Annotated in this window: 57 protein-coding genes, 1 tRNA gene and 1 other RNA gene (2 of these 59 only partly in view); 29 read left to right on the top strand and 30 right to left on the bottom strand. The window is 46.5% G+C overall.

The window, feature by feature from the left end:
* The 5 genes in view from ICN27_RS09675 to ICN27_RS09655 are tightly spaced (at most 36 nt apart) and all read left to right on the top strand, a layout consistent with a single transcriptional unit that may run on beyond the window.
* Positions 1-261, top strand: the 3' portion of a protein-coding gene (locus ICN27_RS09675; RefSeq protein ID WP_216269871.1) for a pitrilysin family protein. It extends 1,125 nt beyond the left edge of the window; only the last 261 of its 1,386 coding nucleotides appear in the window; its start codon lies beyond the left edge, outside the window; its stop codon occupies positions 259-261.
* On the top strand, positions 251-1,594 hold the full coding sequence (locus ICN27_RS09670) for a pitrilysin family protein (RefSeq protein WP_215308514.1): 1,344 nt from the start codon (positions 251-253) through the stop codon (positions 1,592-1,594). Before ICN27_RS09675 ends, ICN27_RS09670 begins: the two co-directional genes overlap by 11 nt.
* Complete coding sequence (gene rsmD / locus ICN27_RS09665; protein WP_370624508.1) at positions 1,587-2,216, top strand: 16S rRNA (guanine(966)-N(2))-methyltransferase RsmD; 630 nt, start codon at positions 1,587-1,589, stop codon at positions 2,214-2,216. The genes ICN27_RS09670 and rsmD overlap by 8 nt, the downstream gene beginning before the upstream one ends.
* 36 nt (positions 2,217-2,252) lie before the next feature.
* The gene (coaD, locus tag ICN27_RS09660) at positions 2,253-2,747 is read left to right on the top strand and encodes a pantetheine-phosphate adenylyltransferase (RefSeq protein WP_215308513.1); all 495 of its coding nucleotides are present in this window, start codon (positions 2,253-2,255) and stop codon (positions 2,745-2,747) included.
* Between the two features lie 17 nt (positions 2,748-2,764).
* The gene (locus ICN27_RS09655) at positions 2,765-3,031 is read left to right on the top strand and encodes a YfhL family 4Fe-4S dicluster ferredoxin (protein ID WP_215308512.1); all 267 of its coding nucleotides are present in this window, start codon (positions 2,765-2,767) and stop codon (positions 3,029-3,031) included.
* Between the two features lie 14 nt (positions 3,032-3,045).
* Here the strand turns inward: ICN27_RS09655 and pth are convergent, their stop codons facing one another.
* The 6 genes from pth to ICN27_RS09625 form a co-directional block, all read right to left on the bottom strand.
* A complete protein-coding gene (gene pth, locus ICN27_RS09650) occupies positions 3,046-3,642 on the bottom strand; it encodes an aminoacyl-tRNA hydrolase (RefSeq protein ID WP_215308511.1) in 597 nt (198 codons plus the stop codon).
* A 90-nt stretch (positions 3,643-3,732) separates the two neighbouring features.
* A complete protein-coding gene (locus ICN27_RS09645; RefSeq protein ID WP_216269870.1) occupies positions 3,733-4,374 on the bottom strand; it encodes a 50S ribosomal protein L25/general stress protein Ctc in 642 nt (213 codons plus the stop codon).
* 136 nt (positions 4,375-4,510) lie between these two features.
* On the bottom strand, positions 4,511-5,467 hold the full coding sequence (locus ICN27_RS09640; RefSeq protein WP_215308509.1) for a ribose-phosphate pyrophosphokinase: 957 nt from the start codon (positions 5,465-5,467) through the stop codon (positions 4,511-4,513).
* A 73-nt stretch (positions 5,468-5,540) separates the two neighbouring features.
* Positions 5,541-5,617, bottom strand: a tRNA-Gln gene (locus ICN27_RS09635).
* Between the two features lie 5 nt (positions 5,618-5,622).
* Complete coding sequence (gene ispE / locus ICN27_RS09630; RefSeq protein ID WP_216269869.1) at positions 5,623-6,495, bottom strand: 4-(cytidine 5'-diphospho)-2-C-methyl-D-erythritol kinase; 873 nt, start codon at positions 6,493-6,495, stop codon at positions 5,623-5,625.
* 10 nt (positions 6,496-6,505) lie between these two features.
* The gene (locus ICN27_RS09625) at positions 6,506-7,993 is read right to left on the bottom strand and encodes a lipoprotein insertase outer membrane protein LolB (protein ID WP_216269868.1); all 1,488 of its coding nucleotides are present in this window, start codon (positions 7,991-7,993) and stop codon (positions 6,506-6,508) included.
* Positions 7,994-8,028: 35 nt separating this feature from the next.
* Between ICN27_RS09625 and mutM the strand changes: the two genes are divergently transcribed.
* Complete coding sequence (gene mutM, locus ICN27_RS09620) at positions 8,029-8,865, top strand: bifunctional DNA-formamidopyrimidine glycosylase/DNA-(apurinic or apyrimidinic site) lyase (RefSeq protein WP_216269867.1); 837 nt, start codon at positions 8,029-8,031, stop codon at positions 8,863-8,865.
* A complete protein-coding gene (gene mutY / locus ICN27_RS09615; RefSeq protein WP_216269866.1) occupies positions 8,850-10,007 on the top strand; it encodes an A/G-specific adenine glycosylase in 1,158 nt (385 codons plus the stop codon). Before mutM ends, mutY begins: the two co-directional genes overlap by 16 nt.
* Here the strand turns inward: mutY and rapZ are convergent.
* The 9 genes from rapZ to ICN27_RS09570 all read right to left on the bottom strand — a co-directional run bounded on the left by rapZ (position 9,952) and on the right by ICN27_RS09570 (position 16,408).
* Positions 9,952-10,842: an RNase adapter RapZ gene (rapZ, locus tag ICN27_RS09610; RefSeq protein ID WP_215308504.1), complete on the bottom strand. Its 891-nt coding sequence runs from the start codon at positions 10,840-10,842 to the stop codon at positions 9,952-9,954. The two genes, mutY and rapZ, sit on opposite strands and share 56 nt — an antisense overlap.
* A 1-nt stretch (position 10,843) precedes the next feature.
* Positions 10,844-11,833, bottom strand: coding sequence for an HPr(Ser) kinase/phosphatase (hprK, locus tag ICN27_RS09605; RefSeq protein ID WP_216269865.1), 990 nt, complete (start codon positions 11,831-11,833; stop codon positions 10,844-10,846).
* Positions 11,830-12,288, bottom strand: a complete 459-nt coding sequence (locus ICN27_RS09600) for a PTS sugar transporter subunit IIA (protein WP_216269864.1) — start codon at positions 12,286-12,288, stop codon at positions 11,830-11,832. The genes hprK and ICN27_RS09600 overlap by 4 nt, the downstream gene beginning before the upstream one ends.
* A 33-nt stretch (positions 12,289-12,321) precedes the next feature.
* The gene (hpf, locus tag ICN27_RS09595) at positions 12,322-12,645 is read right to left on the bottom strand and encodes a ribosome hibernation-promoting factor, HPF/YfiA family (protein ID WP_215308501.1); all 324 of its coding nucleotides are present in this window, start codon (positions 12,643-12,645) and stop codon (positions 12,322-12,324) included.
* A 192-nt stretch (positions 12,646-12,837) separates the two neighbouring features.
* Complete coding sequence (gene lptB / locus ICN27_RS09590) at positions 12,838-13,605, bottom strand: LPS export ABC transporter ATP-binding protein (RefSeq protein ID WP_216269863.1); 768 nt, start codon at positions 13,603-13,605, stop codon at positions 12,838-12,840.
* On the bottom strand, positions 13,602-14,153 hold the full coding sequence (lptA, locus tag ICN27_RS09585; RefSeq protein ID WP_215308499.1) for a lipopolysaccharide transport periplasmic protein LptA: 552 nt from the start codon (positions 14,151-14,153) through the stop codon (positions 13,602-13,604). The genes lptB and lptA overlap by 4 nt, the downstream gene beginning before the upstream one ends.
* Positions 14,150-14,794 carry an LPS export ABC transporter periplasmic protein LptC gene (lptC, locus tag ICN27_RS09580; RefSeq protein WP_216269862.1) on the bottom strand — a complete coding sequence of 215 codons (645 nt, stop codon included), beginning with the start codon at positions 14,792-14,794 and terminating at the stop codon, positions 14,150-14,152. The genes lptA and lptC overlap by 4 nt, the downstream gene beginning before the upstream one ends.
* Before the next feature lie 12 nt (positions 14,795-14,806).
* Complete coding sequence (locus ICN27_RS09575; RefSeq protein ID WP_216269861.1) at positions 14,807-15,379, bottom strand: HAD family hydrolase; 573 nt, start codon at positions 15,377-15,379, stop codon at positions 14,807-14,809.
* A gap of 36 nt (positions 15,380-15,415) precedes the next feature.
* A complete protein-coding gene (locus ICN27_RS09570; protein ID WP_216269860.1) occupies positions 15,416-16,408 on the bottom strand; it encodes an SIS domain-containing protein in 993 nt (330 codons plus the stop codon).
* 11 nt (positions 16,409-16,419) lie between these two features.
* Here ICN27_RS09570 and ICN27_RS09565 point away from each other — a divergent pair, with 11 nt between their 5' ends.
* Positions 16,420-18,402 (top strand): monovalent cation:proton antiporter family protein, encoded by a 1,983-nt coding sequence (locus ICN27_RS09565; protein WP_216269859.1) that lies wholly within the window; start codon positions 16,420-16,422, stop codon positions 18,400-18,402.
* A gap of 24 nt (positions 18,403-18,426) precedes the next feature.
* On the opposite strand, the gene uvrA is transcribed toward ICN27_RS09565, so the two are convergent.
* Entirely contained in the window at positions 18,427-21,315 is a 2,889-nt protein-coding gene (gene uvrA, locus ICN27_RS09560) for an excinuclease ABC subunit UvrA (RefSeq protein ID WP_216269858.1), read from the bottom strand.
* A gap of 37 nt (positions 21,316-21,352) precedes the next feature.
* Here uvrA and ICN27_RS09555 point away from each other — a divergent pair, with 37 nt between their 5' ends.
* Entirely contained in the window at positions 21,353-22,540 is a 1,188-nt protein-coding gene (locus ICN27_RS09555; RefSeq protein WP_216269857.1) for an MFS transporter, read from the top strand.
* A 43-nt stretch (positions 22,541-22,583) separates the two neighbouring features.
* Complete coding sequence (ssb, locus tag ICN27_RS09550) at positions 22,584-23,039, top strand: single-stranded DNA-binding protein (RefSeq protein WP_216269856.1); 456 nt, start codon at positions 22,584-22,586, stop codon at positions 23,037-23,039.
* Positions 23,040-23,112: 73 nt separating this feature from the next.
* Here ssb and queF read toward each other — a convergent pair whose 3' ends face one another.
* The 3 genes from queF to ilvA are packed head-to-tail and all read right to left on the bottom strand — an operon-like array spanning position 23,113 to position 26,382.
* Positions 23,113-23,940: an NADPH-dependent 7-cyano-7-deazaguanine reductase QueF gene (queF, locus tag ICN27_RS09545; protein WP_216269855.1), complete on the bottom strand. Its 828-nt coding sequence runs from the start codon at positions 23,938-23,940 to the stop codon at positions 23,113-23,115.
* Positions 23,940-24,848 carry a 5'-nucleotidase gene (locus ICN27_RS09540; protein WP_215308491.1) on the bottom strand — a complete coding sequence of 303 codons (909 nt, stop codon included), beginning with the start codon at positions 24,846-24,848 and terminating at the stop codon, positions 23,940-23,942. Before ICN27_RS09540 ends, queF begins: the two co-directional genes overlap by 1 nt.
* 13 nt (positions 24,849-24,861) lie before the next feature.
* Complete coding sequence (gene ilvA / locus ICN27_RS09535; protein WP_216269854.1) at positions 24,862-26,382, bottom strand: threonine ammonia-lyase, biosynthetic; 1,521 nt, start codon at positions 26,380-26,382, stop codon at positions 24,862-24,864.
* Between the two features lie 135 nt (positions 26,383-26,517).
* Here ilvA and ICN27_RS09530 point away from each other — a divergent pair, with 135 nt between their 5' ends.
* The 13 genes from ICN27_RS09530 (at position 26,518) to rnpB (ending at position 42,363) form a co-directional block, all read left to right on the top strand.
* Positions 26,518-30,357, top strand: coding sequence for an FAD/FMN-binding oxidoreductase (locus tag ICN27_RS09530; protein WP_216269853.1), 3,840 nt, complete (start codon positions 26,518-26,520; stop codon positions 30,355-30,357).
* Positions 30,357-30,746: a gamma-butyrobetaine hydroxylase-like domain-containing protein gene (locus tag ICN27_RS09525; protein ID WP_216269852.1), complete on the top strand. Its 390-nt coding sequence runs from the start codon at positions 30,357-30,359 to the stop codon at positions 30,744-30,746. The genes ICN27_RS09530 and ICN27_RS09525 overlap by 1 nt, the downstream gene beginning before the upstream one ends.
* Before the next feature lie 28 nt (positions 30,747-30,774).
* Complete coding sequence (gene ubiE / locus ICN27_RS09520) at positions 30,775-31,518, top strand: bifunctional demethylmenaquinone methyltransferase/2-methoxy-6-polyprenyl-1,4-benzoquinol methylase UbiE (RefSeq protein ID WP_215308487.1); 744 nt, start codon at positions 30,775-30,777, stop codon at positions 31,516-31,518.
* Between the two features lie 56 nt (positions 31,519-31,574).
* On the top strand, positions 31,575-32,486 hold the full coding sequence (locus ICN27_RS09515; RefSeq protein ID WP_216269851.1) for a Tim44 domain-containing protein: 912 nt from the start codon (positions 31,575-31,577) through the stop codon (positions 32,484-32,486).
* 52 nt (positions 32,487-32,538) lie between these two features.
* Complete coding sequence (locus ICN27_RS09510) at positions 32,539-33,156, top strand: SCP2 domain-containing protein (RefSeq protein ID WP_216269850.1); 618 nt, start codon at positions 32,539-32,541, stop codon at positions 33,154-33,156.
* Positions 33,157-33,162: 6 nt separating this feature from the next.
* Positions 33,163-34,749 carry a ubiquinone biosynthesis regulatory protein kinase UbiB gene (ubiB, locus tag ICN27_RS09505; RefSeq protein WP_215308484.1) on the top strand — a complete coding sequence of 529 codons (1,587 nt, stop codon included), beginning with the start codon at positions 33,163-33,165 and terminating at the stop codon, positions 34,747-34,749.
* Between the two features lie 64 nt (positions 34,750-34,813).
* Positions 34,814-35,467, top strand: coding sequence for a DUF502 domain-containing protein (locus ICN27_RS09500; protein WP_215308483.1), 654 nt, complete (start codon positions 34,814-34,816; stop codon positions 35,465-35,467).
* Positions 35,468-35,483: 16 nt separating this feature from the next.
* Positions 35,484-37,283, top strand: a complete 1,800-nt coding sequence (aspS, locus tag ICN27_RS09495; protein WP_216269849.1) for an aspartate--tRNA ligase — start codon at positions 35,484-35,486, stop codon at positions 37,281-37,283.
* A 16-nt stretch (positions 37,284-37,299) separates the two neighbouring features.
* Positions 37,300-37,764 (top strand): dihydroneopterin triphosphate diphosphatase, encoded by a 465-nt coding sequence (gene nudB / locus ICN27_RS09490; RefSeq protein ID WP_215310394.1) that lies wholly within the window; start codon positions 37,300-37,302, stop codon positions 37,762-37,764.
* 9 nt (positions 37,765-37,773) lie between these two features.
* The gene (locus ICN27_RS09485) at positions 37,774-39,597 is read left to right on the top strand and encodes an ABC transporter ATP-binding protein/permease (RefSeq protein WP_216269848.1); all 1,824 of its coding nucleotides are present in this window, start codon (positions 37,774-37,776) and stop codon (positions 39,595-39,597) included.
* Positions 39,598-39,606: 9 nt separating this feature from the next.
* Positions 39,607-40,929: a glycerate kinase gene (locus tag ICN27_RS09480; protein ID WP_216269847.1), complete on the top strand. Its 1,323-nt coding sequence runs from the start codon at positions 39,607-39,609 to the stop codon at positions 40,927-40,929.
* A 2-nt stretch (positions 40,930-40,931) separates the two neighbouring features.
* The gene (pyrC, locus tag ICN27_RS09475; protein ID WP_216861280.1) at positions 40,932-41,990 is read left to right on the top strand and encodes a dihydroorotase; all 1,059 of its coding nucleotides are present in this window, start codon (positions 40,932-40,934) and stop codon (positions 41,988-41,990) included.
* Positions 41,991-42,056: 66 nt separating this feature from the next.
* Positions 42,057-42,363, top strand: an RNA gene (gene rnpB / locus ICN27_RS09470) — RNase P RNA component class A.
* 11 nt (positions 42,364-42,374) lie between these two features.
* Here rnpB and ICN27_RS09465 read toward each other — a convergent pair.
* Complete coding sequence (locus ICN27_RS09465) at positions 42,375-42,800, bottom strand: OsmC family protein (protein WP_215308478.1); 426 nt, start codon at positions 42,798-42,800, stop codon at positions 42,375-42,377.
* 416 nt (positions 42,801-43,216) lie between these two features.
* Here ICN27_RS09465 and rplM point away from each other — a divergent pair, with 416 nt between their 5' ends.
* The 4 genes from rplM (at position 43,217) to erpA (ending at position 45,697) form a co-directional block, all read left to right on the top strand.
* A complete protein-coding gene (gene rplM, locus ICN27_RS09460) occupies positions 43,217-43,645 on the top strand; it encodes a 50S ribosomal protein L13 (RefSeq protein ID WP_015422034.1) in 429 nt (142 codons plus the stop codon).
* A gap of 9 nt (positions 43,646-43,654) precedes the next feature.
* Complete coding sequence (gene rpsI, locus ICN27_RS09455; RefSeq protein WP_015422033.1) at positions 43,655-44,056, top strand: 30S ribosomal protein S9; 402 nt, start codon at positions 43,655-43,657, stop codon at positions 44,054-44,056.
* Positions 44,057-44,168: 112 nt separating this feature from the next.
* On the top strand, positions 44,169-45,227 hold the full coding sequence (gene argC, locus ICN27_RS09450; protein ID WP_216269846.1) for an N-acetyl-gamma-glutamyl-phosphate reductase: 1,059 nt from the start codon (positions 44,169-44,171) through the stop codon (positions 45,225-45,227).
* A gap of 83 nt (positions 45,228-45,310) precedes the next feature.
* Positions 45,311-45,697 (top strand): iron-sulfur cluster insertion protein ErpA, encoded by a 387-nt coding sequence (gene erpA, locus ICN27_RS09445; RefSeq protein WP_215308476.1) that lies wholly within the window; start codon positions 45,311-45,313, stop codon positions 45,695-45,697.
* 23 nt (positions 45,698-45,720) lie between these two features.
* Here the strand turns inward: erpA and ICN27_RS09440 are convergent, their stop codons facing one another.
* Positions 45,721-46,851 (bottom strand): anhydro-N-acetylmuramic acid kinase, encoded by a 1,131-nt coding sequence (locus tag ICN27_RS09440; RefSeq protein ID WP_216269845.1) that lies wholly within the window; start codon positions 46,849-46,851, stop codon positions 45,721-45,723.
* An 89-nt stretch (positions 46,852-46,940) separates the two neighbouring features.
* Between ICN27_RS09440 and tyrS the strand changes: the two genes are divergently transcribed.
* Entirely contained in the window at positions 46,941-48,176 is a 1,236-nt protein-coding gene (gene tyrS, locus ICN27_RS09435) for a tyrosine--tRNA ligase (RefSeq protein ID WP_216269844.1), read from the top strand.
* A gap of 67 nt (positions 48,177-48,243) precedes the next feature.
* Positions 48,244-48,783, top strand: a complete 540-nt coding sequence (locus ICN27_RS09430; protein WP_216269843.1) for an HPP family protein — start codon at positions 48,244-48,246, stop codon at positions 48,781-48,783.
* 29 nt (positions 48,784-48,812) lie between these two features.
* Here the strand turns inward: ICN27_RS09430 and ruvB are convergent, their stop codons facing one another.
* The 9 genes from ruvB to murU all read right to left on the bottom strand — a co-directional run.
* Entirely contained in the window at positions 48,813-49,880 is a 1,068-nt protein-coding gene (gene ruvB, locus ICN27_RS09425) for a Holliday junction branch migration DNA helicase RuvB (protein WP_215308472.1), read from the bottom strand.
* 31 nt (positions 49,881-49,911) lie between these two features.
* Positions 49,912-50,496 carry a Holliday junction branch migration protein RuvA gene (gene ruvA / locus ICN27_RS09420; RefSeq protein WP_215308471.1) on the bottom strand — a complete coding sequence of 195 codons (585 nt, stop codon included), beginning with the start codon at positions 50,494-50,496 and terminating at the stop codon, positions 49,912-49,914.
* A 26-nt stretch (positions 50,497-50,522) separates the two neighbouring features.
* Complete coding sequence (gene ruvC / locus ICN27_RS09415) at positions 50,523-51,044, bottom strand: crossover junction endodeoxyribonuclease RuvC (RefSeq protein ID WP_215308470.1); 522 nt, start codon at positions 51,042-51,044, stop codon at positions 50,523-50,525.
* 6 nt (positions 51,045-51,050) lie between these two features.
* A complete protein-coding gene (purH, locus tag ICN27_RS09410) occupies positions 51,051-52,631 on the bottom strand; it encodes a bifunctional phosphoribosylaminoimidazolecarboxamide formyltransferase/IMP cyclohydrolase (protein WP_216269842.1) in 1,581 nt (526 codons plus the stop codon).
* Positions 52,632-52,679: 48 nt separating this feature from the next.
* Positions 52,680-52,919: a helix-turn-helix domain-containing protein gene (locus ICN27_RS09405; RefSeq protein WP_215308468.1), complete on the bottom strand. Its 240-nt coding sequence runs from the start codon at positions 52,917-52,919 to the stop codon at positions 52,680-52,682.
* A gap of 25 nt (positions 52,920-52,944) precedes the next feature.
* Positions 52,945-53,961 (bottom strand): tRNA dihydrouridine synthase DusB, encoded by a 1,017-nt coding sequence (gene dusB, locus ICN27_RS09400; RefSeq protein WP_216269841.1) that lies wholly within the window; start codon positions 53,959-53,961, stop codon positions 52,945-52,947.
* Positions 53,962-54,112: 151 nt separating this feature from the next.
* Positions 54,113-55,270 carry an FAD-dependent monooxygenase gene (locus ICN27_RS09395; protein ID WP_216269840.1) on the bottom strand — a complete coding sequence of 386 codons (1,158 nt, stop codon included), beginning with the start codon at positions 55,268-55,270 and terminating at the stop codon, positions 54,113-54,115.
* Positions 55,271-55,301: 31 nt separating this feature from the next.
* A complete protein-coding gene (locus ICN27_RS09390; RefSeq protein WP_216269839.1) occupies positions 55,302-56,681 on the bottom strand; it encodes an aminopeptidase P N-terminal domain-containing protein in 1,380 nt (459 codons plus the stop codon).
* Positions 56,665-57,132, bottom strand: partial view of an N-acetylmuramate alpha-1-phosphate uridylyltransferase MurU gene (gene murU, locus ICN27_RS09385; RefSeq protein WP_216269838.1) — the 3' portion only. It continues 249 nt past the right edge of the window; only the last 468 of its 717 coding nucleotides appear in the window; its start codon lies beyond the right edge, outside the window; the stop codon is at positions 56,665-56,667. Before murU ends, ICN27_RS09390 begins: the two co-directional genes overlap by 17 nt.

The following is a 57,132-nucleotide window of genomic DNA, read 5'->3' as shown; positions in this document are numbered from 1 at the left end:
GTGCGCATTCTGTCTGATCAAATTTATAAGCGAGATTCAATTTTTGGTCAGGCTATGGAAATAGGTAGCACAGAGATGGCTGGATTCTCATGGAAAGATATTGATGTGATGTTAGAGAAGATGCAAACCATTACTCCCACACAAGTACAAGCCGTTGCAAAAAAATATTTAGTAGATGAGGGGCTCACCATAGCAGTCCTAGACCCGCAAGCACGCCAGTCGGGTGAGAGCAAGCAAGGAGGCAACCGTGATGCTAAATAAACTCATCTCGAAAGGCAGTCTTGCAATCGCGCTGATAGTCGGAGTAAGTACATCTGCATACGCAATATTGCCTATAGAAAAACTAGACTCCTTCAAGGGTGCGCAAGCCTATTTAGTACAAACCAAAGCGCTGCCGATGGTGGATATCGAGATCAGTATTGATGCAGGTGACCGTTATGATCCAGGAGTGAAGAGTGGCTTAGCTACTATGGCTGGGCGGCTAATGAACTATGGCGCCAAATCGGATAAGGGTCTGCTAAATGAGGCACAGATTGCGGATGAGATTGCAGACCTTGGTGCAAACCTTGGTATCTCTGTTGGCGGTGAGCGCGCTGTGATGCGCATTAGAACTTTGAGTCGTAAAGATTTACGTGATCGCGCCGTTCAATTGGCCTCTGCAATGTTGAGTGCACCTACCTATGATGCAAAGATCTTGGCGCGTGAGAAGCAAAGGATGACTACGGCATTGCTAGAGTCGGAGACGAAGCCAGAGTCAGTGCTGGATCGTCGCTTTAGAAAATCCGTTTACGGAGACTATCCACTGGCCAATTCACCAACAGTGAAAAGTGTTGCCAATATCGGCGCAAACGACCTGCAGCAGTTTCATAAACAGTTTTATCGTGGCGATCGAATGATTGTCAGCATTGTGGGTGATGTGAGCAAAGCCGAGGCTGCTGAAATTGTTCAGAGTTTATTGCAAAGAGTTCCTCAGTCTGGATCTCCTGTTGCTAAGTTGCCAGAATTTGAGCGCTCACCAGTCGAACCTTTAAGTCAACGCGAAGTTGCTATTCCATTTGATTCGCAGCAGGCACATATCGCCATGGGAATGACTGCGGTAACCCGTAGTAATCCGGATTACTTCCCATTACTAGTGGGTAACTATATTTTGGGTGGCGGTGGCTTTGTATCCCGCCTCATGTCAGAGGTGCGCGAGAAACGTGGCCTTGCTTATAGCGTGTTTAGTTACTTTGCCCCCGGTAAGGATGCGGGGATATTTCAGGCAGGTGTACAAACCAAGAATGATCAAGCGACTTTGGCGCTAGAGGTAATGAGTTCGACTATTGCGCAATTTATTGCTGATGGCCCAACGCAAACGGAGCTCGATGCAGCCAAAGCAAACTTAATCAATGGCTATCCTTTAAGAATTGATAACAACCGTAAGTTACTTGATAACGTGTCATCTATTGCTTGGAATAATTTGCCTCTCGATACGATGGAGATTTGGACTAAGCAAGTGGAAGCGGTTAGCCTTGAGCAAGTCAAGGCGGCGTTCCAAAAATACTTAGCCATGGACCGCATGAAAATTGTGGTCTTAGGAGCGAAAAATAAATAAGCCAGTCAAGTCAGCTTCATTAGGCATACGTTCTGAGCCCCCACAGAAAATTCGCATTATTGGTGGGATTTGGCGCAGTCGTTTGCTCAGCGTATTGGATTTACCTGGTCTTCGTCCTAGTACTGATCGCGTTCGCGAGACTCTATTTAATTGGCTCGGGCAGGATTTGCTTGGTTTGCGTTGTTTAGATTTGTTTGCTGGTACTGGCGCATTAGGTTTTGAGGCTGCGTCACGACATGCCAATTCAGTAATCCTATTAGAAAAAGACAAGCGCGCCTATGCCAAGCTTTTGGCAAATTTTGTTTTGCTAGAGTCATCTCCTGCGCCTGGCGTAGTCCAGATTCTTCATAGGGATAGTTTGGAGTTCTTAAAGCAAGCAGCTGACCGCTCCAGTAATCTGATCTTTATAGATCCACCCTTTCAGGAAGAGGGTCTATTAAATCAAGCGCTTATAGAGGCTGCTCGCGTTTGTGATGACAGTGCCGGCGGGGGCATTTACGTAGAGTTTCCTGCTAGTCGCCCCCGTGAGCAGATTGAGGCTTTAGTACCTGATTGGCATTGTGGAAAATACTTAGAGGCTGGACAAGTAAAAGCTTGTCTATTTCGCTCCAAGAGGGACTAAACTCTTGCCTGTAGCTGAAAAAGCCTTAGGAGCCTTATGACTGTTGCTGTATACCCTGGAACATTTGATCCCTTCACTCGTGGTCACGAGGACCTAGTGCGTCGCGCCTCAAGCATTTTTGGCGAACTCATTGTAGGTGTTGCTGATAGTCGTAGCAAACGCCCTTTCTTTACGCTCGATGAGCGCATTGAGATTGCCAAAGAAGTCCTTGGCCACTACTCCAATGTGAAGATTGTTGGATTTACGGGTCTATTAAAAGATTTTGCTCGCGAACATAATGCGCGTGTCATTGTGCGTGGCTTGCGCGCAGTATCTGATTTTGAATACGAGTTTCAGATGGCTGGTATGAACCGCTATTTATTACCTGATGTTGAAACACTATTTCTGACCCCATCAGACCAGTATCAATTTATTTCTGGCACCTTTGTGCGTGAGATTGCTTCTATGGGTGGCGATGTGAGTAAGTTTGTATTTCCATCGGTAGAAAAGTGGTTGATCAAAAAGATTGAAGCTAATAAGAGTAAAGGGTAAGACTTCTAGGCGCAAATATGGCTTTAATGATTACAGACGAATGCATCAATTGCGATGTGTGTGAGCCTGAATGCCCAAACGATGCAATCTACATGGGTCTAGAGATCTACGAGATTGATCCCAATAAATGTACTGAATGTGTAGGTCATTACGATGCGCCTCAGTGTCAGCAAGTCTGCCCAGTAGATTGCATACCGATGAACCCTTCTTTTTCTGAAAATCAAACGCAGTTAATGGCAAAGTATCAGGCCTTAACTGCTGCCAAAAAGGCACTCGCTAAATAAGCAATTAGTACTATTTAATTGGTTTTAGAGTGCAATTCGAGCATGGCTGCTTGAGTGTCACCCCGTAGGAATAAAGGCAGAATTTGTAAGCCATTTTCAATGCTTGCATCAATCTGCTTTTGTTCTAGTTGTAATGGCCTTCTCAACACGAAGTCAGCCACGTCCATTACTCGTGCACCCTCTGGGGCAAGATCGCGTGGGTGTCCAATACCTAGGCGCAAGCGCCAGTAATCGGGAGTTCCTAAGTGAGCCTGGATATCTTTTAAGCCGTTGTGTCCACCAGTGCCACCACCAAGCTTAATACGTGCCGTGCCAGGCTTGAGATCTAACTCGTCCTGCACCACCAACACATCTTTGGGGGTAATTTTATGAAAGCGGCATAAAGCTCCGACAGCCTGACCGCTCAGATTCATATAAGTATTTGGCTTGAGTAAGAAGAGGTCTTCATCTTCCCACTTAGCCTTAGCTACTTTTCCAAGAAAACGCTTTTCAGTTTCAAAGCGGATGTTTAATTGTTGAGCGAGTGCGTCTACAAACCAGAAGCCAGCATTGTGCCGATCTTCAGTATGTTCTTCACCTGGATTGCCTAGGCCAATAATTAATTTAGTCATGATGAGTACTTAAGGATAAAAGCTTTTCTGCAAAAAAGAAAACCCGCTTGTAAGCGGGCTTCCTCTGTCGCAAAGATAGTGCTTAAATGATTAAGCTTTATCCTTTGGGGCTTCAGCAGCAGGAGCCGCTGCTGCTGCAGGAGCCGCCGCTTCTGTATCGGCAGATTTCACTGCTGGAATACGTGCGTTAGCAAGCACTGGGTTTTCTTGCTCAATATGCAATACCAAGGTAACGCCTTTTGGCAATGCGATATCTTTAGCATGAATGCCATGACCAACTTCAATCTTGCTTAAGTCCACTTCAATGAACTCTGGCAAGTCTGCTGGCAAGCAAGAGATTTCCAATTCAGTAGAGATATGGCTGATGACAGCGCCTTGTAACTTCACTGCGGCTGAAGTGTCAGCATTAATGAAATGCAATGGAACGCGCATGTGAACTTTCTCAGTCGCAGAAACGCGCTGGAAGTCGATATGCAGAACCAAAGGCTTAAATGGATGCATCTGATAATCGCGTAACAACACTTTTTGTGCTTTGCCGCCGATTTCGAGATCAAGGATGGATGAGTGGAATGCTTCCTTGCGGAGAGCATGGAACAGTGCGTTGTGATCCAACTCAATGACAGTTGCGGCGTCTTTACCGCCATAGATGATGCCCGGAGTTTTACCGGAGTTGCGCAGACGGCGGCTCGCACCCGTTCCCTGTACGCTTCTTTCAAAGGCTACTACTTTCATGTTCATTTCCTAATTTAAGGTTAATTTCCGTTCGCGACCAAACAGAAAAGCCTTTGATTATATCTTGGGAATCGTACTTTTTGCCTAGAAAAGGCTCAAAATTGCCAAAAACGGGGGCGTAAACGCTATTTTTGGCTTATTCAGCGAACATCGACATCACTGAGTCACCCTTGCTAATACGGGAAAGGGTTTCAGCCAAGATGGGGGCAACGCTCAATTGACGGATTTTGCCCACTTTCAGGGCTTCACTAGTTAATGGAATGGTGTCAGTAACCACCAATTCGTCTAACTCAGAGGCGGCAATACGGGCTACAGCGCCACCTGAGAGTACTGCATGAGTACAGTAGGCAGTCACACCCTTGGCTCCACGCTCTTTGAGTGCCTCAGCAGCTTTGCAAAGGGTTCCACCGGTATCAATAATGTCATCCATGATGACGCAGTGGCGACCTTCTACTTCGCCGATTAAGTGCATCACTTCTGATACGTTAGCCTTAGGACGGCGTTTATCAATAATCGCCAAATCTGTACCTAATTGTTTAGCCATTGCACGGGCGCGAACAACGCCGCCAATATCTGGCGAAACAATGATGAGATCTTTTTTAGTTTTCTGAGCCTCTAAATCTGCCAAGAGAACAGGAGAGGCGTAAATGTTATCTACTGGGATATCAAAGAAGCCTTGAATTTGGTCGGCATGAAGATCCATGGTCAAAACACGCTCGATGCCGGCAACAGATTGAAGCATGTTTGCTACGATTCTGGCGGAGATGGCAACCCGCGCAGAGCGTGGACGACGATCTTGTCTGGCGTAACCGAAGTAAGGGATCACTGCGGTTATGCGGCTTGCTGAAGCTCGTTTAAGGGCATCAATCATGATCATGAGTTCCATCAAACTGTCGTTCGTTGGAGCGCAAGTCGATTGGATAACAACCACGTTCTTGCCGCGGACGTTTTCTTGAATTTCTACCTGGATTTCACCATCAGAGAATCGACCCACAAATGCTTTTCCCATGGGTAGGTTGAGCTCTTTTGCTACCGCATGAGCCAAAACCGGATTTGCGTTGCCTGTGAAAAGAGTCAGTAAATCTGCGTTCATTGGGGCGGACATAGGTGATTTTGGAGTTTTGGTAGGGGTCGAATGGATGTCTTAAGGTCGTATCTACAGAGTTTGGCAGGGGAAGAAGGATTCGAACCTTCGCATGCTGGAATCAAAATCCAGTGCCTTAACCAGCTTGGCGATTCCCCTACAGGTCAATCTGAAGAAATCAAATTGTAAGCGGGATTTTTATTTAGCCCCCGAACAATTCGACCTATCCATCCTTTTGGAAGATTTTGCAGAAGATTTTCCAGATTTGCGGTGTCCGTCTTAGGGTCTAAGGCGGCAAAAACGCTACTTCCAGAGCCGGACATGCAAGGCGCCGAGTTTGGCACTGCCTTGTAAATCCAATCTAAAGCTTGCTTCACTTCAGGACATTTCTGCACTGCTACTGTCTGGCAATCATTCGATTGATAGGAGCTTGGCGATGCAAGAAAGCGATCTATTGTAATCGGAGCATGATCGCGGGTCAATTGAGGGTCTTGAAAAATCTGAGCTGTGGCAATTCCCTGGTTAGGGAAGATCACTACAAAGTCTTGGGTTTCCAAGGAAATGGCCTGTAATTTCTCCCCAATACCCTCAACAAATGCATTCTGACCAAAGATGAAAAATGGCACATCTGCCCCTAGTTTGAGGCCCAACTGACAAAGCGTAGCTATATCAAGATGGAGACCCCAAAGGGTGTTCAGGCCAATGAGGGTGGATGCAGCATCGGACGACCCTCCACCTAGACCTGCACCCATCGGAATCATTTTTTTTAGGGCGATCTCAACGCCCTGATTGGCCTTGCAAAAATCTTTTAAGACTTGGGCGGCGCGGACCACTAAATCCTGTTCTGGAGGAATGCCTGGAATAGGGTCAATACGACGAATCTCATTTTCAGAAATAGACTTTAAGTTGAGGACATCACACCAATCAATCAACTGGAAAACAGATTGGAGTAGGTGGTAGCCATCTTCGCGACGCCCAACAATATGTAGAAATAGATTGAGCTTTGCGGGGCAGTGAATTTCTAAAGCCTTACTCATTATTCACACTTCACTCATTTGGATTATCAAACACCAAGCGGATATCTATCGATCCAATGTTAGAGCTGCGAGTCATCATGAGTTTTTCTAAACGCTGCGCATTGTTCCAGTTGTAATTTAAGGTCCAACCATCTTGCGTGATTTTGCTGACTTGCCCTTTTGCATTTCGCTCAACACTGGCATTACCACCAGGACGAGTTTTCCCACGCAACCAGTCTGAGAGACCGCGAGCAGGTAGTGGGAGTCCTAATGTATTTTGTATCAGAGTATCAGCATCGATAGCCGTGGTTAATTGGCCATCGCGCTCAAGGATAGCCTCACCAGGCTTAATCGTAATTTTTGCAATCGATCCACCTACCGGATTACGAATTTCTAATACGTCGATCAAGGCATCTTGAGTCAATGTAAATCCACCTGAGCCACCTTGATTTTTACTTTCAGTGAGTCCAGTAATCTTTACCGCAAAACGACCATCCCATATGCCTTTGAGGGCGGTATCTGCTAGCGACCAATCAGGTTTCAAGCGCTTCAAAGTTTCTTTGAGAGTCGGGTTATTGGCATCTAATTGCTGCCCTTTGCGCCACATATCTTCTGCTTGCGCTGGGCGATTCATTACCCACAGGACTTCGCCAATATGTGCAGCAATATCTGCTTCAGGTTTCATGCTAAATGCTTGTTGCAGTTGCTCTAAGGCGAGATCATTTTTACCCATTCGAAAGTTCACCCAGCCTAGACTATCTAATATAAAACCATCTTTAGGCGAGAGTTGATGTGCTTTACTAATCAGCTTAAATGCTTCTGGTAGCTTCTGATTGCGATCAGCTAGTGAGTAACCAAGCGCATTCAGGCTATTCACATCATTCGGATTCTTTCGCAAGATTTCGCGCAGAGTTTTCTCCATCACATCGATGTGCCCCGATTTTTCAGCAGACATGGCGTAGGTGTATAGCAGTCCCGGATCTTTTGGCTCTGGCTTCAATGTTGAGGCGATTTCATAGAAAGACCTTAGGGCCTCTGATTCATCAGTCGCTTTAGCCAGTAGCGCCTGAATCTGTAGCAAAGTATTTTCTCGTTGCGCCGGTGTTTGCTGGCTCAAGAGAGAGATGGCGGGTTTGACTGCATCCGACCAGCGTTGATTCAAAATTAAGAGGGTGACTAATACTTCCTTAGGTCTAGTTTGTTTCGGTCCAGCCAAACCATCCCAAGTTTGCGCCGCTTGGAGTGCAAGGTCGGGTGCGCCTGCTGTAATCGCGATCTCCATGGCCCTTTGGGCCAAACGTGGGTCATTAAGCTGGCGAGCTAGCTCCAAATAAGTTGTATATGCCAGACCAGCTTCACCACGCTGAAGGGCGATTTCAGAGGCTAGGACCTCAAATACAGCTTGACCGTTATCTAGACTGCTAGATTTAGCGATGGCATAGCTAGAAGACAGGCTAAAGCCAAGTCCAGCCGCAAGCAGTAGGGCTCTTAAGGAGAGCTTTAATGAAAATTTGGTCATAAGCACATTCTAATCCGCGAATCTACAATTCATTTATGCCAGAACTCCCAGAAGTCGAAGTTACCCGATTGGGTATCCAGCCCCACATAGAGGGGCTGAGGGTTAGCGCAGTCAACATTATTGATGGCCGCTTGCGTTGGCCGGTACCGAGTAATTTGAATACCTTGCTTTCTGGTCAGAAAGTTTTGGGAATAGAGCGCCGCGGTAAATATCTATTAATAGAGTTTAATGCGGGTTACCTATTGCTTCACCTGGGCATGACTGGAACGTTGCGGGTCCTGCCTAGTAGCGATCCCCTCAAATTACATGATCGGGTGACTTTCGAGTTTGGCAGGCTGAGTTTGCGTTTGCATGACCCCCGAAAGTTTGGTGCTGTTTTATGGCACCCCAAATCCAAGGGACCGATTGAGAGCAATGCACTTTTACAAAAATTGGGAGTTGAGCCTTTTTCATCCGAGTTTGCGGGTGAGATTGGTGCTGAGGTTCTTTATCAGTGTTCACGTAAACGTAGTGTTGCCGTGAAGCAATTTTTACTAGCAGGGCAAGCAGTAGTGGGTGTAGGCAATATCTATTGTTCTGAAAGTTTATTTGAGGCAGGTATTCATCCGGCAAAAGCTGCTGGAAAACTCACGCGTCCACAATGCTCTAGGTTGGCGACTGCGGTGAGATTGATTTTGAAAAAAGCGATTGCTGCAGGCGGTAGTTCTTTAAAAGACTTTGTGAACAGCGAAGGTGACCCAGGGCATTTCATGGTGCAAACCAAAGTCTATGATCGCAAAGATCAGCCATGCAAGGTGTGCAAGACGCCGATTAAACAAATAGTGCAAGGCCAGCGCTCGACATACTTTTGCCCCCAATGTCAGAAGCGCTGATCAAGCACTTTGCTACTAAGCTAATAGCTTGGCATGGCAAGGACGGACGCCAAGGCTTGCCATGGCAAAGTATTCGAGATCCCTATGCGGTATGGGTTTCTGAAATCATGTTGCAACAAACTCAGGTAGCTACGGTTCTAGAGCGCTATCCCCGCTTTATGAAGCGTTTTCCAACGGTGAAGAAGTTGGCTGCTGCACCGCTAGATGATGTCTTAGCGGAGTGGGCGGGACTTGGCTATTACACACGCGCTCGCAATCTTCACGCTTGTGCCAAGCAAGTAATGGAAGAATTTGGGGGCAAGTTTCCCAATGACCCAGTCTTACTCGAGCAGCTTAAGGGTATTGGTAGATCTACAGCAGGCGCTATAGCTGCATTTGCATTTCATGAGCGGGCACCGATTTTGGATGCAAACGTTAAGCGAATATTGGCACGGTTGTTTGGTGTAGATGGTGCCATCCAAGAAAAAGCAGTAAACGACGATTTATGGCAGCTGTCTAAAACATTACTTCCTAAAAATACTTTAGATATGCCGGTATATACACAGGCTTTGATGGATTTTGGGGCTACCTGGTGCACCTCTCGTAAGCCTGTATGCTTGAGTGAGGCAAGAAAATGCCCGTTTGAAAAAGAATGCCAGGCCAATCTTAGTGATCAGGTTTTACTCTTGCCTCGCAAAGTCATCAAAGCAAAATCCCCTGAATTTAATTGTGATATGTTGTTACTCCGCCAAGGTGATTCAGTATTGCTACAAAGGCGCCCTGAAAAAGCTATCTGGGGCGGACTTTGGTCTTTACCTGAATCTGCGTGGATAGCCAAAGAAAAAAACTATCAATCTTTGGATAATGCAGTCCATTTGACTGCGAAGGAATTATTCACACTTGTGCTGCCAGATGAAAAGATCTCCGGCGCTTTAAAGGGTTGCCACTCAATTGAGCGGGGACTTGAAATTAAACATGTCTTCACGCATCGTCGTTTATGGATGCAGATCTGGCATGTGACTTCAGACTCTACTGTGAAATTCGCTAGCGATAACTTGAAGTGGGTGCCTTTGCGTCAGCTAGGAAAATATGGCTTACCTCAACCGATCAAATTACTGTTGCAGGGATTGAGTCTAGCTCGCGATGACGACTTAAGAAATTAATTTGGAGTGCTGCCAAATCTTTTTGTGGCAGAAAATGCGCAATGATGCGGCTTACAAGATAAACCGAGCGATGCTGTCCACCAGTACAGCCGATAGCGACAGTAAGATAGCTGCGACCATCTGCAATGTAGTGAGGCAACCATTTTTCAATAAATTGAATAATGTCATTTTCCATACTGACTACTTCAGGGATTTTTTCCAAGAATTCGCGAACTGGCTGATCTTTGCCAGACATCGGGCGTAAGACTTTGTCATAGTGCGGATTAGGCAAGCAGCGAACATCAAACACGAGATCAGCTTCACTGGGTAAGCCTTTTTTAAATCCAAAAGATTCAAAAATAACGGTGAGTCCTTGAGGCTTGTCTTTCAGAAGATCCTGAATCCAGGAGCGTAGGGCATGAGCAGGTAGATTGCTGGTATCAATACTGTGTGCTTGATTGCGCAGAGGTTCTAAGAGATTACGCTCTTTATCAATGGCCTCGATCAGGGTGGCAGCTTGGGTTTGTTGAGTTTTTCCAGAGAGTGGATGGCGTCTGCGAGTTTCGGAGAAACGCTGGATCAGCGTATTGGTATCAGCATTGAGGAAAACAATTCGCACCTGATGGTTGCGCCTCAGATTTTCTAAAATCTGAGGAAGCTCTGCAATCGACTGACCGCGACGTGCATCAATAGCTACTGCAACACGTTCACTTTTTTCACCCTCTAGTGTAGTGATGAGGTTTTCTAGAAGGGTGACTGGAAGGTTATCAACGCAGTCATAACCTGCATCCTCAAAGGCTCTCAGCGCAACTGATTTACCTGAGCCAGAGATGCCGGTAATCAGATTAATCTGCATATTAAATGAGGCGGCCTTGAGATTTTGAAGACTCTGCTTCAGCATTCATTTGCGAACGCTGACGTTCCATAAACTCTTTTAGAGTATCGATACCTCGTAGCTGCAAAATGGTGTTGCGCACAGCAGCTTCTACGAGAACGGCCAAGTTGCGACCTGCCGCTACCTGAATTTTGACAGTTCTAATGGCGACACCTAATACATCAATATGTTGGGTTTCTAAAGGCAGGCGTTCAAACTCACCATCATTGCGGCGAACTAATTGGACTATTAGGCGCAATTTTAATTTCCGACGTACGGCCGTTTCACCAAAGATTGTGCGGATATCCAATAAGCCCAGTCCACGAACTTCCAAGAGATTGCGCAGGATCACAGGGCAGCGACCCTCGATATAGTCTGGTCCGAGTCGAGCAAAGTCTACCGCATCATCAGCTACCAAACCATGGCCACGAGAAATCAGCTCTAAGCCTAATTCGCTTTTGCCTAAGCCGGACTCACCCATGATCAACACTCCTAAGCCCAGAATATCCATAAAGACGCCGTGCATCGTAATCTGGGGTGCGCCAATCTTAGTGAGGTAGGTACGAAGGTGATCAATCACCTCAGCAGCTGATATGGCTGTTGTAAAGAGTGGAGTAGAGGATCGTTGGCAGAACAGTTGTAGAGCGGCATCAGCTGCTTTACCGTCGGCCACAATAACGCAAGGCGGCATTTTAGAAATGAGGTCGAAGATTTGCTCTTCTCGCTGCTGCGTTTCAAGTTGAGCATGGTAGTTAATCTCCTGCTCACCAAAAATCTGAATACGACTTGGATGAATGAGATTTAAGTGGCCCACTAGGTCTGAGCTGGCTGCGGCAGCTTTAACAGCCTCTGGCGGAAATCGTCTGTCTGCACCTTCTAGTCCACCAATCCAAGATAGCTTTAGTTCAGAGACATTGTCATCAAAGATCTGCTGAGCGGTAACCCCTTCTAGGAGTAGAGGCTGAGTGGTCAAGTTGAGCCCCACGTTTGTAGGATTTCACACACCTTCTCTGGACTGCCCTCCGACGCAAGTAGCTTACGGGTATCCTGATCCGATAGGAGCTGTGCAATCGAGGACAAAATTTCTAAATGTTGCTGAGTTGCTTTTTCAGGAACAAGTAAAAAAATGAGGATAGATACAGCCTCTCCATCAGGTGCGGCAAATTCGATCGGCTCTTGTAGTTTGACGAATGCGGCGATCGGTTGTTTTAGGCCCTTTACGCGACCGTGCGGGATGGCAACACCGGCGCCTAGTGCGGTAGAGCCTAAGTCCTCACGCGCATTTAAAAAACTAACAATAGCCTCTGCTTCAAGACCTGCTTGTTTGGAGAATAACTGCCCTACGGCCGCAAATGCCTCAGTCCTATTTTTAGAAGGACTATTTAAGGCAATACGGTCTAAAGCGAAAAGATCGGTCAGGGCATTCATATCACTAGATTATAGGTGTCCTGATGCTTGAGATTACTCAAAATGTTTTTCGTGGTGATGATCTTGAATTTTTTCTTTGTGCTTTACAACTTGACGCTCAAGTTTATCTACTACTGCATCCATAGCGTGGTAGAGGTCAGCGTTATGTGCCTCGGCGAAGAGTTCCTTGCCTTTGAGATGAATGGTGATCTCGGCTGCTTGACGAAGATCTTTTTCTTTAGCGTTATCGACAATCAAAAATGCAGTGGCATCTAAAACGTGGTCAAAGTGCTTGCGAATTTTTTCTAAACCAGCCTCAAGGTGGGAACGCATGGCTGGAGTAACTTCAACATGTCGGCTATTAATTTTCAAATTCATCAGCAGCTCCTATTCATAGTAAAACAAAATGCGTGCGCAAATAATTACTCGGGGCGCGCAGTAGACCCCTGTAATGTTGTACTTGTTTATACGGAAATGAACTTCATGAACCTCCAGCGTATCAGCGATTTTGCTGAAAACCAAGGGGGCAGATCATGTTTATTTAATAAATACTCAAAAATCTCTGAATATTTACATGCGGAAGTTTTCGCCTAGATAGACTCTTCTGACGGCATCATTCTCGATAATTTGGTCTGGCTTGCCTTCCGCCAGGACGCTACCTTCGCTGATGATGTAGGCGTGGTCACAAATCCCCAAAGTTTCTCGAACGTTATGGTCAGTGATGAGTACGCCAATTTGGCGGTCTCTTAAGAAGCGCACAATCCGCTGGATCTCTCCAACCGCAATTGGGTCAACGCCAGCAAATGGCTCATCTAGCAAAATAAACTTAGGCTGGGAGGCTAGTGCTCTAGCAATCTCAACACGACGACGCTCCCCACCAGATAGGGAGAGAGCGGGGTTATCGCGCAGATGGCTGATTTGGAGCTCACCCAAGAGCTCATCTAAGCGATGTGCTATATCGGCCTTACTTAACGGTTTTCCACCTTGCACTTGCAACTCTAATACGGCTTGAATATTCTCAGCCACATTCAGCCTTCTAAAAACAGAAGCCTCTTGTGGGAGGTAGGATAGACCCATGCGAGCTCGTTCATGAATGGGTAGGCGCGTAATATCAGTACCATCTAAAACAATGCCTCCACCATCCAAAGGAACCAGGCCAACAATCATATAGAAAGAGGTTGTTTTGCCAGCCCCGTTTGGTCCTAGGAGTCCTACTACTTCTCCGCATTTCACCTCTACCGATACATCTCGAACTACTGTACGAGATCCATAGCGCTTTTGAAGGTGTTGGGCGCTTAAGGTTGCTGGTTTTTCAGTGCTACTGGAATTCGTGATCATTTCTCTAGTGTAGCTTTTCTTCTTGGTGAAAGGATGGCTCTAGCTAGTGGCAAGTCTTCTGCTTTGGCATTAGCAGGCGGCGAGACTTGATAGCGCTGCTGAACATCATCGTAGTCAATTTTCCAGCCATGTAATTGATCTAGCATTTGCATATTATGAAGACGCTTCAAGCTGGCATCACCAGTCAATGTGAGTAGCTCAGTTTTTGCATTGTAGGTAACCGTTTTGCCCCGACCTTGCATAAATTCATTAGCTGGTCCTTCGCGTCTTTGTCTAAAGCTGGCGGTAGATTCCGAGTTACCCTGAACATCAACGTATTCATAACCCTCGGGGTCGACTTTGATATTACCCTTAGCGCCAGTAATTAAAATACTGCCTTTGATTAAGAGTACTTCACCATCAAGCTCATAAAACTGTTGTACGTCGTTCACAGAAACTTTTTCCGCCTCCAAGACGATGGGTTTGTCTTGATCTGCTTTTTCAGCATGAGTAGTAAGACAAGTTCCCACTAGCGCAAACGCCATGAGCAATTTTTGCAATAGTTTCATTGCTGCGCCCCAGGTTGCACACGTTCGATACGACCTCTTACCTGCCCAGATAAAACCATACTTTGTTCGATGTTATTAAATACGCCGCCATCGGTTGAGTGCATCACAGAAACCCCTTGTTCCAGCGTAATGGGTTTATCTGTTTTGATAATGTCATCATTAATGAGTACTTTGAAATAAGAAGAGCGAGCAAGCATCCGCGGTCTTGCAGGCTCACTTGCCGAAGCAGCTTGTTGCGGTCGAAATATTTCGGCGTTATCAATCAGGTCCAAAATTGTTAGGTCGCCATCTAAATGGCCCTTGTCTGCTTTGACGGTCACCGGTGACTTTTCAGGCGGGAACAGGCGTATACGCGGTGTCTCAATATCGATTGAAGCATCATCATCGTAGTGAATCACTTTCTTGCCTAGCACACGATATTTAGTATCACCGGATTCATTGAGGGCAGATAAGGCGCCATTGCTAATAGTGTAGTCAGGCTCATGAAGGCGCACACGTTCAATTGCCGAATTTTCTGCTGGTGCATTTTTCTTAACTAACCAGAACGTGACGAGAGTGAGCGTGCCCATCAGAAGTAAAGGCATAAGACGTAAGGATGTACGCCAGATGCTCAGTTTGATTTTTTGGGTATTCAGCTCCATTGCAAGTTAACCTTAAGCGCGCGCCTGAGCGAGTAATTCCTCATAACGATTTTGCGCCTTCAAGATCAGATCACAGACTTCACGTACCGCGCCACTACCACCAGATCGAGTGGTGACAAAGTGAGCTATTTCTTTCACAGCGTCATGCCCTTGTGCTGGGCATATCTTCAAGCCTGCAGCCTTCATCATTTGAAAATCAGGCCAGTCATCACCCATAACAGCGCAGTCGGATGACTTCAGTCCAAGTGATTGCAAAATCTTTTCTAGGGCTGCAGCTTTATTTTCAACGCCCATGTGTACGTGCTTGATGCCGAGCTCATCGCAACGAGCCAAAACCATTTTGGAGCTACGTCCCGTAATGATCGCTGTCGGGATAGCTATTTTTTCTAATAACTTGATTCCCAAGCCATCCTGAATATCAAAAGCCTTCAAGGATTCTTTGCCATTTTCGCCAATAAAAACTTGGCCATTAGTCAAGACGCCATCGACATCTAGGACGAGAAGTTTTACTGTCCCAGCACGATCCCAGGCCTGCGGATATTGGCTCAGAGGATTGGTGTTGTGAGCGTGAAAGGCGGTTGGCATGTGAGTGGGTCAATCATGAATAAAAAAGTGGAAGGCTTAAATGACTTTGGCAGCAAATAAATCATGGAGGTTGAGTGCCCCAAGTAATGCACCTGCAGGATCGGTCACTACTAAATGATTGATGCGATGCTTTTCCATCATCTCGATAGCCTCTTCTGCTAATAACTCGGGCGGAATTGTGCGCGGCGCCGAAGTAATTGCTTTTTCTAAAGTGAGACCATCTAAATTGGTGCTTTTTTCAAGCAAGCGACGTAAGTCACCATCTGTAAAGATGCCGGCAACTTTGTTTGCTTTATCTAGAGTCACCACCATACCCATACGCTTGGCAGTCATCTCGAGTAAGGCATCTTGTAAGGAAGCGGAGATTGCAATCTTAGGAGTCTCATCAAAGCTACGCATGACTTCGCTGACATGCATGAGCTGTTTGCGACCCAAGCGGCCACCTGGGTGTGAGCGCTGAAAATCTTCAGCCTGAAAGCCACGAGCATCCAGAAGTGCAACAGCAAGGGCATCACCCATAGCGAGGGCTGCAGTTGTGCTGGTGGTTGGGGCAAGGTTAAGCGGGCAAGCTTCCTTCTCAACACTGGTATCTAAATGGGCATCCGCTAGCTTTGCCAGAGAGGAGTTTGGTGCGCCAGTTAGCGCAATGAGTTTTGCCCCAGTGCGCTTGACGATCGGCACGATAGTCAGTAGCTCATCAGTCTCACCGGAATTGGAGAGGGCAACAAAGACGTCATCACGTGTCACCATCCCCAGATCACCATGACTAGCTTCCGCGGGGTGAACAAAAAAAGCGGGGGAGCCTGTAGAGGCAAATGTCGCGGCAATCTTGCGAGCAATATGCCCTGACTTACCAATTCCAGAGACAACGATGCGGCCTTTGCAAGAATGGAGCAGATCAACTGCCAATACAAGGGCATCAGCGTCTGCACCTTCAAGGCGATCGCGCATAGTGTGCAGTGCAGCAGCCTCAATCGTGAGGGTGTCGCGTGCAAGCTTTAGGGTTCGGTCACGAGTCTTAGCTATCATGGGGTGAGTATATGCCGACAGTCCTTCAGTTAACTCTCATCTTGCTGGCCTCCGCAGTGGCCGGGGTAGTTATTTTCCGCTATTTTGGGCTACCCCCTATTTTGGGCTATCTAGCCATTGGCGTTCTCATTGGGCCGCATGCCCTAGGTTTAGCCAATGATTCCGCCACAGTCAAGTATTTGGCTGAATTTGGCGTGGTTTTCTTGATGTTCTCAATTGGCCTGGAATTCAACCTCCATAAGCTTCGAGCCATGCGGACTATCGTATTTGGCTTAGGCGGCAGCCAGGTCATTTTGACCATGCTCCTAGCGGTCCCAGCCAGTTTGCTGATGAACTGGATTTACCCTATTTCTTGGCAGGCTGCTATTGCACTGGGGGGTGCCTTAGCGATGTCCTCTACAGCTATCGTTACCAAGCTCATTTCTGATCGCTCCGAAATTGAAACAGAGCATGGGCGCAACATCATCGGCATTTTGCTCTTTCAGGACTTGGCGGTAGTTTTCCTGTTGATTTTGTTGCCCTCGCTTGGCAAGAATCCTGGAGATCTATTTTTAGCCCTGACTGCAGCATCAATCAAGATCACGGTAGCTCTGGTACTTATTTTTGTTATTGGCCAAACCTTGATGAGTCGTTGGTTCGGTTTGGTTGCCAAATTGCGGTCTCAAGAATTGTTCATGCTCAACCTCCTATTGATTGTTTTGGGGATGGCGGGACTGACTGAACACTTTGGCTTATCGCTAGCCTTAGGGGCTTTCTTGGCCGGGATGTTGATTGCCGAGACGCCTTATCGTCACCAAGTGGAGGAGGACGTTAAGCCATTTAGGGATGTGCTCTTGGGCCTGTTCTTTATTACTGTTGGTATGTTGCTTGATTTCGAAGTGATCTATCAGCAGTGGATGCTGGTCTTGCTCTTATTGATTGGCCCTCTGATTTTCAAGTTCGGCTTAATTGCATTGCTGTCACGTGCTTTTGGCTCAAGTCCTGGCATTTCTATTCGGACGGGTCTATGTTTGGCGCAGGCTGGTGAATTCGGTTTCGTACTCTTAAATCAAATTGATGGTTTGGATTTAATTGATCCCGCTTTGAGTCAGGCAGTATTGGCAGCAATGTTGCTGTCGATGTTTGGTGCGCCCTTCTTAATTCAATATAGCGATCGTATCGCGATGCGTTTTTCTAGCAATGAGTGGTTATTACAATCGCTCGCACTGACACGTGTTGCGGCAAAAAGTGTCCGCACAGAAAATCATGTGGTCATTTGTGGCTTTGGTCGCTCAGGCCAAAGCTTAGCCCGCATGCTCGATCAAGAAAAAATTCCTTACATTGCATTGGATATGGATCCTGATCGCGTTAAGGAAGCTGCCGCTGCTGGAGATAACGTGGTCTATGGTGATGCTAGTCGAGAAAATTATTTAGTTGCAGCAGGGTTGGCGAGAGCGAAGGCAGTAGTAATTACTTATGCAGATACACCAGCTAGCTTCAAAGTACTGCATCAAGTCGAGCACTTACGTCCTGGCATGACGGTATTGGTGCGCACTAAAGATGATGCAGATTTGGCCAAGTTACAAGCAGCTGGGGCGACCGAGGTGGTGCCAGAGTTGATTGAAGGTAGCTTGATGATGGCATCCCACGTCTTACTGATCATGGGTGTGCCTATGCGTAAGGTGGTGCGTCGCATTACTGGCGCGCGTGAAGCTCGTTACAGCCTTTTGCGCGGCTACTTCCGCGGCGTTAATGATGAGGTGGATACCAAGGAATCATGGCGCTTGCACTCAGTTACTTTATTGCCTGAGTCAGCCAGTATTGGACAAACGCTTGAAGAGTTGCATCTTGACAATGAAGGTGTAAGCGTCCAGGCAGTCAGACGAAAAGTGGATGGCTCTGACTACGTCAAATTGGCACTCACCCCAGACTTGCGTTTGCAAGCCAACGATATTTTGGTGCTGTCAGGCAATTCAGAGGCGACTGATTTAGCCGAATCTAAATTGCTCGGATGACGTCATTCAACTGACTCAGTAGAATTACTTTTTCTTTTTAGCAGGCGCTGGTTTGCGAATTAGCAGTGGTGCCAAGTAGTGACCGGTAAAGCTAGCCTCATTCTTCGCAACCTCTTCGGGTGTACCAGTAGCAATAATCTGCCCACCACCTGCACCGCCCTTAGGGCCTAAGTCAATAATCCAATCTGCCGTCTTGATCACATCTAAGTTGTGCTCAATGATGACAATCGTATTGCCTTGTTTCTTGAGGGTTTGAAGAACAGTCAGTAACAACTGAATGTCATGAAAATGTAAGCCCGTAGTTGGCTCATCTAAGATGTAGAGGGTCCTGCCGGTATCGCGTTTGGAAAGCTCTAAAGAAAGTTTGACGCGTTGCGCCTCGCCACCAGACAAAGTCGTGGCACTTTGGCCTAACTTCACATAGCCTAAGCCAACATCGAGCAAGGTTTTAAGTTTTCGCTTGACGATTGGAACGGCTTCAAAGAATTCATGGGCTTGTTCGATGGTCATCGACAGCACCTCATGAATATTCTTGCCTTTGTAACGAATGTCTAAAGTTTCGCGGTTGTAGCGTTTGCCGTGACAGACATCGCAAGGAACGTATACGTCCGGTAAGAAATGCATTTCTACTTTAATAACGCCATCACCTTCGCAGGCATCACAACGACCACCTTTCACATTGAAAGAAAAGCGTCCTGCTTCATAGCCGCGCTCGCGTGCAGCAGGCACACCACAAAAGAGTTCTCTGATCGGCGTGAACAATCCAGTGTAAGTAGCTGGGTTTGAGCGTGGGGTTCTACCAATCGGAGATTGATCTACGCTAATGACCTTGTCAAAATTTTCCAGGCCCTTAATCGCATCATACGCTGCTGGTTCGGCATTTGAACCATAGATGTGTTGCGCAACCGCATGGTGCAATGTGTCGTTAATCAGTGTCGATTTTCCAGAGCCAGATACGCCGGTGACACAGGTTAATAAACCGACAGGAATCTTGGCATGAACGGATTGTAAGTTGTTGCCCCTTGCGCCAATAATTTCTAAAAACTTGTCATTTACTGGAATGCGTTTTTCAGGAACGGCGATCCACTCCCGACCTGATAAATAGGCGCCTGTTAAAGACTTTGGATTAGCTTCGACTTCTGCAGGAGTGCCTTCAGCTACCACTTCACCGCCGTGCACTCCAGCACCAGGACCAATATCAATCACATAGTCAGAGGCGCGGATCATATCTTCATCATGCTCAACCACCAGAACGCTATTACCCAAGTCACGTAAATGCTTCAGGGTACCGATGAGTCTATCGTTATCACGCTGATGCAATCCAATGGAGGGTTCATCCAATACATACATGACACCAGTCAGGCCAGAGCCAATCTGTGATGCCAGGCGAATACGCTGAGCTTCACCACCAGAGAGGGTATCTGCACTGCGCTCTAATGAGAGGTAGTCTAAGCCGACATCGTTTAGGAATCGTAGACGTGAACCAATTTCTTTCACAATCTTATCGGCGATTTCTCGTTTAGCACCTTTGAGTTCTAAGGATTCAAAATATTCTTTGGCTTCTTTCAAGGGGAGTGCGCTGATTTCATAAATTGCACGTGATTGCTTACCATCACCCACTTTGACAAAACGCGCTTCTTTACGTAAACGACTACCACTGCATGATGGGCAGGTCTGTACATTTTGATAACGTGATAATTCTTCTCGAACGGTTGCCGAGTCCGTCTCGCGATAGCGGCGCTCAAAATTAGCAACAATGCCTTCAAAGGCATGTTGACGAACGCTATTTTTGCCACGTTCATTGATGTATTCGAATGGAATGGTGATATCACCAGAGCCTAACAAAATCAGATCTTGTTGTTTCTTACTGAGGGTCTCGAAGGGTGTCTCGACATCAAACCCGCCATGCTTGGCGAGTGTTTGTAAGAGCTTGAAGTAAAACTGATTACGACGATCCCAACCTTTAATTGCGCCAGAGGCTAGCGATAAGTCTGGGTGAGCAACAATGCGCTTGGGATCAAAGAAAGACTGATGGCCCAAGCCATCACAAGAAGGACATGCGCCCATCGGGTTATTGAAAGAGAAGAGGCGTGGCTCAAGCTCTTGTAATGAATAGGAGCAAATTGGGCAGGCAAACTTGCTGGAGAAAATCATCTCTTTGCCAGTATCCATATTGACAATCATGGCCTTGCCGTCGGCAAGACGGAGGGCGGTCTCAAAAGATTCCGCTACACGCTGCTGAATATCTGGACGCACTTTAATGCGATCTACGACCACTTCAATTGAGTGCTTGTCATTCTTCTTTAATGCCGGCAATTGATCCACTTCAAAGATCTCTGCCTTGGCTGTATTGGTTGTTCCTCCACCAGAGCGCACACGAAAGCGGACAAAGCCTTGCGCCTGAAGATCTTGGAATAAGTCCACGAACTCACCTTTACGCTCGCTAACCACGGGAGCTAAGATCATGAGCTTAGTGTCTTCTGGCATAGCTAAAACGGTATCAACCATTTGAGAAACGCTTTGCGCCTCTAATGGAAGATCATGGTCTGGACAATGCGGGGTTCCAGCGCGTGCAAATAACAAGCGTAGGTAATCGTGAATTTCTGTGACCGTACCCACGGTCGAACGCGGATTATGGCTAGTAGCTTTCTGCTCAATCGAGATCGCTGGTGATAGCCCTTCAATCGTATCAACATCAGGCTTTTCCATCAGCTGTAAAAATTGGCGGGCATAAGCAGATAAGGACTCTACATAGCGACGCTGACCTTCGGCATACAGGGTGTCAAAAGCCAATGAGCTTTTACCTGAGCCAGATAGGCCGGTCAAAACGACCAATTTCTCTCTAGGGATATCTAGATTGATGTTTTTGAGGTTATGGGTGCGGGCACCGCGGATCTTGATTTCGTTATTCATGATTTTTTAGCGTAACTTGTTAATATAGCTCTTTCCCATGAATCCTTCTGAACTTCGCTCCACTTTGGCCTTAGCCGGCATCTTTGGCCTTCGTATGTTGGGCCTATTCCTGCTTTTGCCAGTTTTTAGTATTCACGCGCGGGGATTACCTGGTGGCGAGCATGCGCTGTGGGTTGGCCTGACTCTGGGGATCTTCAATATTGTTCAGGCCTGCTTTTATATCCCCTTAGGCCGCCTTTCTGACCGCATTGGACGTAAACCAGTTGTTTTGTGGGGCCTGTCCCTATTTGTTGCCGGTGCTCTGATTTGTGCTGCAAAGGATGACCTTCTTTGGATTGCCATCGGGCGCGGCATCATGGGCGCTGGCGCAGTTTCAGCTGCTATTTCAGCTTGGGTCGCTGACCTCACTCGTGAACAGGCACGCACTCGTGCAATGGCGCTTGTCGGCGGTAGCATTGCCCTCTCCTTTGCTCTATCACTTGTCATTGCTGCACCCATTTATCGGGTTATGAGTTTGAGTGGCATTTTCCTGGTCTTAGCTGTTTTGGGTGTATTTGCAATGTTTGTGACCTTTTACATTTTGCCAAGCAACAAGGTAGAAGCTAGGGTGGAGCAAGCCTCATTAAAAGAAGTTTTCTTTATCCCTGAGTTAATGCGCTTGAATTTTGGCGTATTGTTATTGCACGCAACACAAGTCGCTATGTTTCTAGTGATGCCACATTTATTGGTGGAGGCGGGTCTACCGCTAACTGAGCATTGGAAAATATATTTATCAGTTGTCCTACTGTCATTCTTAATGATGGCGCCAATTTTAATACTTGGTGAGAAGCGTCAGCGTCTGCGACCAGTTTTTTTAATAGCAATCATTTTTCTTGTAATTGCTGAGCTTTTGTTCTCGCAGGCAAGCTCAATTATCTTCATAGCCCTCTCCTTGTTAATTTACTTTATTGGTTTTAACCTTTTGGAAGCCTTATTGCCCTCCTTAGTGTCGCGTTTTTCGAATCAATCAAAGGGAACTGCCTTGGGTATTTTCAATACCACCCAATCGATTGGTTTATTTTTTGGGGCTGCTGTAGGGGGTTATTTAATTGATGCCCTTGGCGATATGGCGGTCTTTAAAATCAGCGCAGCGCTACTATTGTGCTGGCTTATAATTGCTTGGTTCATGGGCGAATTGCCTGCGAAAGTAGTGGATTCAAAGAATGCGGCAGAAGTAAAGACATAACTTTTAGCAGTAATAACAGCAGTATTTTTCTTCGGGAGACAACATGGCTTCGGTAAATAAGGTCATCATCGTAGGTAACGTAGGACGTGATCCAGAAACGCGTTATATGCCCAGCGGCGACGCGGTAACTAATATTTCAGTAGCGACATCGGATCGTTATAAAGATAAGCAGTCTGGCGAAATGAAAGAAACCACAGAATGGCATCGCGTTGCATTCTTTGGGAAGCTTGCAGAGATCGCTGGTCAATACCTCAAAAAAGGTTCACAGGTTTACGTAGAAGGTCGTTTACGCACCCGTAAATGGACTGATGCTAGCGGCCAAGAAAAATATTCCACTGAGATCGTTGCAGAAACAATGCAAATGCTAGGTGGCAAGCCAGTAGGTGGCAGTGGTGATGGTGGTGAAGGCTATAGCCGCTCAAAGCCGGTTGAGAACTCTGCGCCAGCGTCTTCTAATGCAGCATCCCTTGGCGCAATGGATGACGATATCCCATTTTAAGGATTGCGTTCATTCGTTTTACCCAAGATAAAAAGCCCTTGAAGAAGGGCTTTTTGTTTATCTGCTAATTCGTTTACTGCCTCGCATGACGAGTATTTTCCGGCCAAGGTGCGTTGTGATCGGTGCGGAAGGGGTTGATATCCAGACCACCACGTCGGGTATAGCGCGCATAGACAGAGAGTTTCTCTGGTTTGCACTGACGCTTGATGTCGGTGAAAATAGTTTCAACACAATGCTCATGAAACTCGCCCAATTGCCTAAAGCCGATAAGGTAGCGCAATAGACCTTCTTCCAGAATTGGGCGCCCTTGATAGCGAATCTGAATGCTTGCCCAATCTGGTTGACCAGTCACCGGACAATTTGATTTGAGTAAATGGGAAACCAGGCATTGCTCGATTGGTCCAAAAGATTCATTAACTTCAAGCAAGGTGGGGTCTGCAGATAAGTTTGGATCGATCTCGATATCCAGGCGGTCCATCAGAACGCCACTCATCTCCTGCATTCCTTTTTTGGCAACTGCTTCAGTTGGATTAATTCGGGTAGCAATCTTGCTGCCTGCTACTGCTGATAAATCAGTGATCAATCGTTCTCGAACTTCCGCTTCATCTTCAAAGCGAGCGCTATTAAAGCTATTGAGGTAGAGCTTAAATGATTTAGATTCAATCATGTTTGGTGAATCAGCTGGAACCTGAAATTCTGCTAAGGCAATCTGAGGCTTACCTTTTTTATTTAGCCAGCTCAGTTCAAAGGCGTTCCAAATATCGACGCCTACAAAAGGCAAGGCTTGATTTAGTTTGATATCGAGCTTAAGGCGATTCTCGGAACGGGCAATCGGGAATAGTAAGCTTGGATCATATTGATCAGGGTAGGGTGTTGCTTGACCAAGCGAAAGTGTGGACATTAGTTTTTAGGCTTATTGGATACGCCAGATACCACATGACCAGTCGGCGCTACTGAAGCAGCAGATTGGCAGTGACCCGTTTGATCATCGAAGAAAAAGTCTGGCTCGAACTCACGGAGGAATTCGCTTTTAGAAAGTCCGCCAAGGAACATGGCTTCATCAACATCAACACCCCAGGCCATCAGTGTGCGAATAGCGCGCTCATGTGCCGGTGCAGAGCGAGCGGTTACCAAAGCAGTACGAATGCGCATCCCTTTCTCGCTAGTGGTGCGCTGCAATCGATGGAGTGCCTCTAGCAAAGGTTTAAATGGGCCCGGCGGCAGAGGGATCGCAGCTTTTTTGCTTTCATGATCTACAAAGGCTACCAAGCCTTCACTCTGAAAGACTTGTTCGGCTTCATCAGAAAAGAGAACGGCATCTCCGTCAAATGCAATACGGATTTCATTGGGGTGTGATTCTGCAGTTTTGCTAGATTCTGGATAGACGCGAGCTGCAGGAAAGCCTGCATCAATTGTGGCACGTACATCATCTTCATTTGCAGAGAGAAATAGGTTGGCATGTAAAGAGCGCAAGTAGTGATAAGGTGGACGCCCTCTGGTAAATACACCGCGCTCTAAATGAAGACCATGATGTTCGGCTGAGCGGAATACGCGTAAGCCACTAACCGGGTCATTGCGAGAGAGAATCACCACCTCGACACGTTGCTCACCCTCTTCATTAAAGGCTAGCAACTTTTTTACCAATGGAAAAGCAACGCCTGTTTGAGCAGCTTTAGATAGGCGCTCTAATTGCAGCTTCATGTAGGCGCTGTCATCGGTGGATTCGAAGATACGATTCTCTTCCTCGAAATCAAATAGTGCTCGCGATGAAATCGCCACAACGAGTTTTCCGGTAAGTGTGTATGACATTGCGAATTACATCTTATTTGAGAAACAGGCGATAAGCCGGGTTATCGGTTTCATTCCAATGCGGATAGCCAAGCGATGCTAAAAAACTTTGAAATTTCTTTTGCTCATTTTTAGGCACCTGTAAACCAACAAGGATGCGGCCATAGTCTGCACCATGATTGCGGTAATGGAACAGGCTGATATTCCAGTTTGGCGCCATACTCGTGAGGAACTTCATGAGTGCACCTGGGCGCTCCGGAAATTCAAAGCGGTAAAGCAACTCATCTTGGGCGAGGGCTGAGCGACCACCCACCATGTGGCGTAAGTGAGACTTTGCTAGCTCATCATGAGTCAGATCAATTGTTGCAAACTTTGCTTTACGGAAATGCTTTGCAATCGTGCCGCTATCACTCGCCTTTTGTGTTCCGATGCCGACAAAAATATGAGCTTCACTTTGATCAGCAATGCGATAGTTAAATTCAGTGACATTGCGATTGCCGAGTAATTCACAGAAGCGCCGAAATGAGCCTCGCTCCTCAGGAATAGTTACAGCAAAAACAGCTTCGCGGAATTCACCAACATCGGCACGCTCTGCGACAAAGCGCAGGCGACTGAAATTCATATTGGCACCACAAGCAATCGCTACTAATGTTTTCTTCTTTAGACGATGCTTGTCTACATACTTTTTCATACCTGCAATAGCTAAAGCGCCAGCAGGCTCTAGAATGCTGCGGGTATCTGTAAAGACATCATTGATCGCAGCGCAGATTTCATCGGTATCTACAGTGATGATGTCATCAACTACGCGTTTACAAATACGGAAAGTTTCTTTGCCAACCAACTTTACTGCCGTACCGTCTGAGAAAAGACCTACATCTTTCATCTCGACGCGTTTGTTGGCTTCAAGTGACCTTCTCATCGCATCCGAGTCAACGGATTGAACGCCGATCACTTTAGTCTTGGGGCTGACCGCTTTGACATATTCCCCAATGCCAGCGATTAAACCACCACCACCAATAGCTACAAAAATGGCATCAATTGGCTCTTGATGTTGCTGAAAGATTTCCAGGGCAATCGTACCTTGCCCAGCAATCACATCAGGGTCATCAAAAGGGTGAACAAAGGTTAGCCCTCGTTTTTTCTCTAAAAGCTCAGAGTATTTAAAGGCATCGCTATAGGATTCACCATGCAAAATCACTTCTACCCAAGAGCCCCCGCGAGCTTTGACGGCATCAATTTTGAGGCTGGGTGTGGTGAGTGGCATCACGATGACTGCTTTGCACTTCATTTTGGCTGCCGCTAGAGCAACGCCTTGGGCATGATTGCCTGCTGAAGCGGCAATTACTCCCCTTTTTAGGGCTTCTGAGGGTAAGTGGGCCATTTTGTTATAGGCGCCACGTAATTTAAATGAGAAAACCGGCTGGTTATCCTCCCTTTTGAGCAATACTTGATTGCCTAAGCGCTTTGTGAGTTCGGGCGCTACTTGGAGCTCTGTTTCCCTAGCTACATCGTAGACTCGAGCCGATAAAATTTTCTTTAAATAGTTCGTTGCCATGCGATGAGCGTACCATGAACGGGCTCTAAGCCCTTAGATTTGAAGGGGTTTATCGCCCCAAGCCAACATCTTTATTGGTTTCCTGCCAATATCAATGTCCCTCAATTAAAATGCATATTTACCAAATATGACGCTATGAACGCCCCATTAGCTTTGAACCAGTTGTTGGATGCCGAAGCGGGCTCACCCCGCCTCCGCGAAATTCCCTATAACTACACCTCCTTTTCCGATCGTGAAATCGTTATTCGCTTACTGGGCGAGGAGTCATGGCGCGTTCTGAATGATTTGCGTGGGATTCGCCGCACTGGTCGCTCAGCTCGCATGTTGTTCGAGGTGTTGGGTGATATCTGGGTAGTTCAACGTAACCCTTTCTTGCAAGATGATCTATTGGATAACGCCAATCGCCGTCAGTTATTAATTGACGCTTTATGGCATCGCCTTGGCGAAGTCAAAAAAAGATCTAGTGGTGAATCGGTGGAGCAAGTTCAGGTTTTACTGAATGCTGCACATCGCGCAGTTGAGAGTTTTGAGCAGGGCTTTAAAGAGGTGGCGGAGATTCGCAAGCGTGCTCGGAAAGAGCTTGGTCGTATCACTGCTACAGATAATATTTGTTTTGATGGTGTCTCACGTGCAGCGCATGTGACTGATGCGACTGATTGGCGCGTTGAGTTTCCATTGGTTGTTCTTAAACCTGATTACGAGTCTGAGATCCCTGGCCTTGTGAAAGCTTGTATTGCCTTGGGTTTAACGATTATTCCGCGTGGAGGTGGTACTGGTTATACCGGTGGCGCTATTCCTCTCTACGCTATGTCGGCAGTGATTAATACTGAAAAGCTTGAGCAAATTGATGGCGTCAAGGCAAAGCGTTTGCCAGGTGTAGATCATGAAGTTTCAACTATCTTTACTGGTGCCGGTGTAGTTACACGCAGAGTTGCAGATGCTGCAGAGCGCTCTGGTCTAGTGTTTGCGGTTGATCCTACCTCTGCCGATGCAAGTTGTATTGGTGGCAACATTGCCATGAATGCCGGTGGTAAGAAGGCGGTCTTATGGGGTACTGCATTAGATAACTTGGCCAGCTGGCGCATGGTGGATCCAGAAGGTAATTGGCTGGACATTGAGCGCCTTGATCACAATTTAGGAAAAATTCACGTAGCAGAAAAAGTACGCTTTAAGCTGACTTGGTCTGATGGTGCGGGTGAGCCAGGTAAAGATGTTCTCAAAACAGAAACGCTAGAGGTAGAGGGTAAGCGCTTTCGTAAAGAGGGCTTAGGTAAGGATGTCACTGATAAGTTTTTATCAGGTCTGCCCGGTGTTCAAAAAGAAGGTTGCGATGGATTAATTACGAGTGCTACTTGGATTTTGCATCGCATGCCTAAATTCATGCGGACTGTTTGCTTGGAGTTTTTTGGTCAGGCGCAAGAAGCTATTCCAAGTATTGTAGAAATCAAAGCCTATCTCGATGGCTTGAGTAAGAATGGTGGTCCAATTTTGGCCGGTTTAGAGCACTTGGATGATCGGTATCTGAGAGCGGTCGGTTATTCCACTAAATCCAAGCGCAATGCAATGCCTAAGATGGTATTGATTGGTGATATTGCTGGTGACGATGAAGAGGCTGTAGCAGCTGCGACTAGCGAAGTTGTGCGTATGGCTAATAATCGTGTGGGTGAAGGTTTTGTGGCGGTTAGCGCTGAGTCGCGTAAAAAGTTTTGGTTAGATCGTGCGCGTACTGCAGCGATTGCTCGCCACACCAATGCTTTTAAGATTAATGAAGATGTCGTGATTCCATTGCCACGCATGGGGGAGTACACCAACGGTATTGAGCGTATCAACATTGAGCTCTCCCTCAAAAATAAGCTACAAGTTTTAGATGGCCTCAAAGCTTTCCTTAAAAAGAGTGCCCTGCCACTTGGCAAAAATGATGAAGACTATGAAATTCCCAGCGCTGAAATTTTGGGTGACCGCGTACAGCAAGCTCTTGAACTGATTGAGAAGGTACGGGCGCGTTGGTCAGATTGGCTGACGCAGATGGATGTTTATTTCCCAGACCTGCAGAATTACAGTTTGCGGGCTTCATGGAAAACAGAAGTACGCGCTGAACTCAGAATCATTTTTGGCGGCCTAGCATTTGAGCCCATCCTCAATGAACTGGAATCTATTCATAAAAATATTTTACGTAAGCGTGTATTTGTAGCGCTACACATGCACGCTGGTGATGGTAATGTGCATACCAACATACCGGTGAATTCGGATGACTATGAGATGTTGCAAGATGCTCATCGCGCTGTCGATCGGATTATGAAATTAGCTCGCTCATTAGACGGTGTGATTTCTGGTGAGCATGGTATTGGTATCACTAAGCTTGAGTATCTGACTGAGGCTGAGCTTAAGGATTTCCGCGCCTACAAAAAGCGTGTGGATCCTGAGGGTCGCTTTAACAAGGGCAAGTTAATGCCGCATGCGGATCTTAGCATTGCCTATACTCCAAGCTTTGGTTTGATGGGTCATGAATCCATCATCATGCAGCAAAGCGATATTGGCGCAATTGCTGATAGCGTCAAAGATTGTCTTCGTTGTGGTAAGTGCAAGCCAGTCTGCTCTACACATGTACCGCGTGCTAATTTACTGTATAGCCCACGTGACAAAATTTTGGCAACCTCCTCTTTAATCGAAGCCTTCTTGTATGAGGAGCAAACGCGTCGTGGCGTATCGATTCGTCATTGGGAAATGTTTGATGACGTTGCAGCACATTGCACTGTATGCCATAAGTGTTTAACGCCTTGCCCTGTCAATATTGATTTTGGTGAGGTCTCGATGAACATGCGTAACTTGTTGCGCAAGATGGGGCAGCAACGCTTTAATCCGGGAACGGCGGCATCGATGCTGTTCTTAAATGCTACCGATCCAGATACTATTAATCTAGTTCGTAAGACTATGATTGGATGGGGTTATAAGCTCCAGCGTTTGGGTAATGATGTGTTCCGTAAGTTCGCGCGTAAACAAACTGCTCACCCACCCGCCACGGTTACGAAGCCGAATATTAAAGAGCAGGTCATTTTCTTTGTAAATAAGAAAATGCCTGGCAATCTGCCGAAGAAAACTGCTCGTGCACTCTTAGATATTGAAGATGCGAATTACGTTCCGATTATTCGAGATCCAAAAACAACGTCCGCGGATACTGAGGCAGTGTTCTATTTTCCGGGTTGTGGTTCTGAACGATTGTTCTCGCAGGTAGGTTTAGCTACGCAAGCAATGCTTTGGAATGTGGGCGTGCAAACAGTATTACCTCCGGGCTACCTCTGCTGCGGCTATCCACAGCGTGGCAATGGCGATTTTGATAAAGCGGAAAAGATGATTACGGACAACCGCGTTCTCTTTCATCGTGTAGCCAATACCCTAAATTACTTAGATATCAAGACCGTTGTGGTGTCATGTGGCACTTGTTATGACCAGTTAGCGGGTTATCAGTTTGAACAGATCTTCCCTGGTTGCCGCATTATTGATATTCATGAGTATTTACTGGAGAAGGGTGTCAAGCTGTCGAATGTGACCGGTGTGAAGTACATGTATCACGATCCATGTCACTCACCAATGAAATTGCAAGATCCCCTCAAGACTGTGAATGAGTTAATTCAGTCAGAGGATGGCAAAGCTATTCAGAAGAATGATCGATGCTGCGGTGAATCTGGAACTCTTGCGGTAACACGTCCAGATATTTCAACTCAGGTGCGTTTTCGTAAGCAGATTGAAATGGAGAAGGCTGCCAACGAATTACGCAAAGATGACTTTACTGGTGATGTCAAAGTCCTCACTAGCTGCCCATCTTGTTTACAAGGCCTCACTCGCTTTGATGCGGATAGTGATACCACCGCCGATTACATCGTAGTTGAAATGGCGCAAAAATTATTAGGTCCTGATTGGATGCAAGATTACGTTGCTAGGGCAAATCAAGGTGGTATTGAGAGGGTATTGGTTTAATGATTCCAACTAATGTTGTAGTACATCAGCAGTCAAAAGTACTCGAGCTCACTTATGAGAATGGGAATACCTTTCGCCTACCTTTTGAATTTTTAAGGGTGGTGTCTCCTTCGGCTGAAGTCCAAGGCCATGGTCCTGGGCAGGAGACTCTGCAAACTGGTAAGCGTGAAGTGCTGATAGCGAATATTGAGCCAGTAGGCCACTATGCTCTGAAGCCTTCGTTTTCGGATGGACATGATTCTGGTTTGTATTCTTGGGATTACCTGCAATTTTTATGCGAGAACCAAGATGCATTATGGAAAGAGCACTTGGATAAACTCGCTGCTGCTGGTCTAGATCGTGATGCGCCGATGAGTATTGCCGGTGGTAAATCCTGTGGCAGTCATTAACCGTCATTTCAATTAAGCAAAGAAGAATATGAGCAAGACCCATTTTGGATACCAAAGCGTTGATGAAGCTGAAAAAGCGGGTAAGGTCGCCGAGGTATTTCATTCTGTAGCGAGTAAATATGATGTGATGAATGATTTAATGTCATTCGGACTACATCGCTTATGGAAAAAAGTCACGATTGCTCGTGCTCAAGTGCGCCCCGGTCAAAAAGTATTGGATATTGCTGGTGGTACGGGTGACCTAGCTGCTGCCTTTGCGCGTGCAGCAGGCTGGGGTCATAACCCTGAAGCGCAAGTATGGTTAAGTGACATCAATGCATCCATGCTGGGAGTTGGCCGGGATCGTCTTCTCGATCAGGGAATGGCTTTACCCTGTGTTCAGTTCGATGCGGAAAAAATTCCTTTCCCGGCGAATCACTTTGATGTGGTGACAGTAGCATTTGGCTTGCGAAACATGACTCATAAAGATGTTGCTTTGGCAGAAATGCTCAGAGTAATTAAGCCTGGTGGTCGAGTATTGGTGCTGGAGTTCTCGAAACCGGATGCTTTTTTAGGGCCGATTTACGACACCTATTCATTTAAGGTGTTGCCTTGGCTGGGAGAAAAGATTGCTCAAGATTCTGAGAGCTATCGCTACTTGGCCGAATCTATTCGGATGCACCCAGATGCTGAGGCCTTAAAAGACATCATGCTGGGAGTGGGTTTTGACGAGGTAGATACCCATAGAATGACTGGGGGTATCGTTGCACTGCATATTGGTATTAAATACTAGTGAATTTGTAGTTTTTGCTAGTCAAGAATTAAAGTAGTTCTATAGGGGATCAAAATATGAATAAGCATTTTTTCAAAGCAGTTTTGTTAAGTGTCAGCTTAATATTTGCTACTGTTGGTCATGCCAATGCTGCCCGTTTAGGCAGCGGTAAAAGTATTGGTAAGGCACCAAGTGCACCAATGCAAAAACAAGCTACTCCCGCACAAAAGCCAACTCAACAAGCACAACCGGCTGCACCAGCTGCGGCTCCTCAAGCGCCAGCACCAAGTCGCTTTGGTGGTATGGGTGGCATCTTGGGTGGCTTAGCCGCAGGTCTTGGTATTGGCTTCCTCTTATCCCATTTTGGCTTAGGTGAGGGTGCATCTTCTTTGATTACTGGATTACTGATTGCAGCTCTAGCAGGCTTTGCCATCATGTTCATCATGAGAAAAATGATGCCCGCTTTATCCGGCGCCAATAAAAGTCCGCAAATGACTTCACAAGGTATGCAGCGTAGCAATCTAGACCAGGCGCCAAGACAAGAGCCGGCTTTCACACCAGCTGCTAGTGCATTCGGTGGTGTTGCTGCTGAGTCTGCACCTTTCCAATCAACGCTTCCGCCAGGGTTTGATGAATACGCATTTTTGGATAATGCTAAACAGTTTTTCTCGGGCTTACAAAAGGCGTGGGATCAGGGCGATTTGGCTGCATTACGTGAGTACACCACCCCAGAGATGTTTGCCACAATTGAGCAAGATCTAGCTGGACGTGCTGACAGCGCTAATCAAACCGATGTAGTGACACTCAATGCGCAGTTACTCGGAATTGAAACAGCTGACAATACGTACTACTGTAGCGTGCAGTTCACTGGCATGATTCGTGAGCAAGTGGGTGCACAGGCAAATAGCTTCTCTGAAGTTTGGAACCTCAGCAAGCCAGTAAGCGGTCCTGGAGGCTGGGTACTAGCGGGTATCTCTCAGTTAGTTTAAGCTTGTAGTACTTTCCACTGAAAGCCCGCACTTGTGCGGGTTTTTTACACTGATGAACACCGTATCTCCCACTACCCACCATATTGCAGCGTCTGCCGCTTGCCGAGGCATAAACCATGTCCTCAAGGCAGAGCCATGGGCTATGGCGGAGTTGGCTCGCCATGCTGGCAAAGTCATTTCGCTGGGCTTGCCGATTGGGCAGCTCTTTTTTGAGATAGCGGCCGAGGGCTCCCTAGTTGCATTGACTCATGCGGATACCCCGTCATTAGAGTTAGAGGTTTCCTCTGAAGCATTGAACGCTTTAGCTGGCGGACCTGGCAACTTGCGGGAGCAAGCCATGAAGTCAGTGAAGATTACTGGCGATGCTGACTTGGCACAGCTATTGGGCCGCTTAGCAGGCCAAATTCGGTGGGAGTATGAGGAAGACCTAGCGCGTTTCATTGGCGATGCGCCTGCAAACTTTGCTGTACGTCAAGGTAAAAAATTCATTGCTGCTGGGAAATCTGCAGCGACCGATCTAATAGAAAATGTAATTGAATATGTCAGTGAAGAAAGAAAAGTCCTCTTGAATAAACGAGATTTTTTAATTCGTAAGAATGAATTAAATGTGTTGCGTGATGCGGTTGATCGTTTAGAAAAGCGCATCCAACTTTTAGACCGAAAAGGTTAATTCATTGTGCGTCGTTTAGCCCGTCTCTATTTCATTTTCTTTACCGCATGGCGTTATGGTTTATTGCCACTACTGCGCGATATTCTGAAGCCTGGGATTTCCCGTGGTCTATTAAGTATTCTTTGCTGGATATCACCAGGACAATCTCTACCAAGGGGTGAGCGCATCCGCCTAACCTTAGAAGCACTCGGTCCGATCTTCGTTAAATTTGGACAAGTGCTTTCTACTAGACGTGATTTATTGTCAGAAGATATTGCCAACGAATTGGCAAAGTTGCAAGATCAAGTACCACCATTTTCTAATGCAGAATCACGACTCTTAATTGAGAAGGCGCTTGGTTTACCGATTGAAGAAATCTTTATTAGTTTTGATGCAACACCGGTAGCTAGTGCGTCTGTTGCTCAAGTACATTTTGGAACTTTACGTGCCACTGAGAGGCATCCAGAGTGGGATGGTCGAGAGGTTGCGATCAAGGTCCTACGTCCAGGCATCCTCCCCGTCATTGAGAGCGATATTGCTTTAATGTACGACCTGGCAAAAATTATTGAAAAATTATCTTCTGACGGTCGTCGTTTAAAGCCAACTGAAAACGTTGCTGAGTTTGATAGGCATCTGCATGATGAGCTCGATCTCATGCGTGAGGCTGCTAATGCCAGTCAGTTGAGAAGGTATTTTGTTGATTCCGACAAGCTCATGATTCCAGAAATGTACTGGGATTTATGTCACACCAATGTGATTGTCATGGAAAAAATGAACGGTATATCTATCGGTCGTTTTGATGAATTGCGGGCCGCTGGAGTAGATTTCAAAAAATTAGCAGCAGAAGGTGTAGAGATATTTTTTACTCAAGTATTCGAACATGGTTTTTTCCATGCAGATATGCACCCTGGAAATATCATGATTAGCTTAGAGCCAGGTAGCTTTGGGCGATTCATTTCTCTGGATTTTGGAATTGTTGGTGCACTAAGTGAAACCGATAAAAACTACTTGGCACTCAACTTTTTAGCCTTCTTTAATCGAGATTATCGGCGTGTAGCAGAATTGCACGTGGAATCTGGTTGGGTACCTGCAGATACCCGTGTGGAAGAATTAGAAGGTGCGGTACGCTCCGTTTGCGAACCTTACTTTGATCGACCTCTAAAAGATATTTCTTTAGGCATTGTTCTAGTGCGCTTGTTCCAAACATCTCGTCGTTTTAAGGTCGAAGTACAGCCGCAACTGTCCCTGCTATCAAAGACATTGTTAAATGTGGAAGGTCTGGCACGTGAATTAGACCCCGATCTCGATCTTTGGCAGACTGCAAAGCCGATTCTGGAAAAATGGATCAGCAGGCAGTTGGGTTGGCGTGGATTGCTTGAAGGGCTTAAAAGTGAAGCCCCTTCTTGGGCAAAAATACTGCCAACCTTGCCCCGCCTGATTGCGGAGAGTTTGGCACAAGGGCGCGGCCCGCAAAGAGACCAAAATGCTGAATTAGAGGTCTTAAAAGGCCTTTTACTGCAGGAAAGACGGACCCATCGCCTTTTAGTGGGGGCATTGCTGTTTGCGGGAGGCTTTTTGGCTGGGATTCTGATAATCGGCCTTGGTCTTTACTAGACTGTCGCCGGCTGCCGCTTAAACCGCTAAAATGCCAGGTTAGGCAAAGCGTAAGCGTGGGCAAATGAAAAAATACTTTATCGCAGGCATTCTGGTGTGGGCACCGATGTCAATCACCATTTGGGTGATTGCATGGGGATTGGGTCTGCTCGATGGTGTTTTTGGTTCTGTAATGCATGCCATTATTGCTGTATTCCCCAATCAGTTTGCCGGTGATTTACAACATTTCCGTGAATTACCAGGTGTGGGCATCCTGATTGTGATTTCAGTCATCATGATCACTGGGTTGCTTGCAATTAGTTTTGCGGGGCAGTGGTGGATGAAGGTATGGAATCGCTTGATGAATCGCATTCCGATTGTGCGATCGATTTATTCCAGTGTTCAGCAAGTATCTTCCACTTTATTTTCTGGCAGTGGCCAGGCGTTTAGCAAGGCATTATTAATTCGCTATCCCCATGCAGATTCTTGGGCGATTGCGTTTCAGACTGGTATGCCAGCAAAAGAAGTGGCTGCTAAGTTGGGCGAGGATTACGTGAATGTTTTCCTACCGACGACTCCAAATCCAACCTCTGGATTTTTTATGATCGTCCCACGTGCGCACACCATTGCATTAGAGATGAGTGTCGAAGAGGCGCTCAAACATATTGTTTCAATGGGCTCAGTTCCCCCCACCAGTTCAACTGGTTTGACTGCTAGCCAGTCAAACCCCCATCTTTGATTTATAGGAAATTGTTATGTCGATGCGAAGCCATACCTGCGGTCAGGTAACTGAATCACTCATTGGTCAAGAGATTACCCTTTCTGGTTGGGTTAATCGTCGCCGCGACCATGGTGGCGTGATCTTTATTGACCTGCGTGATCATCAAGGTTTTGTGCAAGTTGTTTGCGATCCAGATCGCCCTGAGATGTTTGCATTGGCTGAGCAGGTTCGCAATGAATTTTGTGTTCAGATTAAAGGTTTAGTGCGTGCGCGTCCTGCCGGAACTGAGAATAATGATTTAGTTAGCGGCAAAATTGAAGTGCTTTGTCACAAGCTAGTCATTTTGAATGCGTCCATTACTCCTCCATTCCAATTGGAAGACGAGAACTTATCTGAGACTACTCGCTTAACTCACCGTGTTTTGGATTTGCGTCGTCCACAAATGCAAAAGAATTTACGTTTACGTTATAACGTCGCTATGGAATGCCGTCGTTATCTCGATGCTGCAGGTTTTATCGATATCGAAACACCGATGTTAACGAAGAGCACTCCTGAAGGCGCACGTGACTATTTGGTACCTTCAAGGGTGCATGATGGTCAGTTCTTTGCTTTGCCACAGTCTCCCCAGTTATTTAAGCAGTTGTTGATGGTGGCTGGTTTTGATCGTTACTACCAAATTACTAAGTGCTTCCGTGACGAAGATTTGCGTGCTGATCGTCAGCCTGAATTTACTCAGATCGATTGTGAAACCGCTTTCTTAGATGAGCTAGAAATCCGTGAGTTATTTGAAAACATGATTCGCCATATTTTCAAAATCACCATGAACGTAGAGTTGCCTAATCCATTCCCAACCATGCCTTACTCAGAAGGTATGGCGCGCTTTGGTTCAGATAAGCCAGATCTACGTGTGAATTTTGAATTTACTGAATTGACTGACTTAATGAAGGATGTCGATTTCAAAGTATTTTCTGGTGCAGCAAATCAAGAGGGTGGACGCGTAGTTGGTTTATGCGTACCTGGCGGTGCTGAGATTAGTCGTAGTGAGATTGACGACTACACGCAATTTGTAGCGATCTATGGCGCCAAAGGTTTGGCATGGATCAAAGTAAACTCCGTTGCAGAAGGTCGTAATGGCTTGCAATCTCCAATTGTTAAGAACTTGCATGATGCTGCTATCGAAGGCATCTTGAAGCGCACTGGCGCCAAAGATGGCGATATTATTTTCTTCGGTGCTGATAAAGAAAAAGTAGTGAATGATGCTATCGGTGGTTTGCGTCTGAAGATTGGTCACTCTGCTTGGGGTAAAGAGCATGGCCTATCTACCGAAGGTTGGAAACCATTGTGGGTGGTTGATTTCCCCATGTTTGAATATGATGAAGACAATGCCCGTTGGGTTGCATGTCACCATCCATTTACTAGCCCTAAAGATGAGCATATGCAGTATCTCGAGTCCAGCCCAGGAAAGTGCTTAGCTAAAGCCTACGACATGGTTCTGAACGGTAGCGAGATTGGTGGTGGATCTGTCCGTATTCATCAAGAGGCAGTGCAAAGCCAGGTATTCCGTGCCTTGAAGATTGGTGCTGAAGAGGCTCAAGCGAAGTTTGGATTCTTATTAGATGCCTTGCAGTATGGTGCGCCTCCACACGGCGGTATCGCATTTGGTTTGGACCGTATTGTGACGATGATGACAGGTGCTGAATCTATTCGTGATGTGATCGCCTTCCCGAAAACACAGCGTGCACAGTGCTTACTTACTCAGGCTCCTAGCCCAGTAGATGAGCGTCAGCTAAAAGAACTTCATATTCGTTTGCGCCAAGCTACCCCTGTCGCTTAAGTAAGACAGTATTTAAATCACCTTGAAAATCCCCATTTCGGTTTTAGTTGTTATTTACAAATCAAATGGGGAGGTCTTGCTAATCGAGCGGGCCGATAAAGTCAATTTTTGGCAATCCGTCACCGGTAGTGTTGATTTCCTTGATGAGGATCTTAGTGTTGCCGCCGCACGCGAAGTCTTTGAAGAGACCGGAATTGATGTGCAATCTCTGCCAGCGAACTCCTTGCAGGATATGCATCATCAGATTGAGTATGAGATTTATCCTCAATGGCGTCACCGCTACGCCCCTGGAGTGACCAGAAATACCGAGCATTGGTTCTCCTTACTGGTTCCAGATGAGGTCTCAGTCAAATTAGCGCCAAGAGAGCACGTTGCTTATCAATGGCTGCCTCACGCTGAAGCAGTGAATCTATGTTTTTCTCCCAGCAATGGTGCGGCAATTCTCAAGTTATTTTCTGCACGTCAGAGCGTAACTGACTAAGATAGAGTGATGAGACATTCATCAGGGCATCATCATTCAGCAATAGGTTCGAAGCCATTACAGGGTGGTGACTGGAAGGTTATTCGTGACTTACTTCCCTATCTACTGGAATACAAATTTAGGGTAGCGATCGCTCTGACATGTTTGGTTGCTGCCAAGGTTACCAATCTTGGCATTCCGATTTTGATGAAGCAATTGATTGATGAGCTCAATATCAAAGCGGACTCTCCTCAAGTTTTATTGGTAGTACCAGCCGGATTGATATTGGCCTATGGCCTATTAAGAATATCTGCCTCATTATTTACTGAGTTACGCGAATCCCTCTTTGCTCGCGTTACTCAAAATGCAGTGCGTAAAGTGGCTTTGCAGGTTTTCGAGCATTTACACTCTTTGGCCCTCAGCTTTCATCTGGCTCGTCAAACTGGGGGAGTCAGTCGAGATATTGAGCGTGGTACTCGCGGTATTCAGTCGCTGATTTCTTATTCCTTATATAGCATCCTACCAACCCTGATTGAGTTCTGCTTGGTGCTTGGCTACCTGGCTTACGCATACGATATGTGGTTTGCCATTATTACCTTAGTTGCATTGGTACTCTATATTGTCTTTACGGTAGTGGTGACAGAATGGCGAACGCATTTCCGCCGCACTATGAATGACATGGATTCCAAGGCGAATCAGAAGGCAATTGATTCATTATTGAATTTTGAGACGGTGAAGTACTTTGGTAATGAAGCCTTTGAGGCTAGTCGTTACGATCAAAATCTGATCCGCTACCAAACAGCTGCAGTGAAGTCTCAAAAATCTTTAGCCGTACTCAATCTTGGGCAGCAAGCAATTATTGCCGTTGGATTAGTCTTAATTTTGTGGCGAGCAACTCAGGGTGTGATTGATGGATCTATGACCTTGGGTGATTTGGTATTAGTTAATACCTTGATGATTCAGTTGTATATCCCGCTAAATTTCTTAGGCGTGATCTATCGTGAGATTAAGCAGGCGCTGACAGACATGGATCGTATGTTTTCACTTCTCAATACAGAGAAGGAGATTGCGGATGTGCCTAATGCTCAGCCTTTACACATCAGCAATCAAGGTCGCGGCCCGGATGTTCGTTTTGAGAATGTCTCTTTTCATTACGAGGCTAAACGTGAGATTCTGAAGGATGTTAGCTTTAATATTCCAGCGGGAACTATTACTGCTGTCGTTGGCCAAAGCGGTGCTGGTAAGAGTACCTTAGCCCGCTTACTATTTCGTTTTTATGATGTTCAGTCCGGCAAAATTCTCATTGATGAGCAAAACATTGTGGATGTCACTCAATCGAGCTTACGAAAAGCGATTGGCATCGTTCCTCAAGACACCGTTTTGTTTAATGACACCATTGGATACAACATTGCTTATGGCAATCCCAGCGCTTCGATTGAAGAGGTTCATGAGGCTGCCAGGGCAGCGCAGATTGATCGTTTCATTAAGCATCTCCCAGATGGCTACGATACCCAAGTAGGCGAGCGTGGTTTGAAATTATCTGGCGGCGAGAAGCAGCGTGTTGCGATTGCGCGCACCTTACTCAAAAAGCCAGCCATGTTAATTTTTGATGAGGCAACATCGGCGCTGGACTCTAAAACTGAGCGGGCGTTTCAGGAGGAGCTCCTTGGCTTGGCTAAAAACCGTACGACTTTAATTATTGCCCATAGGCTTTCTACCATTATTCATGCTGACCAAATTTTGGTAATGGAACACGGCCAGATAGTGGAGCGTGGAACGCACGCAGAGCTATTGTCTGCTGATGGCCGATATGCTGAAATGTGGCAAATGCAAGAGCGCATTGTTCTTGATTAGAATGCCTACATGAGCCAGCAAGAAACTATTCTCAAAAATGCCTTTGCCGCAGCTTTAGCAGTTGCTGACCCAAACAAAATCGTTCCTGAATACCTCGGCAAGATCTTTCCTCAAGGCTTTGAGCCCAAGGGAAGATGTTTAGTGGTGGGCGCAGGCAAAGCCAGTGCGTCAATGGCAAGCGCACTAGAATTACATGCACAGAGCTGTTGGCCTAATGCCACTATTGAGGGGGTGGTATTGACCCGCTATGGACACAACTCCCCTACTAGTCATATCCAAATTATTGAAGCAGGTCATCCCGTACCCGATCAAGCGGGTATGGATGGCGCTAAAGAAATCTATCGCTTGGTTGGTGAATTACAAGCTGGCGATGTTTTAATTGCCTTAATTTCCGGCGGCGGTTCAAGCTTGCTCACTTTGCCTCAAGCTGGCATCAGTATCGAAGATATGCGCAAGACTACCGAAGCGTTATTACGCTCTGGTGCGCCAATTGAAGAGATGAATGCTGTTCGCAAACATTTGTCAGCGATTCAGGGTGGTAATTTGGCAAGACTGGCTATTGCACGTGGTGCTCGAGTGGAGGCGTTGCTGATTTCCGATGTAACTGGAGATTCTCCTGCAGACATTGCCAGTGGCCCTTGCGCGTCAGATTATTCGACCTACCAAGATGCTTTGGATATTTTGGCTAAATATCACTTAAGTTCTAAATCTATTCCAGAGTCTGTTTCATCCCATTTGCAGCGTGGTGTTGCTGGTGAAGTTCCAGAGACCCTAAAAGAAGCAGATCTACAAAATGCGGCGGTAAGTAATCATGTAATTGCTACGGCCTATAAGAGTCTTGAGGCTGCAGCAGACTACGTTCGCACACAAGGTTATGAGCCAATGATTTTGGGCGACACCATTACGGGCGAGGCGCAAACTGTAGGGATAGAGCAAGCCTCTTTGGCGCATCAGCACTTAATGATGAAGACTGATAAGCCAATCGCGCTCATTTCGGGTGGTGAGTGCACAGTAACTATTCCCAATGGAATTAAAGGCCGCGGTGGTCGCTGTAGTGAATACCTACTTTCATTCTTCGCAGCAACAAGCGATCTTGCGAATGTTTCTGCGTTGGCTGCAGATACCGATGGTATCGATGGTAGTGAAAAGAATGCCGGTGCATGGTTTACCCCTGAGATCCGCCAGGCCGCTAATAAACAAGGCTTGATCCCTGCACAGTACCTAGATCAGCACGATTGCTATGGTTTTTTTGCGCAATTAGATGCTTTGGTGGAAACTGGCCCCACACTGACAAACGTGAATGATTTCCGCATCATCTTGCTAGATAAATAATTATGTCCAATAGCCCAATACAAATTCAACTGATTCAGCCAGATGACTGGCATTTGCATATTCGTGATGGTGAAGTGATGCGAGATGTATTGGCGGATACCGCACGCCAATTTGCCCGTGCCATCATCATGCCAAATTTGAAACCTCCAGTGACTACGGTTGAGTTGGCAAATGCGTATCGTGGTCGCATTGAAGCTAACCTTCAATCCTTAGGCGTGACTAGCTTCACACCATTAATGACCTTGTATCTCACGGATAACACTACTGCTGATGAAGTGCGTAAAGCAAAGGATGCTGGCATTGCTGGATTTAAGCTTTACCCTGCAGGAGCGACAACTAACAGTGATGCAGGTGTGAGTGATATCAAGCGTTGTTATGCTGCACTTGAAGCAATGCAGGCTGTCGGTATGCCCTTGTTAATGCATGGTGAAGTGACTAGTGCGCATATTGACATCTTTGATCGTGAGGCGGTGTTCATTGATCAAGTACTCGAACCTTTGCGTAAAGATTTTCCTGAGCTCAAGATTGTGTTTGAACACATTACTACTAAACAAGCTGCGCACTACGTGCGTGATGCGCAAACTGCTGGAAAAAACAATATCGCTGCCACGATTACTCCGCAACATTTATTGATGAATCGCAATGCGATTTTTGCTGGTGGTATTCGTCCACATAACTACTGCTTGCCAGTACTTAAACGTGAAGAGCACCGTGTTGCCTTGCTAGAGGCAGCAACAAGTGGCAGCCCTAGATTTTTCTTGGGTACAGATAGTGCGCCCCATGCCAAGGGTGCTAAAGAGGCTGCTTGCGGTTGTGCTGGCTGTTACAGCGCTTTCAATGCCTTAGGTTTGTATGCTGAGGCATTTGAGAGTGTTGGCAGGTTGGACAAACTTGAGGGCTTCGCTAGTTTCTTTGGCCCAGATTTTTATTTATTGCCACGCAATACTCAGAAAGTAACTTTAGTGAAGCAGGCGCAAAATATTCCTGCAGAGCTTCCTTTGGGTGGTGACACGATTGTGCCGCTTCGTGCAGGTGAAACTATTGCTTGGACCTTGGCTTAAGCCAGTTAAGACTTTTTCTATTCATTTTTAGGATAAATTTCTGCGACTGCGTTAGACTGCAGGCGCAGAGTCAATTGGGCAATCGCCGCCTCTTTATTGAGGGGGAGGAAAGTCCGGACTCCATAGGGAAGGGTGATGGCTAACGGCCATCCACGGTGACGTGAGGAATAGGGCCACAGAGACGAGCGTATTTGGTTACGGTGAAACGCGGTAACCTCCACCTGGAGCAATCCCAAGTAAGCAGGCGATGAGGCGTCCCGCTGAGTCTGCGGGTAGGGAGCTTGAGCCGTCAGGTAACTGCCGGCCTAGAGGAATGATTGCCCCTAGATGTAAATCTGGGCGACAGAATCCGGCTTATCGATTGACTCTGCACTTTCTCAACACTTATTCGTCATTCAGGACGTCGATGGAATAAGTAATTTCTGCCGTTTTAGCGAGCATGGTTGTCGCGGAGCAATACTTGTCATGAGAAAGCTTTACTGCCCGCTCAACCTTAGATGAATCGAGGTTTTTACCCTTAACTGTGAAATGCAGATTAATTTTGGTAAATACTTTGGGCTCAGTCTCTGCCCGCTCGGCTGCCAGCTGGACATCGCAAGTACTAATCTCTTGGCGCGCCTTTTGTAGGATTAAAACCACATCAAAGGCAGCGCAGCCGCCAGTTCCTACCAAAATCAGCTCCATAGGCCTTGGGGCACTATTTTTGCCGCCAGCTTCAGGCGGTCCATCCATGGTGAGTTGGTGGCCACTACCTGTTTTTGCCGAAAACGCCATGCCGCCATTACCCAACCAACTTACTTGACATTCCATGTTAGCGACCCCTAATTTAAAAAATTAATCAATATTATCAATAGTTTACCAATAAATACCGCTTGTAGTGGCTAGCTGTTTTTTGCCAAAAAGCAGCAGAAAATTGATTTTGGTCAATATTCTTGCGTTGCACCATATTTCTCGATACAATAACCACATTGGTAGCCAGTCTTATATAAGAGATTGATTTACCTCCCAGTGTCTCCTCCACTTAAACATAGGTGGATTCCAGCCCAGGACTCGTTCCTGGGTTTTTTTTGGGTTACAATTCAAGGCTTTACTGAATTACCGAACCAGTCAGCGGTAATTGTTTTACCAAGTGAATTACAGAATCTGCGAGCTTGCAAACATAAGCAGGGCCAAGGTGGACGTAGTTTGATTGGAGTAATTTTTTGACTATAACAATTTGAGAAATCATGAAAACTTTTTCTGCAAAATCCCATGAGGTAGTGCATGAATGGTTCGTGATTGACGCTACGGACAAAGTCCTCGGTCGTGTCGCCAGTGAAGTGGCACTCCGTCTACGCGGCAAGCACAAGCCTGAATACACCCCACACGTTGATACTGGCGACTTCATTGTTGTCATCAACTCTTCTAAGCTACGTGTTACAGGCACAAAAGGCTTGAACAAAATTTATTACCGTCACAGCGGATACCCAGGTGGTATTAGCTCTACTAACTTCGACAAGATGCAAGATCGTTTCCCAGGTCGCGCATTAGAGAAGGCTGTGAAGGGTATGTTGCCAAAAGGCCCACTAGGTTATGCCATGATTAAGAAATTAAAAGTCTATGGCGACGCCAGTCATCCGCATGCGGCTCAACAGCCAAAAGCGTTAGAGATTTAAGGAAACCAAATGGCTATTAATTACGGAAATTGGAATTACGGTACAGGTCGTCGCAAGAGCTCTGTAGCACGTGTATTCATTAAATCTGGCAAAGGTGAGATTACTGTTAACGGTAAACCTATCGATGCTTACTTTGCGCGCGAAACATCACGTATGATCGCTCGTCAGCCTTTGGCTCTCACAGCTCACCTAACAACCTTTGATATCAAAGTAAACGTTAGCGGTGGTGGTGAAACTGGCCAAGCTGGTGCAGTTCGTCATGGCGTTACTCGTGCATTGATCGACTACGACAACGCTTTGAAGCCAACTCTGTCTAAAGCAGGCTTGGTGACTCGTGATGCTCGTGAAGTTGAGCGTAAAAAAGTTGGTCTGCATGGCGCGCGTCGTCGTAAGCAGTTCAGCAAGCGCTAATTCTTTCAGTCGCTTCAGTTTTATCGAAAGGGTCGCGCAAGCGGCCCTTTTTGTTTCTACAATCTAGGCATTAGAGAGATAAAATTCATCTGTCGGTATTTTGGAGAATGGCATGATTAAAGTTGGCATTGTAGGTGGCACTGGATATACAGGAGTGGAATTACTGCGCTTATTGGCGCAGCACCCCGAAGTGAGGATTCAGGCCATTACCTCTCGCACTGAAGCTGGCATGCCAGTAGCCGAGATGTTCCCATCTTTACGTGGTCGCATTGATCTCAAGTTCACCACACCGGATGAAGCCAAATTAACTGAGTGCGATGTTGTGTTCTTTGCAACGCCACATGGCGTAGCAATGGCACAGGCAAAAGAATTGCTTGCTAACAATGTGAAGATTTTGGATTTGGCTGCCGACTTCCGTTTAAAAGATGTCAAAGAATTTGCTAAGTGGTATGGCATGGAACATGGCTGCCCAGAAATTTTGGCTGAGGCAGTTTATGGCTTGGCAGAAATTAATCGTGAAGAAATTAAAAAAGCCCGCGTCGTCGGATTGGCTGGTTGCTATCCCACTTCTGTTCAGCTTGGGCTTGCCCCATTACTTTCACCAAAGTCTATTGGTGGCAAACAGCTCATTGATGGCACGCATATTATTTCTGACTCTAAGTCAGGCACTTCAGGTGCTGGACGCAAGGCAGAAATTGGGACTTTATTATCAGAATCTGGTGATAACTTCAAAGCTTATGCTGTTAAAGGTCATCGCCATCTTCCAGAAATTGTCCAAGGCTTGAAGGCCATCGCTGGCCATGATCAGATAGGTCTGACCTTTGTACCGCACTTAACGCCGATGATTAGGGGCATTCATTCAACCTTGTATGTGCGTTTGACTGAGGCTGGAATGAAGGTGGATTTCCAAAAGCTCTATGAAGATTTCTATAAAAGCGAGCCTTTTGTCGATGTGATGCCGGCGGGTAGTCATCCAGAAACACGCTCAGTGAGGGGTAGTAATGGTTTGCGGATTGCCATTCACCGCCCTGGTGATAGCGATACTTTAGTGATTTTAGTGGTTGAGGATAACCTAGTGAAGGGTGCTTCAGGCCAAGGGGTTCAGTGTATGAACCTGATGTTTGGCTTGCCTGAGACCACTGGATTGACACAGATTGCTGTTTCACCATAATAGGATCAATTGGAAAGACCCTTCAGCACACTTGGAATTAAAAGCCTAAAATAAACCATCGCCTTTTGAATTAGGAGTAAATCATGACCCAATTAGCTACGCAAGAAACTACGCAACCAGCACAAGACTTCGCCGAGCCACCAACTCCATTGGTGTTTACGGATAGCGCCGCTGCAAAAGTGGCTGACTTGATTGCTGAAGAAGGTAATCCAGAATTGAAGTTGCGCGTGTTTGTTCAAGGTGGCGGTTGCTCAGGATTTCAATATGGCTTCACATTTGATGATGCCGTGAACGAAGATGACACCCTATTTGAGAAGAATGGCGTGACCTTACTGGTTGATTCAATGAGCTTCCAATATTTAGTTGGTGCTGAGATTGATTACAAAGAAGATATCAATGGATCACAGTTCGTGATTAAAAATCCGAACGCCCAAACTACTTGTGGCTGCGGATCTTCTTTCTCTGCATAAGAACAGGCTTAATAACTAATAACTTAGGCTGGATAGTAAGCACCTAGAATTCTAGGACCTTTCGCTCCCGTAACGGCTGGCAAATTTGCTGGCCGTTTTTCTTTATGAGCCCACGCTAACCATGCGAATGCAAGACCTTCTACTAGTTGAGGATCAATGCCAAGTGCATCACTGGTCATAATATCGAGTGAGTTATTAAATACTTCTTTAGCTTTGTTTCTAAATGCATTTAGTAATGCGGTATTGCGGGCACCACCACCACAGACAATAAGAATCTGGGTTTGCGGCGCATAACGCAGCACTGCTTGGAGTGACGAATCCACAGTCAGTTGTAATAAGGTAGCTTGCACATCTTCCGAGGGGATGTTTTCTGAACCAATGTGCTTTTGTAGCCACTCCAAATGAAAGTCGTCACGGCCTGTACTTTTTGGCGGAGCTTTTGCAAAAAATGCATCGGCCATCATTCTTGAAAGTAGTGCTTGATTGACTGTGCCTTGTGCTGCCCAAGTGCCATTCTCATCAAATGTATGACCTTGCTGTTCCGCAATCCAGCCGTCCATCAATATATTGCCAGGACCACAATCAAATCCTTTTACTTCGCCCTTGCTTGGCAGGAGAGTGAGATTGGCAATACCGCCGAGGTTTAATACGGCGATATTTTTATCTGTAGCAAACTGTTGCGCATGAAAGGCTGGCACTAAGGGGGCACCATGACCACCAGCGGCAAGATCTCGACTTCTAAAGTCTGCGATGACATCAATTCCAGTCAACTCTGCAAGAAGTGCTGGGTTGAGAGTCTGGTGCGTATAAGCCAGATGATGAGTAAGATCGGCTTGGTGGCGAATGGTCTGGCCATGGGCGCCAATCGCATTAATATCTGCAGGAGAAAGATCATTCTGGGCAAGCAAATGCTTAACGGCATCTGCATAGGCTATCGCGAGGGCGTTGGCAGCCTGATTTTCTCGGTGAATCTCGTTTGGTCCGGGACTCTGTAAGTCCAGAAGGGCTTTACGCAATTCGGGGGTAAATGCAGTGCTCATGGACCCTAAAAGGCTGGTATCACCAGCCGCCCCAATCTTTGCCAGTACAGCATCTATCCCATCTAGGCTGGTACCAGACATCAGGCCAATGTAGAGGGTGTGGGGCTTATTCATGCGGTATCAGGGCTTTATTCTCAGGAATGCGACAATTATGCTTTAGCAATCTAAATACTAATTTAACCGAATCAGTTCACCAATACAGCATGACGGCTAAACCAGAACAAAAATACCCACTGACCCCCGAAGTTTTTGCAGCCCTTGAAGTAAGCAAAAGGGGTTGTGATGAGTTATTAGTTGAGGCGGATTGGATTCAAAAGCTAGCTAAGAGCCAGGCAACAGGCATTCCCTTGCGTATTAAGTTGGGTTTAGATCCTACTGCGCCTGATATTCATTTGGGCCATACCGTTGTACTGAATAAATTACGTCAGCTCCAAGATTTGGGTCATACCGTGATTTTCTTGATTGGTGATTTCACGAGCATGATTGGTGATCCCTCTGGACGGAATGCAACACGCCCGCCGCTGACTGCTGAAGAAATTGCTGTCAATGCCCAGACTTACTATCGTCAAGCGAGCATGGTGCTGGACCCCGCTAAAACTGAAGTCCGCTATAACAGCGAGTGGTGTGATCCACTAGGCGCACGCGGCATGATTCAGTTGGCTGCCAGATATACCGTGGCGCAAATGTTGGAGCGCGATGACTTTACTAAGCGCTACCGCAGTGGTGTTCCCATTTCTGTGCATGAGTTTTTGTATCCATTGATGCAGGGCTATGACTCTGTTGCTTTGAAGAGTGACTTAGAGCTTGGCGGTACTGATCAGAAATTTAATCTCTTAGTCGGGCGTGAACTCCAACGTGAGTATGGACAAGAACCGCAATGTATTTTGACAATGCCGCTCCTTGTTGGTTTGGATGGCGTGGATAAGATGAGTAAGTCCAAAGGTAATTACATTGGCATCAGTGAGCCTGCTGGCGAGATGTTTGGCAAGCTCTTGAGCATCTCCGATGAATTGATGTGGGATTACTACACATTGTTGTCATTCCGTCCTATGGCAGAGATTGACTTAATGAAGCAAGAAGTCGCTAGCGGAAGAAATCCTAAAGATTGCAAAGTATTGCTCGCACAGGAAATCGTCGCTCGTTTCCATTCGCAGGCTGCTGCTGAAAAAGCTTTAGAAGATTTTAATCATCGAGCCAAAGGCGGTGTGCCAGATGATATTCCTGAAGTCAATATTTCAGGTGCCCCGCTGGGGATTGCTAGCCTTCTCAAGGCTGCAGGTCTTGCCCCAACGACATCAGAAGCTATACGCAATATCGAGCAAAACGGTGTGAAGATTGATGGTGTAACAGTTGCTGATAAGCAATTAAAGGTTGAGACTGGTATCTATGTTGTACAGGTAGGTAAGCGCAAGTTTGCTAAGGTGACGCTAGTTAAATAGTAGCCAAGAAATAGACGTACCACTTAATGCATCACTTTGCTATTTGAGAGAAAAAATATGAATCACGATGAGACATTCGCTTAACCATCTTTTAAAGAAATATACTTTTTATTTTGGCGGAGATCAGCCATACGTCTCTTGGTTAGAGCGCTTTCGATCGGTGTTTGGAGTATTTACGGGCCTTTTACTGGTGCTCACTATCTCAAAGTATCTTGGAGATCTAAGTGGCGTTAATGAATGGCTTATGGCTTCTTTAGGTGCAAGTGCTTTATTAGTTTTTGTGCTTCCACAGAGCCCTATGGCCCAACCCTGGGCAGTCATTGCAGGCAATACCTTATCTGCTTTAGTCGGTATTTCGGTAATTCATTTTGTGAGCGATCCACTGATGGCAATGTCATTTGCAGCTAGCTTATCTATTTTGGGGATGTTTATTTTGCGCTGCTTGCACCCCCCGGCCGCTGCAATTGCTTTAATTGTGGTGCTTGGTAACGTCATGCATTTTCGGTATGCAATTTTTCCGATAATGATAGATTCTATATTGCTGGTTTTGGTTGGGGCGGCCTACAGCAATTTAACTGGTAAAACTTATCCCAATAGACCAAACTAAAATGGGCAATTTTCCTCAGTTGATCTGAATTATTTCAAGAGATCTTGATCGCTAGGTGGCGTTAAGCCAAAATGCTCATACGCCTGACGCGTAGCCACTCTTCCACGGGATGTTCTTTGCAGGTAGCCTTGTTGAATCAGGTAAGGCTCTAAGACATCCTCAATAGTGTCACGCTCTTCACCAATAGCCGCCGCTAAGTTATCAATACCAACGGGGCCACCATCAAACTTATGCAAGATAGCTTCAAGCAATTTACGATCCATCACATCAAAGCCGCTTGGGTCTACGTCAAGCATCTTTAATGCGGCATCAGCCATGTCTTTAGTGATGGTACCTGTACCTTTGACTTCGGCATAATCCCGTACCCGACGTAATAGGCGATTCGCAATACGTGGAGTGCCTCTAGCGCGCCGTGCAATCTCAATTGACCCCTCGGGATCAATATTGGCTTTGAGTAAGCTAGCGGAGCGCGTAATAATTTTGGTGAGCTCATCAGTAGTGTAGAACTCGAGTCTTGCCACAATGCCAAAGCGATCGCGCAGTGGGTTGGTGAGCATTCCGGCACGGGTTGTAGCGCCGATCAGAGTAAAGGGCTTGAGATCAATCTTGACGCTGCGCGCTGCAGGACCTTCACCAATCATGATGTCTAAGCTGTAATCCTCAAGAGCGGGATAGAGAATTTCTTCAACTACCGGAGAGAGACGATGAATCTCATCAATAAAGAGCACATCATTTGCTTCTAAGTTGGTTAGCAATGCTGCAAGGTCACCGGGCCTGTCTAGAACCGGGCCACTGGTTTGGCGTAAGTTCACGCCAAGCTCTCTGGCGATGATGTGGGCTAAGGTAGTTTTGCCTAATCCGGGAGGGCCAAACAAGAGGACGTGATCTAGGGCTTCTTGCCTTGCTCTAGTCGCAGTAATAAAAATCTCTAATTGGGCGCGTGCTTTAGTTTGACCTACATACTCATCAAGCTGCTTTGGGCGCAAGGCCCTTTCAAAAACAGCTTCAGAATTACCTGCTGCACCGCTAACGATGCGGTCATTGCCTTCTGGTAAATCTTCGGGGATTGAGCTGAGGTCTTCTGTGTGGATTGCCATACTGCAAGTGTAGTGGTGTTTGGGCGACTGGTTATGAAGACTTCGAGAGGTATTTTAGACCCATGCGGATACCATCTGATACGGTGGTATCCGAAGGGATTTGTTTGAGGGCGAGCTGAGCCTCTTTTTCTGAATAACCCAGCGCCAAGAGGGCTTGCAATATCTCGCTACTTGCTTCAACTGTCTGAGGCTGACCGCCAATAATTCCTAAATCCGGAGCCAGCTTCCCTTTAAGCTCTAGGCAAAGACGCTCAGCAGTCTTTTTACCAATACCAGGCACTTGAGTTAGGCGCCCTGCCTCTTGCATCGCAATCGCTTGCGCCAATTCATTGACGCTCATGCCAGAAAGTACCGCAAGTGCTGTGCGTGAACCAACGCCGCTGATCTTGATCAGTTGTCTAAATGCTTCACGCTCAGTTTCAGTGGCAAATCCAAACAACTGCTGCGCATCTTCTCGGACTTGGAAGTGGGTAAGTAATGTAATTTTTTGATTGGTCTCTGGCAATTGGTACAGGGTACTCATAGGTACATCAATCTCATAACCAACACCTTGGCAATCGACCAAGAGGCGAGGTGGATGAACTGAAACGAGAATTCCTTGAATGCGACCAATCATGTCAAGATCTTAACCTGTTTAGATTGTTATTTCTTGCTACTCTTTTTGGGTACAAGGGCAGTAGTAATTGCTTTTGGGATTTGGGCATGGTGAGCGGCACAAATCGCCACCCCTAAAGCATCTGCTGCATCCGTTCCTGGAGCGCGACTGAGGCGCAGTAAACGTTTCACCATTTCTTGAACTTGTGGCTTAGTAGCTCTCCCGGTTCCCACAATGGACTGCTTCACTCTCAGCGCGCTGTACTCAGCAACAGGGAGTTTGTCGGATACCAAGGCAGCAATTACTGCACCTCGTGCTTGACCAAGCATGAGGGTGGAACGAGGATTGACGTTCAGAAATACTTCTTCAATAGCGGCTTGTTCTGGGTGGTAGGTCTCTAAAACCTCTTTAATGCCCGCGTACAAGATTCCCAGGCGCTCAGGAAGCCCTTGTGCTGGATCACCACTTTCAATCGTCCCTGAGGCTACATAGCTAAGCTTTTGGCCATCAACATCAATGACACCAAAACCGGTAGTACGTAAACCTGGGTCGATTCCTATCCAGCGCATAAGCGATTAGTGACGGAAGTGACGTGTGCCAGTAAAGATCATGGCAATGCCATGCTCATCAGCTGCTGCGATGATTTCATCATCACGCATACTGCCACCAGGTTGAATGGCACAGCTGGCACCACCATTCACAACCACATCTAGGCCATCGCGAAATGGGAAGAAGGCATCACTTGCCACTGCAGAGCCTTTAAGACTTAAGCCTGCATTCTCAGCCTTAATACTGGCCATACGAGCAGAGTCGACGCGGCTCATTTGTCCGGCACCAATACCGAGAGTCATGCCGTTAGCGCAATACACAATCGCATTAGACTTCACAAACTTTGCAACGCGCCAAGCAAACATCATGTCGTGCATTTCACTTGGAGTTGGCAGACGTTTGCTGACAACGCGCATTTCGTTCTCAAGAACATTTTTCGCATCGGGGGATTGCACTAGTAAGCCACCGCCCACGCGTTTAAAGTCAAAAGTATTAAATGCAGTACCAAGAGGAATCTCTAATAAGCGAACATTTTGTTTAGCAGCAAAGATGGCCTTAGCTTCAGCGCTAAAGCTTGGGGCAATCAATACTTCCACGAACTGCTTAGAAATCGCTTCAGCTGCTACACCATCACATGGCACGTTGAAGGCAATAATTCCACCAAAGGCTGAGCTTGGATCAGTCTTGAATGCCTTTTGATATGCCTCAAAAGCATTGGCAGCAACAGCTACGCCACAAGGGTTGGCATGTTTGATGATGACGCAGGCAGCGGCACCGCCAGCATTCCCAGTAAAGCTCTTAACGCATTCCCAAGCGGAGTCGGCATCAGCGATGTTGTTGTAGGAAAGCTCCTTACCTTGTAATTGTTTGTAATTAGCAAGCGCACCATCGACTGGATCAATATCCTTATAGAAAGCGGCTGATTGATGTGGGTTCTCACCGTAGCGCATTTCTTGCACCTTTTCAAAGGCAAGGTGTAGGGTTTCTGGATAGGCAGAACGTGTCTTGTGATCTAAGTCATCACCTAGTGCTGAGAGATAGTTAGCAATGGAACCGTCATATTGAGCGGTGTGAGCAAATACTTTTTTAGCCAGACTCAAATTGGTCTTATAAGAAACTTGGTTCTGATTAGCTTTCATCTCTGCAAGAACAGGAGCGTAATCTTTTGGAGAAATCAATACAGTCACATCTTGATGGTTCTTGGCGGCAGCACGCAACATTGCTGGACCGCCAATATCAATATTCTCAACTGCATCTTCAAATGAACAATCCGCTTTAGCGACTGTTTCGTTAAATGGATAGAGGTTAATCACTAGCATGTCGATCGTATCGATACCATGCTCTTTCAATGCAGCCATATGTTCAGGAAAATCTCGACGGGCTAACAAGCCACCATGCACCATCGGATGCAAGGTTTTCACGCGACCATCGAGCATCTCTGGGAACTTAGTCAGCGAAGATACTTCCACAACGGGTAGATTATTTTCAGCTAAAAGTTTTGCAGTGCCACCAGTGGAAATCAGCTTGACGCCTTGCTCATGGAGGGCTCTAGCGAACGGCACAATGCCATTTTTATCGGAAACAGAGAGTAAGGCTGTGCGGATCATATTGTTCAGAAAGTTGTATTAATCGAGAATTTACGAATGGGGTCTGTCTTATTTCAGGAGCTGGTGCTCAACTAACTTTTTGTGAAGTGTATTGCGGTTGATGCCAAGGTATTGCGCCGCCAAAGATTGATTCTGTTTTGCGTGCTGCATTACCAATTCGAGCATCGGCTTTTCAACTACTGCGAGAACCATTTGGTACAAGTCAGATGGAGGCGTTCCTTTGAGATCGTCCAAATAAGCTTGGAGTTGGGTCTCAATACATTCGGAAATGGGGTGCTTATTAGTCATGGATAAATTAAATAAAAAACTAAACTTAGGCTGCTTCTAAAAATAACAAACGATCTGAATGGGATTTCATTTCATTGAAAAAATCATTCACCATTTGCAATTGGGTTTTGCAATCATCGGCAGTGTTCATTCTTTGGCGAAAGGCATGGGAGTCACGCAAGCCCTTGCAGTACCAGCCGATATGCTTACGCGCTGTGCGTAATCCAACATATTCGCCATAGAAATCATAATGATCAATGAGATGAGCATTCATGATCTCTTGAATCTCATTAATCTGTGGTGTCGGTAACTTACCGCCAGTTTCTAGAAAGTGACTAATTTCACGAAAGATCCAAGGGCGTCCCTGAGCGGCGCGACCAATCATGATGGCATCGGCACCAGTTTCTTTCAAAACAAATTCTGCTTTTTCTGGAGTGGTGATATCACCATTGGCAACCACGGGGATGGCAACGCTATTTTTTACTGCGGTAATGGTTTCATACTCAGCTTCGCCATGATAGAGGTCGGCTCTCGTGCGGCCATGAACTGTCAACATAGAGATGCCTGATTTCTCGGCGAGGCGTGCAATATCCATTGCGTTTTTATGCTCGCGATCCCAGCCTGTCCGAATCTTTAAAGTTACAGGCACTGCATCAGGTCCTACGCCGACAGCTTGAACTACGGCTTCTAAAATTTGTTGCACTAAAGGCTCGTCTCTTAATAGTGCAGAGCCAGCTGCAACATTACAAACCTTTTTGGCTGGGCAACCCATATTGATATCAATGATCTGGGCGCCATGATCGACATTAAGTTTGGCTGCAGCAGCCATCATCTGCGGATCAGCGCCAGCAATTTGGACGGCAATAGGCTTGAATTCACCTTGGTGGTTAGCGCGACGTTGGGTTTTCTCACTATTCCATAGCAACGCATTGGAGGCGATCATTTCAGATACGGCATAACCAGCGCCGAGCTTTTTGCAGAGCTGGCGAAACGGACGATCCGTTACCCCAGCCATTGGGGCAACAAATAATCTATTTGCAAGAAGGTGCGGGCCAATCTTCATGTGTTTCAGGCTAGGTTCTGGAGTGCTTTTAAGGCTGGGGGAAAGGGTGACACTTTAGCACAAATTAGCTTATATTTGCCTAAAAAATAGGCACACTCCATGACTTAAGTCAAACAGGGAATACTTTTATTTTGGAGGGTATTTCAGCCTCTTAGCGCCTACCAAACATCATCTGGCGGGCTAAGGCTGTTTTGATGGGAGGAAGCCATTGGAGGGCTGATAAAGCCAATCCACGGCCAATCACAACAGGAAATAGATTGGAGGTGAAGATTCTGGCCATGAAGTCGGTAAGGCCTATCGTGGCAGACCGATCGAGCTTACGACTTTGGGCATATTCCTGCAAGGTAGTTTCGATGGCCAAGGGAGTTTTTTGATCCTCAGGCTTAGAGAAGAGGGTGCTGATTTTTTCTGCCAAGAGATAGGCATCCCGTAATCCGAGGTTTAGACCTTGTCCCGCAACGGGATGCAAGGTCTGAGCGGCATTGCCAATCCAAACTTCGTTAGCCTGAGTAATTTCTTTACGGTAATTGAGTCCAAGCTCGTAAAGTCGGCGGTCCTGGATTTTAAGAAATTGTCCAATGCGTGAGCCAAACTCCACTTGCAAGCTTTTCAGAAAATCGGCGTCACTTAAAGCCAGTCGTGCTTGTGATGAGCTTGGGGTTCCACACCAAATCAGATTCAGAATATTGGGACCATAGTGACTAGGCAGCACAGCCAAAGGCCCTTCAGAAGTAAAGCGCTCCCACGCTTGGAAGGGTGGCGCATTCTCAACCTCCACTAAACCAACTAAAGCTGATTGTTCATAGTCTCTGCCAGACTCCACCCAGTCTTGGGTTTTAAATAAACCACCTTCAGCATGAACTACGCACTTGGCTTGAATGTTTTCAACATTAGTGTTGGTATCGATATGTTTCCAAACAAAATGGGGGCTAATGGCTTGAATAGCTTTTAAGGCTTTGCGCAGCGTGAGGTGAATATCGCGATAACGAATGATGTGGCCTAAGGCTTTTTGACCTAGTTCTTCGCGAGTCATCAGAGCACGACCAAAGCGGCCCGCTTGCGAGACATGTACCCGATGAATATCGGCGCACTCAGTAGGCCATGCATTGATAGTGTCTAACAATAGCTTGCTGCCGTGAGATAGGGCGACTCCCCGGGTATCTGCAGCAGTTAAATCAGCATCATTTGCAGGATTGCGATCTAGTAGAGCAAGCTTTGCTTCAGGAAATTTTTGCAAGCACCATGCTGCACAGGCTAAGCCCACCGGACCACCACCTTGAATCACGATATCGAAGTTCTTAACTGACATGCTTAGCAATATATCTTTTATTAGCAGTGCTCTAATTATTTTTCATAAGTGCTTCGATTTCATCGGCTTTAACTGGCACACCGCGAGAAATCAATTCACATCCAGAATCGTTCACTACAGCATCATCCTCAATACGGATACCGATATTCCAAAAGCGCTCATCTACATCATCAGCAGGGCGGATGTATAAACCTGGCTCGATAGTGAGTGCCATACCTGGCTTAAGAACGCGCCATGGCTTTTCGGAGGAACTTGGTGATGTGTCAAGTGGTTCGCGATAGGAGCCAACGTCATGCACATCCATGCCCAGCCAATGTGAGGTACGGTGCATATAAAAGCGACGATAGGCTCCTATCTCCAGTGCATTATCCAAAGAGCCTAATTCCGCCAGCTTAAGCAGATTCTCATCAAGTAATCCTTGTGTGAGTACTTTTAGGGCTGCCTCATGGGGCTGCATGAATGTATTACCAGGCTTAGTCATTACGATAGCGGCTTCCTGCGATGCAAGCGTAATGTCATACAGTGCGCGTTGTGGACCTGTGAACTTCCCATTCACCGGGAATGTACGAGTGATATCTGAAGCATAACTATCTAGCTCGCAACCTGCATCAATGAGACACAGATCTCCGCCACGTAGTTCGGTATCACCAGCACGGTAATGTAGGATGCAGGAGTTAGCGCCGCCCGCAACAATGCTGTTATATGCAACGCTTTGTGCGCCACTGTAGCGGAACTCGTGAAGTAGCTCTGCTTCAAGGTGATATTCACGCATTCCGGGTTTGCAAGCTTGCATAGCACGAATATGAGCGCGCGCAGAAATCGCGGCCGCACGACGCATGATCTCAATCTCATGGACATCTTTAAAAAGACGCATCTCATGAATCAAACTCTCTACATCATGAAATTCTGAAGGAGGATTGACGCCAGCACGCGCCTGAGCTCGCACTTGTTTCATCCAATGGCGTAAGCGACGATCTATTTCGGCACTTTCTGAAAGACGAATATAGACAGCATCCTGATCTGCTAATAACTCACCTAGTTTTTTATCTAACTCATGATTGCTATGGGCATATTCCACTCCCAAGGCGGCAGGTGCAGCGTCTGGCCCTAAACGAATGCCATCCCAAATTTCACGTTCTGGATCTTTAGGCCTGCAAAAAAGGTGTGACTCTAGTTGGGGCTGTGATGTTGATCCAGTAATCTTCAGTACGAGGGTTGAGCCTGGCTCTTCAAAGCCAGTGAGGTAAAAAAAATCACTGTCGTGACGATAGGGAAACTCACTATCTCGATTACGCGCTGCCTCAGCTGCCGTAGTGATGATGGCAATGCCACCACCAGTTTTAGCGCAGATCAATTTTGCGAGGCTAACTCGACGTTGTTGGTAAATGACGGATTTATTTATTCGCTGCATTGAGTTCTTGTAATCGTTGGGGTGTACCTACATCGTGCCACGGTCCGTGATATTTTTCACCGGACACTCTATTTTGAGTCATGGCTTCCCTCAAAATTGGAGCTAGCTTATTGGGCACACCGAATTCCAAGTCCTTAAAAAGATCTCGGTGGTAGAGCCCAATACCAGAAAAGGTGAGTTTTTCAGCGCCATCTAGTGGTTCATTGGCAACTTGCGAGTCCCTGATATAAAAGTCACCCTCAGGATGCTGAACTGGGTTGGGAACCATCAAAAGGTGTGCCAGAGGTCTGCTTGGCATGCTGCGTAAGTCAGAAACTCGGTTTAAGAGCTGCTGGATTGGCAGATTTGGGCTAAAAACATCTCCATTGATGACTAGGAAATAATCGCTTGGGTTTAGTAAAGGCAAGGCTTTACGAATACCGCCAGCAGTTTCTAGTGCGCTGGTTTCTGG

The sequence above is a fragment of the Polynucleobacter sp. Nonnen-W13 genome, assembly GCF_018881735.1.
Lineage (GTDB): Bacteria > Pseudomonadota > Gammaproteobacteria > Burkholderiales > Burkholderiaceae > Polynucleobacter.
Note: the sequence above shows the minus strand (reverse complement) of the source record. Positions and strands in the feature narration are given on the sequence as shown.

Bases quoted from the DNA above. Each gene is read 5' to 3' on its own strand.
- argC (WP_216269846.1), top strand. From the start codon at position 44,169: ATGATTAAAGTTGGCATTGTAGGTGGCACTGGATATACAGGAGTGGAA.
- ICN27_RS09480 (WP_216269847.1), top strand. From the start codon at position 39,607: ATGAGCCAGCAAGAAACTATTCTCAAAAATGCCTTTGCCGCAGCTTTA.
- uvrA (WP_216269858.1), bottom strand. From the start codon at position 21,315: ATGAATAACGAAATCAAGATCCGCGGTGCCCGCACCCATAACCTCAAA.
- ICN27_RS09525 (WP_216269852.1), top strand. From the start codon at position 30,357: ATGATTCCAACTAATGTTGTAGTACATCAGCAGTCAAAAGTACTCGAG.
- ICN27_RS09670 (WP_215308514.1), top strand. From the start codon at position 251: ATGCTAAATAAACTCATCTCGAAAGGCAGTCTTGCAATCGCGCTGATA.
- ruvB (WP_215308472.1), bottom strand. From the start codon at position 49,880: ATGGCAATCCACACAGAAGACCTCAGCTCAATCCCCGAAGATTTACCA.
- erpA (WP_215308476.1), top strand. From the start codon at position 45,311: ATGACCCAATTAGCTACGCAAGAAACTACGCAACCAGCACAAGACTTC.
- ubiE (WP_215308487.1), top strand. From the start codon at position 30,775: ATGAGCAAGACCCATTTTGGATACCAAAGCGTTGATGAAGCTGAAAAA.
- ruvC (WP_215308470.1), bottom strand. From the start codon at position 51,044: ATGCGCTGGATAGGAATCGACCCAGGTTTACGTACTACCGGTTTTGGT.
- hpf (WP_215308501.1), bottom strand. From the start codon at position 12,645: ATGAATTTGAAAATTAATAGCCGACATGTTGAAGTTACTCCAGCCATG.
- ilvA (WP_216269854.1), bottom strand. From the start codon at position 26,382: ATGGCAACGAACTATTTAAAGAAAATTTTATCGGCTCGAGTCTACGAT.
- rpsI (WP_015422033.1), top strand. From the start codon at position 43,655: ATGGCTATTAATTACGGAAATTGGAATTACGGTACAGGTCGTCGCAAG.
- ICN27_RS09540 (WP_215308491.1), bottom strand. From the start codon at position 24,848: ATGTCATACACACTTACCGGAAAACTCGTTGTGGCGATTTCATCGCGA.
- lptC (WP_216269862.1), bottom strand. From the start codon at position 14,794: ATGGAGCTGAATACCCAAAAAATCAAACTGAGCATCTGGCGTACATCC.
- ispE (WP_216269869.1), bottom strand. From the start codon at position 6,495: ATGAGTAAGGCTTTAGAAATTCACTGCCCCGCAAAGCTCAATCTATTT.
- tyrS (WP_216269844.1), top strand. From the start codon at position 46,941: ATGACGGCTAAACCAGAACAAAAATACCCACTGACCCCCGAAGTTTTT.
- ICN27_RS09485 (WP_216269848.1), top strand. From the start codon at position 37,774: ATGAGACATTCATCAGGGCATCATCATTCAGCAATAGGTTCGAAGCCA.
- dusB (WP_216269841.1), bottom strand. From the start codon at position 53,961: ATGAAGATTGGCCCGCACCTTCTTGCAAATAGATTATTTGTTGCCCCA.
- rplM (WP_015422034.1), top strand. From the start codon at position 43,217: ATGAAAACTTTTTCTGCAAAATCCCATGAGGTAGTGCATGAATGGTTC.
- ICN27_RS09440 (WP_216269845.1), bottom strand. From the start codon at position 46,851: ATGAATAAGCCCCACACCCTCTACATTGGCCTGATGTCTGGTACCAGC.
- aspS (WP_216269849.1), top strand. From the start codon at position 35,484: ATGTCGATGCGAAGCCATACCTGCGGTCAGGTAACTGAATCACTCATT.
- ICN27_RS09500 (WP_215308483.1), top strand. From the start codon at position 34,814: ATGAAAAAATACTTTATCGCAGGCATTCTGGTGTGGGCACCGATGTCA.
- ICN27_RS09510 (WP_216269850.1), top strand. From the start codon at position 32,539: ATGAACACCGTATCTCCCACTACCCACCATATTGCAGCGTCTGCCGCT.
- coaD (WP_215308513.1), top strand. From the start codon at position 2,253: ATGACTGTTGCTGTATACCCTGGAACATTTGATCCCTTCACTCGTGGT.
- rapZ (WP_215308504.1), bottom strand. From the start codon at position 10,842: ATGCAGATTAATCTGATTACCGGCATCTCTGGCTCAGGTAAATCAGTT.
- lptB (WP_216269863.1), bottom strand. From the start codon at position 13,605: ATGATCACGAATTCCAGTAGCACTGAAAAACCAGCAACCTTAAGCGCC.
- pyrC (WP_216861280.1), top strand. From the start codon at position 40,932: ATGTCCAATAGCCCAATACAAATTCAACTGATTCAGCCAGATGACTGG.
- ICN27_RS09555 (WP_216269857.1), top strand. From the start codon at position 21,353: ATGAATCCTTCTGAACTTCGCTCCACTTTGGCCTTAGCCGGCATCTTT.
- ICN27_RS09405 (WP_215308468.1), bottom strand. From the start codon at position 52,919: ATGACTAATAAGCACCCCATTTCCGAATGTATTGAGACCCAACTCCAA.
- ICN27_RS09465 (WP_215308478.1), bottom strand. From the start codon at position 42,800: ATGGAATGTCAAGTAAGTTGGTTGGGTAATGGCGGCATGGCGTTTTCG.
- purH (WP_216269842.1), bottom strand. From the start codon at position 52,631: ATGATCCGCACAGCCTTACTCTCTGTTTCCGATAAAAATGGCATTGTG.
- queF (WP_216269855.1), bottom strand. From the start codon at position 23,940: ATGTCCACACTTTCGCTTGGTCAAGCAACACCCTACCCTGATCAATAT.
- ICN27_RS09600 (WP_216269864.1), bottom strand. From the start codon at position 12,288: ATGAATGCCCTGACCGATCTTTTCGCTTTAGACCGTATTGCCTTAAAT.
- ICN27_RS09575 (WP_216269861.1), bottom strand. From the start codon at position 15,379: ATGCCAACCGCCTTTCACGCTCACAACACCAATCCTCTGAGCCAATAT.
- ICN27_RS09565 (WP_216269859.1), top strand. From the start codon at position 16,420: ATGCCGACAGTCCTTCAGTTAACTCTCATCTTGCTGGCCTCCGCAGTG.
- mutM (WP_216269867.1), top strand. From the start codon at position 8,029: ATGCCAGAACTCCCAGAAGTCGAAGTTACCCGATTGGGTATCCAGCCC.
- ICN27_RS09625 (WP_216269868.1), bottom strand. From the start codon at position 7,993: ATGACCAAATTTTCATTAAAGCTCTCCTTAAGAGCCCTACTGCTTGCG.
- ruvA (WP_215308471.1), bottom strand. From the start codon at position 50,496: ATGATTGGTCGCATTCAAGGAATTCTCGTTTCAGTTCATCCACCTCGC.
- ssb (WP_216269856.1), top strand. From the start codon at position 22,584: ATGGCTTCGGTAAATAAGGTCATCATCGTAGGTAACGTAGGACGTGAT.
- ICN27_RS09645 (WP_216269870.1), bottom strand. From the start codon at position 4,374: ATGAAAGTAGTAGCCTTTGAAAGAAGCGTACAGGGAACGGGTGCGAGC.
- pth (WP_215308511.1), bottom strand. From the start codon at position 3,642: ATGACTAAATTAATTATTGGCCTAGGCAATCCAGGTGAAGAACATACT.
- ICN27_RS09395 (WP_216269840.1), bottom strand. From the start codon at position 55,270: ATGTCAGTTAAGAACTTCGATATCGTGATTCAAGGTGGTGGTCCGGTG.
- ICN27_RS09530 (WP_216269853.1), top strand. From the start codon at position 26,518: ATGAACGCCCCATTAGCTTTGAACCAGTTGTTGGATGCCGAAGCGGGC.
- ICN27_RS09570 (WP_216269860.1), bottom strand. From the start codon at position 16,408: ATGATAGCTAAGACTCGTGACCGAACCCTAAAGCTTGCACGCGACACC.
- ICN27_RS09515 (WP_216269851.1), top strand. From the start codon at position 31,575: ATGAATAAGCATTTTTTCAAAGCAGTTTTGTTAAGTGTCAGCTTAATA.
- ICN27_RS09430 (WP_216269843.1), top strand. From the start codon at position 48,244: ATGAGACATTCGCTTAACCATCTTTTAAAGAAATATACTTTTTATTTT.
- ICN27_RS09640 (WP_215308509.1), bottom strand. From the start codon at position 5,467: ATGAACGCAGATTTACTGACTCTTTTCACAGGCAACGCAAATCCGGTT.
- ICN27_RS09390 (WP_216269839.1), bottom strand. From the start codon at position 56,681: ATGCAGCGAATAAATAAATCCGTCATTTACCAACAACGTCGAGTTAGC.
- ICN27_RS09655 (WP_215308512.1), top strand. From the start codon at position 2,765: ATGGCTTTAATGATTACAGACGAATGCATCAATTGCGATGTGTGTGAG.
- mutY (WP_216269866.1), top strand. From the start codon at position 8,850: ATGTCAGAAGCGCTGATCAAGCACTTTGCTACTAAGCTAATAGCTTGG.
- lptA (WP_215308499.1), bottom strand. From the start codon at position 14,153: ATGAAACTATTGCAAAAATTGCTCATGGCGTTTGCGCTAGTGGGAACT.